At 69.8% G+C, this 57,671-nt stretch carries 45 protein-coding genes and 6 pseudogenes (1 of these 51 running past the window's edge); 17 read left to right on the top strand and 34 right to left on the bottom strand.

Features of this window, described 5'->3' with window-relative positions:
* From ACF08N_RS33615 to ACF08N_RS33560, 12 genes and pseudogenes are all read right to left on the bottom strand, one after another.
* Nucleotides 1–952, bottom strand: the 5' end (the start) of a protein-coding gene (locus ACF08N_RS33615) for a glycoside hydrolase family 127 protein (protein ID WP_392328512.1). The gene continues 992 nt to the left of window position 1, outside the view; the window shows 952 of its 1,944 coding nt (coding positions 1–952); its start codon is at nt 950–952; the stop codon falls past the left edge of the window.
* A complete protein-coding gene (locus ACF08N_RS33610; protein ID WP_392328511.1) occupies nt 949–2,967 on the bottom strand; it encodes a TIM-barrel domain-containing protein in 2,019 nt (672 codons plus the stop codon). The genes ACF08N_RS33615 and ACF08N_RS33610 overlap by 4 nt, the downstream gene beginning before the upstream one ends.
* A gap of 5 nt (nt 2,968–2,972) precedes the next feature.
* Entirely contained in the window at nt 2,973–3,815 is an 843-nt protein-coding gene (locus ACF08N_RS33605; RefSeq protein ID WP_392328510.1) for a carbohydrate ABC transporter permease, read from the bottom strand.
* Entirely contained in the window at nt 3,812–4,801 is a 990-nt protein-coding gene (locus ACF08N_RS33600; RefSeq protein WP_392328509.1) for a carbohydrate ABC transporter permease, read from the bottom strand. Before ACF08N_RS33600 ends, ACF08N_RS33605 begins: the two co-directional genes overlap by 4 nt.
* Nucleotides 4,802–4,822: 21 nt before the next feature.
* A complete protein-coding gene (locus tag ACF08N_RS33595) occupies nt 4,823–6,073 on the bottom strand; it encodes an extracellular solute-binding protein (RefSeq protein ID WP_392328508.1) in 1,251 nt (416 codons plus the stop codon).
* A complete protein-coding gene (locus ACF08N_RS33590) occupies nt 6,070–7,125 on the bottom strand; it encodes a LacI family DNA-binding transcriptional regulator (RefSeq protein ID WP_392328507.1) in 1,056 nt (351 codons plus the stop codon). Before ACF08N_RS33590 ends, ACF08N_RS33595 begins: the two co-directional genes overlap by 4 nt.
* Before the next feature lie 97 nt (nt 7,126–7,222).
* Nucleotides 7,223–10,819 carry a LamG-like jellyroll fold domain-containing protein gene (locus tag ACF08N_RS33585; RefSeq protein WP_392328519.1) on the bottom strand — a complete coding sequence of 1,199 codons (3,597 nt, stop codon included), beginning with the start codon at nt 10,817–10,819 and terminating at the stop codon, nt 7,223–7,225.
* A 390-nt stretch (nt 10,820–11,209) separates the two neighbouring features.
* Nucleotides 11,210–11,677, bottom strand: coding sequence for a transposase (locus ACF08N_RS33580; protein WP_392328506.1), 468 nt, complete (start codon nt 11,675–11,677; stop codon nt 11,210–11,212).
* Nucleotides 11,678–11,719: 42 nt separating this feature from the next.
* Nucleotides 11,720–12,268, bottom strand: a complete 549-nt coding sequence (locus tag ACF08N_RS33575; protein WP_392328505.1) for a GNAT family N-acetyltransferase — start codon at nt 12,266–12,268, stop codon at nt 11,720–11,722.
* A gap of 367 nt (nt 12,269–12,635) precedes the next feature.
* Entirely contained in the window at nt 12,636–13,298 is a 663-nt protein-coding gene (locus ACF08N_RS33570; protein WP_392328504.1) for a hypothetical protein, read from the bottom strand.
* 302 nt (nt 13,299–13,600) lie between these two features.
* Nucleotides 13,601–14,149 (bottom strand): DUF1062 domain-containing protein, encoded by a 549-nt coding sequence (locus ACF08N_RS33565; RefSeq protein ID WP_392328503.1) that lies wholly within the window; start codon nt 14,147–14,149, stop codon nt 13,601–13,603.
* Nucleotides 14,150–14,367: 218 nt separating this feature from the next.
* Nucleotides 14,368–14,490 (bottom strand): annotated as a pseudogene (locus ACF08N_RS33560) (IS5/IS1182 family transposase); the annotation flags it as partial.
* Nucleotides 14,491–14,767: 277 nt separating this feature from the next.
* Between ACF08N_RS33560 and ACF08N_RS33555 the strand changes: the two are divergent.
* The 6 genes from ACF08N_RS33555 (at nt 14,768) to ACF08N_RS33530 (ending at nt 21,184) form a co-directional block, all read left to right on the top strand.
* On the top strand, nt 14,768–16,210 hold the full coding sequence (locus ACF08N_RS33555) for an alkaline phosphatase PhoX (protein WP_392328502.1): 1,443 nt from the start codon (nt 14,768–14,770) through the stop codon (nt 16,208–16,210).
* A gap of 126 nt (nt 16,211–16,336) precedes the next feature.
* Nucleotides 16,337–16,915, top strand: a complete 579-nt coding sequence (locus ACF08N_RS33550) for a carbonic anhydrase (RefSeq protein ID WP_392328501.1) — start codon at nt 16,337–16,339, stop codon at nt 16,913–16,915.
* An 8-nt stretch (nt 16,916–16,923) separates the two neighbouring features.
* Entirely contained in the window at nt 16,924–18,378 is a 1,455-nt protein-coding gene (locus ACF08N_RS33545; protein ID WP_392328500.1) for a SulP family inorganic anion transporter, read from the top strand.
* Nucleotides 18,379–18,559: 181 nt separating this feature from the next.
* Complete coding sequence (locus ACF08N_RS33540; protein ID WP_392328499.1) at nt 18,560–19,030, top strand: hypothetical protein; 471 nt, start codon at nt 18,560–18,562, stop codon at nt 19,028–19,030.
* Nucleotides 19,023–20,498: a sensor histidine kinase gene (locus tag ACF08N_RS33535; RefSeq protein WP_392328498.1), complete on the top strand. Its 1,476-nt coding sequence runs from the start codon at nt 19,023–19,025 to the stop codon at nt 20,496–20,498. The genes ACF08N_RS33540 and ACF08N_RS33535 overlap by 8 nt, the downstream gene beginning before the upstream one ends.
* Nucleotides 20,495–21,184: a response regulator transcription factor gene (locus ACF08N_RS33530; protein ID WP_392328497.1), complete on the top strand. Its 690-nt coding sequence runs from the start codon at nt 20,495–20,497 to the stop codon at nt 21,182–21,184. The genes ACF08N_RS33535 and ACF08N_RS33530 overlap by 4 nt, the downstream gene beginning before the upstream one ends.
* Before the next feature lie 130 nt (nt 21,185–21,314).
* Here the strand turns inward: ACF08N_RS33530 and ACF08N_RS33525 are convergent, their stop codons facing one another.
* The 4 genes and pseudogenes from ACF08N_RS33525 to lysA all read right to left on the bottom strand — a co-directional run bounded on the left by ACF08N_RS33525 (nt 21,315) and on the right by lysA (nt 24,952).
* Nucleotides 21,315–21,668 (bottom strand): DUF6191 domain-containing protein, encoded by a 354-nt coding sequence (locus ACF08N_RS33525; protein WP_392328496.1) that lies wholly within the window; start codon nt 21,666–21,668, stop codon nt 21,315–21,317.
* 295 nt (nt 21,669–21,963) lie between these two features.
* Nucleotides 21,964–22,135: pseudogene (locus ACF08N_RS33520) on the bottom strand (IS5/IS1182 family transposase); the annotation flags it as partial.
* Nucleotides 22,136–22,154: 19 nt separating this feature from the next.
* Complete coding sequence (locus ACF08N_RS33515) at nt 22,155–23,612, bottom strand: APC family permease (protein WP_392328495.1); 1,458 nt, start codon at nt 23,610–23,612, stop codon at nt 22,155–22,157.
* Nucleotides 23,613–23,647: 35 nt separating this feature from the next.
* On the bottom strand, nt 23,648–24,952 hold the full coding sequence (gene lysA, locus ACF08N_RS33510) for a diaminopimelate decarboxylase (RefSeq protein ID WP_392328494.1): 1,305 nt from the start codon (nt 24,950–24,952) through the stop codon (nt 23,648–23,650).
* A gap of 126 nt (nt 24,953–25,078) precedes the next feature.
* On the opposite strand from lysA, the gene ACF08N_RS33505 reads away from it, so the two are divergent.
* Nucleotides 25,079–26,350 carry a PucR family transcriptional regulator gene (locus ACF08N_RS33505; protein WP_392328493.1) on the top strand — a complete coding sequence of 424 codons (1,272 nt, stop codon included), beginning with the start codon at nt 25,079–25,081 and terminating at the stop codon, nt 26,348–26,350.
* Nucleotides 26,351–26,630: 280 nt separating this feature from the next.
* Here the strand turns inward: ACF08N_RS33505 and ACF08N_RS33500 are convergent, their stop codons facing one another.
* A complete protein-coding gene (locus tag ACF08N_RS33500) occupies nt 26,631–29,420 on the bottom strand; it encodes a SpoIIE family protein phosphatase (RefSeq protein ID WP_392328492.1) in 2,790 nt (929 codons plus the stop codon).
* Between the two features lie 752 nt (nt 29,421–30,172).
* On the opposite strand from ACF08N_RS33500, the gene ACF08N_RS33495 reads away from it, so the two are divergent.
* Nucleotides 30,173–31,417, top strand: a complete 1,245-nt coding sequence (locus ACF08N_RS33495; protein ID WP_392328491.1) for a serine hydrolase domain-containing protein — start codon at nt 30,173–30,175, stop codon at nt 31,415–31,417.
* Nucleotides 31,418–31,721: 304 nt separating this feature from the next.
* Here the strand turns inward: ACF08N_RS33495 and ACF08N_RS33490 are convergent, their stop codons facing one another.
* From ACF08N_RS33490 to ACF08N_RS33465, 6 genes are all read right to left on the bottom strand, one after another.
* Complete coding sequence (locus ACF08N_RS33490; protein ID WP_392328490.1) at nt 31,722–32,876, bottom strand: aminotransferase class V-fold PLP-dependent enzyme; 1,155 nt, start codon at nt 32,874–32,876, stop codon at nt 31,722–31,724.
* Between the two features lie 490 nt (nt 32,877–33,366).
* Nucleotides 33,367–34,863, bottom strand: a complete 1,497-nt coding sequence (locus ACF08N_RS33485; protein WP_392328489.1) for a UDP-N-acetylmuramoyl-L-alanyl-D-glutamate--2,6-diaminopimelate ligase — start codon at nt 34,861–34,863, stop codon at nt 33,367–33,369.
* A gap of 222 nt (nt 34,864–35,085) precedes the next feature.
* Nucleotides 35,086–35,241 carry a hypothetical protein gene (locus ACF08N_RS33480; protein ID WP_215186698.1) on the bottom strand — a complete coding sequence of 52 codons (156 nt, stop codon included), beginning with the start codon at nt 35,239–35,241 and terminating at the stop codon, nt 35,086–35,088.
* A gap of 307 nt (nt 35,242–35,548) precedes the next feature.
* Nucleotides 35,549–36,358, bottom strand: coding sequence for a xanthine dehydrogenase accessory protein XdhC (xdhC, locus tag ACF08N_RS33475; RefSeq protein ID WP_392328488.1), 810 nt, complete (start codon nt 36,356–36,358; stop codon nt 35,549–35,551).
* A 1-nt stretch (nt 36,359) separates the two neighbouring features.
* Nucleotides 36,360–38,738 carry a xanthine dehydrogenase molybdopterin binding subunit gene (gene xdhB / locus ACF08N_RS33470; protein ID WP_392328487.1) on the bottom strand — a complete coding sequence of 793 codons (2,379 nt, stop codon included), beginning with the start codon at nt 38,736–38,738 and terminating at the stop codon, nt 36,360–36,362.
* Nucleotides 38,735–40,204, bottom strand: coding sequence for a xanthine dehydrogenase small subunit (locus ACF08N_RS33465; protein WP_392328486.1), 1,470 nt, complete (start codon nt 40,202–40,204; stop codon nt 38,735–38,737). Before ACF08N_RS33465 ends, xdhB begins: the two co-directional genes overlap by 4 nt.
* Before the next feature lie 623 nt (nt 40,205–40,827).
* On the opposite strand from ACF08N_RS33465, the pseudogene ACF08N_RS33460 reads away from it, so the two are divergent.
* Nucleotides 40,828–40,950: pseudogene (locus ACF08N_RS33460) on the top strand (lamin tail domain-containing protein); the annotation flags it as partial.
* A gap of 274 nt (nt 40,951–41,224) precedes the next feature.
* Here ACF08N_RS33460 and ACF08N_RS33455 read toward each other — a convergent pair.
* The 3 genes from ACF08N_RS33455 to ACF08N_RS33445 form a co-directional block, all read right to left on the bottom strand.
* Nucleotides 41,225–42,043 carry an alpha/beta fold hydrolase gene (locus tag ACF08N_RS33455; protein WP_392328485.1) on the bottom strand — a complete coding sequence of 273 codons (819 nt, stop codon included), beginning with the start codon at nt 42,041–42,043 and terminating at the stop codon, nt 41,225–41,227.
* A 777-nt stretch (nt 42,044–42,820) separates the two neighbouring features.
* Nucleotides 42,821–43,318 carry a hypothetical protein gene (locus ACF08N_RS33450; protein ID WP_392328484.1) on the bottom strand — a complete coding sequence of 166 codons (498 nt, stop codon included), beginning with the start codon at nt 43,316–43,318 and terminating at the stop codon, nt 42,821–42,823.
* Nucleotides 43,319–43,351: 33 nt separating this feature from the next.
* Complete coding sequence (locus ACF08N_RS33445; RefSeq protein ID WP_392328483.1) at nt 43,352–43,975, bottom strand: RICIN domain-containing protein; 624 nt, start codon at nt 43,973–43,975, stop codon at nt 43,352–43,354.
* Nucleotides 43,976–44,085: 110 nt separating this feature from the next.
* Between ACF08N_RS33445 and ACF08N_RS33440 the strand changes: the two genes are divergently transcribed.
* Nucleotides 44,086–46,833: an ATP-binding protein gene (locus ACF08N_RS33440; RefSeq protein ID WP_392328482.1), complete on the top strand. Its 2,748-nt coding sequence runs from the start codon at nt 44,086–44,088 to the stop codon at nt 46,831–46,833.
* Between the two features lie 1,036 nt (nt 46,834–47,869).
* Here ACF08N_RS33440 and ACF08N_RS33435 read toward each other — a convergent pair.
* The 3 genes and pseudogenes from ACF08N_RS33435 to ACF08N_RS33425 form a co-directional block, all read right to left on the bottom strand.
* Nucleotides 47,870–48,000: pseudogene (locus tag ACF08N_RS33435) on the bottom strand (transposase); the annotation flags it as partial.
* A 169-nt stretch (nt 48,001–48,169) separates the two neighbouring features.
* The gene (locus tag ACF08N_RS33430; protein ID WP_392328481.1) at nt 48,170–48,868 is read right to left on the bottom strand and encodes a permease prefix domain 1-containing protein; all 699 of its coding nucleotides are present in this window, start codon (nt 48,866–48,868) and stop codon (nt 48,170–48,172) included.
* Complete coding sequence (locus ACF08N_RS33425) at nt 48,865–49,206, bottom strand: PadR family transcriptional regulator (protein ID WP_392328480.1); 342 nt, start codon at nt 49,204–49,206, stop codon at nt 48,865–48,867. Before ACF08N_RS33425 ends, ACF08N_RS33430 begins: the two co-directional genes overlap by 4 nt.
* 87 nt (nt 49,207–49,293) lie before the next feature.
* Here ACF08N_RS33425 and ACF08N_RS33420 point away from each other — a divergent pair, with 87 nt between their 5' ends.
* From ACF08N_RS33420 to ACF08N_RS33410, 3 genes are read left to right on the top strand one after another with little or no spacing between them, the layout of a single operon-like run.
* Nucleotides 49,294–49,773: a DUF2269 family protein gene (locus ACF08N_RS33420; protein WP_392328479.1), complete on the top strand. Its 480-nt coding sequence runs from the start codon at nt 49,294–49,296 to the stop codon at nt 49,771–49,773.
* Nucleotides 49,770–50,066 (top strand): hypothetical protein, encoded by a 297-nt coding sequence (locus ACF08N_RS33415; RefSeq protein WP_392328478.1) that lies wholly within the window; start codon nt 49,770–49,772, stop codon nt 50,064–50,066. Before ACF08N_RS33420 ends, ACF08N_RS33415 begins: the two co-directional genes overlap by 4 nt.
* A 4-nt stretch (nt 50,067–50,070) precedes the next feature.
* Nucleotides 50,071–50,745, top strand: a complete 675-nt coding sequence (locus ACF08N_RS33410; protein ID WP_392328518.1) for an HD domain-containing protein — start codon at nt 50,071–50,073, stop codon at nt 50,743–50,745.
* 242 nt (nt 50,746–50,987) lie between these two features.
* Here the strand turns inward: ACF08N_RS33410 and ACF08N_RS33405 are convergent, their stop codons facing one another.
* Nucleotides 50,988–51,365, bottom strand: a complete 378-nt coding sequence (locus tag ACF08N_RS33405) for a hypothetical protein (protein ID WP_392328477.1) — start codon at nt 51,363–51,365, stop codon at nt 50,988–50,990.
* A 248-nt stretch (nt 51,366–51,613) separates the two neighbouring features.
* Nucleotides 51,614–52,585 carry a helix-turn-helix transcriptional regulator gene (locus ACF08N_RS33400; RefSeq protein WP_392328476.1) on the bottom strand — a complete coding sequence of 324 codons (972 nt, stop codon included), beginning with the start codon at nt 52,583–52,585 and terminating at the stop codon, nt 51,614–51,616.
* Nucleotides 52,586–52,728: 143 nt separating this feature from the next.
* On the opposite strand from ACF08N_RS33400, the gene ACF08N_RS33395 reads away from it, so the two are divergent.
* A complete protein-coding gene (locus ACF08N_RS33395; RefSeq protein ID WP_392328475.1) occupies nt 52,729–53,124 on the top strand; it encodes a RidA family protein in 396 nt (131 codons plus the stop codon).
* A gap of 97 nt (nt 53,125–53,221) precedes the next feature.
* Here the strand turns inward: ACF08N_RS33395 and ACF08N_RS33390 are convergent, their stop codons facing one another.
* Entirely contained in the window at nt 53,222–53,449 is a 228-nt protein-coding gene (locus ACF08N_RS33390; RefSeq protein WP_392328474.1) for a hypothetical protein, read from the bottom strand.
* 83 nt (nt 53,450–53,532) lie between these two features.
* Between ACF08N_RS33390 and ACF08N_RS33385 the strand changes: the two are divergent.
* A pseudogene (locus tag ACF08N_RS33385) lies at nt 53,533–53,734 on the top strand (IS5/IS1182 family transposase); the annotation flags it as partial.
* 11 nt (nt 53,735–53,745) lie between these two features.
* Here ACF08N_RS33385 and ACF08N_RS33380 read toward each other — a convergent pair.
* A complete protein-coding gene (locus ACF08N_RS33380) occupies nt 53,746–54,174 on the bottom strand; it encodes a VOC family protein (protein ID WP_392328473.1) in 429 nt (142 codons plus the stop codon).
* Nucleotides 54,175–54,592: 418 nt separating this feature from the next.
* Here ACF08N_RS33380 and ACF08N_RS33375 point away from each other — a divergent pair, with 418 nt between their 5' ends.
* On the top strand, nt 54,593–56,197 hold the full coding sequence (locus ACF08N_RS33375) for a carboxylesterase/lipase family protein (protein ID WP_392328472.1): 1,605 nt from the start codon (nt 54,593–54,595) through the stop codon (nt 56,195–56,197).
* Between the two features lie 361 nt (nt 56,198–56,558).
* Here ACF08N_RS33375 and ACF08N_RS33370 read toward each other — a convergent pair.
* A pseudogene (locus tag ACF08N_RS33370) lies at nt 56,559–56,663 on the bottom strand (IS5/IS1182 family transposase); the annotation flags it as partial.
* A 49-nt stretch (nt 56,664–56,712) separates the two neighbouring features.
* On the opposite strand from ACF08N_RS33370, the gene ACF08N_RS33365 reads away from it, so the two are divergent.
* A complete protein-coding gene (locus ACF08N_RS33365) occupies nt 56,713–57,486 on the top strand; it encodes a methyltransferase domain-containing protein (RefSeq protein ID WP_392328471.1) in 774 nt (257 codons plus the stop codon).
* The last annotated feature ends 185 nt before the right edge of the window (nt 57,487–57,671 follow it).

The raw sequence follows: 57,671 nt of genomic DNA, 5'->3' as shown, positions 1-57,671 counted from the left end.
AGTCCTCGCCGAAGCCCTCGTCCTGGTGGCGGGAGCCCATGCCGCCGGTCAGGTAGGTGCGTCGGGAGACCCCGTTGGTCCACTGGCGTTCGATCGCGGCGAGCAGGTCCCGGTCGTCGCGTTCCACCGCGACGTCGACCGCGGCCGCGGACAGGTACAGGGCGCGGACCGCGTGGCCGCGCCAGGTGCCGGCCTTGCGGATGGGTACGTCGTCCTGGAAGTAGGCGCGGCCCAGCGGGATGTCCTTCAGGGTGCGGTGGCCGCGGCGCTCGAGGAACAGTTGGGCCTGGTCCACGTAGCGGCTCTCCCCGAGGGCGCGGCCGAACTCGGCCAGGCCGAGTTCGATCTCGGGGTGGCCGCAGATGCCCGGCGTCCCGTCGGGGCCGAAGGTCGCGCAGACGTGGTCGGCCGCACGGCGCGCGAGGTCCACCAGTTCGTCGGCGCCCACGGTACGGAGCCGGGCCACCGCGGCCTGGAGCAGGTGCCCGGTGCAGTACAGCTCGTGGCCGGATTCCAGGTCGCTGTAGCGGGGCTGCTGACCGGTGTGGCCGTAGCAGGTGTTGAGGTAGCCGTCGGCGTCCTGGGCGCGGGCGATGCGCGCTGTGAGGCGTCGTACCGCCCGATCGTGCGAGGGGTCGCCGGAGCGGCCGTACTCCCAGGCCAGAGCCTCGATGAGCTTGTAGACCTCGGAGTCGGAGAAGCACCAGCCGGGCCGGTCGGGTGCGGTGGTGGCGTCGGCTACCCGGTCGAAGTTGGCGAGCCAGCCCAGGCGCTCCATCCACTCTTCGCAGTGGTCGAGGGTGGCCGATGCGTTGGTCTGCTGAAGCGCCGCCCAGAATCCGCCGGTGAGCCTCACCTCCCCGAGTCCGAGCGGGCGCCGGGCGCCTCGGGTGGGGACGACGGGCCGGCCGCCCTTGGGATCGATGCTGCTCGGGGTGTCCTGCACCGTCACGCGTGTGCTTCCTCTCCTGCGGCCAGCGGTACGTCGGCACCCTCGCGGGTGAAGACGGGAATTCGGTCGATGGGGGCGGCGGCCTCCACAGTGGTGCCGCCGTCGTGGACCTCGCCCGTCGCGGCGTCGGTCCAACGAGTGCCGGCCGGGAGGTAGACCTGCCGTGAGCGCTGACCGGGCAGGGCGACGGGGGCGACGAGGATGTCCGGTCCGAACAGGAACTCGTCGTCGGTCTGCCAGGCGCGCGGATCGTCCGGATGGTCCAGGAACAGGGGCCGCATCGGCGGCAGACCCGTCCGGGCGGCGGTGCGCATCTGCCGGTGGATGTAGGGGCGCAGCCGCTCCCGCAGGTGCAGCAGGCCGGAGATGATCCCGTATGCCTCGTCCCCGTACGACCAGACCTCGTTGGGGCCGCCGGACTGCGCGTACGAGGTGGGGGTGCGGGGTTCGCGGTCGCCGTGCAGCCGGAACAGCGGGCAGAACACCCCGAACTGGAACCAGCGGATCATCAGTTCGCGGTAGGCGGGGTCGCGGGCGTCGCCGCCGTGGAAGCCGCCGATGTCGGTGGTCCACCACGGGATGCCGGAGACGGCGACGCCGAGGCCCGCGCGGATCTGCTGTTGCAGGGACTGCCAGGTGGCGGGGATGTCCCCCGACCACACCGCGGCGCCGTACTTCTGCGCCCCGGCCCACGCCGAGCGGCACAGCAGCACCGTCGGCTCGCCCTCGGCGGCCATGGCCTCCGCGAACAGGCGGGCGTTGTCGCGCGGGTAGATGCCGGCGACCTCCGCGCCGGGGCCCGCGTACAGCGCCAGGTTCGCCGGGTGGGCCGGATTCAGCTCGGGTTCGCAGGCATCCAGCCAGAAGACCTTGATGCCCAGGTCGCGGTAGCCCTGGCGGACCAGGTCCCAGACGTAGGCGCGGGTCTCCGGGTTGGTCGGGTCGTAGAAGGCCACCGGCATCGGGGCGGCCATGTGCTTGTCCTGGATGGTCTGGTGGAACTCGACGCCCTGGTCGGTACCGACGAGCAGGCCGCGGTCGCGGTAGGTGGCGAAGTGCTCGGCCAGCGGGGAGACGGTGGGCCAGATGGAGACCATGAGTTCCACGCCCATCGCGGCCAGTTCGTCGACCATGGCCTTGGGGTCGGGCCATTCGCTCTCGTCGAAGCGGTGGTCGCCCATCGCCGGCCAGTGGAAGTAGTCGGCGGCGATCACGGACAGGGGCAGGCCGCGGCGGCGGTGCTCGCGGGCGACGGCGAGGAGTTCGTCCTGGTCCCGGTAGCGCAGCTTGGACTGCCAGAAGCCGCTTGCCCAGTGCGGCAGTTCGGGGGCGTGGCCGGTGGCGTCGGCGTACCGGGCGAGGATCTCCGCGGGCGTGGGGGCGGCGGTGAGCCAGTAGTCGATCTCCCGTGTCTGGCCGGCCTGCCAGCGGGTGGCGTTCTCTGCGAACTCGACGCGTCCGAGGGCGGGGTTGTTCCATAGCATCCCGTAGCCCCGGTCGGACAGCACGAAGGGGATGGACACCTCGCCGTTGCGCTGTACGAGGTCCAGGGCCAGGCCCTTGAGGTCGAGCCGGCCGTGGGTGCGCTGGCCCATGCCGTACAGGCGCTCGCCGGGGTGGGCGGCGAACTGCTGGTGCACCTCGTAGGCGCCGGAGCGGTTGCCGTGGAAGACCCGTGCGCCGGGCATCCAGAAGTGCTCACGGCTCTCGGCGAGCAGCTCGGTCCCGGTGCTGGTGCGGGTGAAGGTCAGCAGGGGCTCGGGGTAGGCGGCGGCGCGGTCGAAGTGCACCGCCACGGTCAGGTCGCCGTGCACGAACGTCGCGTGGTCCTCGGCGACGTCGATCGCCGGCGGGGTGGACGGCGGGGGTGTGCCGAGCGCGCCGTGGCTTTCGGCCGGGATGCGGTACTGCGCCGCGCGGACCCGGACGCTGTCGGCGCCCCACGCCTGGACGGTGAGGATCTCGTGCCGATGGCGGACTGCGAGACAGGTGGCGGTCGGACGGAAGGTCACCATGGGTGTCAGTCCTTCACGGCACCGGCGGTGACACCGCCGGCGACGAAGCGCTGGGCGACGACGAGGAGCACGGCCGCGGGGACGGACGCGACAACGGCGGTCGCCATGATTGAGTTCCATTCGGTGGTGTTGTTGCCGATATAGGCGTAGATGCCGAGGGTGATCGGGACCGCGTCCCCGTTCCGGTTGAGAGTGGAGGCGAAGACGAAGTCCGACCACGCCCACAGGAACGAGAACAGCGACACCGTCAAAAGGGCGTTGCGGCCGAGCGGCAGCACCACGGAGACGAAGGTCCGCCAGGTGCTCGCGCCGTCGATCCGGGCGGCCTGCATGAGCTCGCCCGGGATGCCGGACATGAAGGCGGCCAGGACCATCACGCCGAACGGGACGGCGATGGTCGAGTCGGCGACGATCAGCCCCCATACGGAGTTGATCCAGCCGAGCCGCACATAGACGGCGTAGAAGCCGATCGCCATGACCACACTGGGGATCATCTGGGCGACGAGCAGGAAGAAGCTGACCGTGCCCCTCCCGCGGCGGAGCAGCTTGGCGAGCGCGAACCCGGCAGGTGCGGAGATCAGCAGGGTGAGCAGCACACAGCCGAGACCGATGCCCAGGCTCGTGCCCAGGGCCGGCAGCTGGTCGCGCAGCACGTCCCCGTACCCCTCGAACGTCGGATTCCAGGGGAACCAGTGGGGCGGGTCGGCCCGCATGTCCTCGGTCCTGGTCAAGGAGACGTTGAACATCCAGTACACGGGGAAGAGCATCAGCGCGGTGAGGAAGACGCCCAGGGCGGTCTTCCACGGGGTGCGGTGCCTTGGTGCGGGCCGTGCCGTGCGGGTCGTCATGACTGCGCCTCCCGGTCCTGTCGACGCTGCAGCTGGAGGTAGAGGAAGCCGAAGGCCAGGGCCATGACGATGAGCAGGTTGCCGACCGTGGCCGCGGGAGAGAAGTCGGGCTGCCCGGTGCCGAAGGCTTCGCGATAGGACCAGACCGCCAAGGTGGTGGAGACGTTGCCGGGACCGCCGGTGGTCATGATCCAGATCACGTCGACGACCTTGAGTGTGTAGACCAGGCCGAGCAGCAGCGTGATCGCCGAGACGGGACGCAGGAGCGGGAAGGTCACGCGCCGGAACTGCTGCCAGGCGTTCGCCCCGTCCAGGGCGGCCGCCTCGTACAGGTCGTCGGGGATGTTCTGCAGCCCGGCGTGCAGGATGACAAGGTTGAACGGGATGCCGAGCCAGATGTTGGCGATGATCACGGAGGTCAGCGCCCAGTCCGGATCGGTCAGCCAGTTGATCTGGCCGATGCCGAACGCCTCCAGGGCCGCGTTGACGATGCCGCTGTCGCCGGCCAGCATCCAGGCCCAGGTGGAGCCGGAGACGATCAGCGGCAGCAGCCACGGCACCAGGAACATCGCCCGCAGCACCCCGGAGAGCCGGAAGTTCGCGCGGAAGAACACCGCGAGGGCGAGGCCGATCGCGTACTGCGCGGCGATCGAGACGAAGGTGAACAGGAGCGTGTTGCGCAGGGCGAGGCCGAAGGTGTCGGAGGCGAGGACGTCGCGGTAGTTGACGAGGCCGGTGAACTCGGCGTCACCGAGGACAACCGCCCTGACCGTGTAGTCGTGCACGCTGAGTTCGAGATTCCGGTACAGCGGATAGGCGTAGAAGATCAGCAGGTAGGCGAGGAGGGGGGCGAGGAACGCGAGGCCCGCCCACTGGGTGGAGCGGATGCGCCGGTGCAGGGGCGGACGCGGCCGCGGGGCGGCGGGCGGCGGCTCGCCGCCCGTGGCGCGCTCCGCGGGCGCGTCCGTTTCGGTGGTCACTCTCATGTCGGTTGTTCCGGCCGGCACTCAGCCGACCTCGCCCTTCGCGGTCGACTGCGCCTCGGCCAGCGCCTCCTTGGGCTTCTTGGCCCCGCTGAGGGACTTCTGCACGGCGTTCCACAACGGCTCGGAGACCTTCGGGTAGTCGGTGCCGAGGTTGTCGCTGGTGCGGCCCTTCGCGCTGCGCACCGCGTCGACCCACGGCTTCAGATCCGGCTCGTCCCCCAGCAGTTGGTCCTGGCCCGCCTTGGTGGGCGGGATGTAGTACGCGAAGGTCTTGGCCGTCTCCACCATCCCGTCGGGGGTGGTCATGCACTGCACGATCTTCTTGGTGACGTCGTAGCGGCCGGCGTCCGTCTGGACCGGTGCGGTGATGAACTCGCCGCCGGTCGGGGTCGGGGCCACGCCGCCGTCCCTGCCGGGGATCTGTACGACCCCGGTGGTGAACTTCGCCTCGGCGGCGCTGTTGACCTGCCAGGTGCCGTTCACGGCGAAGCCGAAGTCGCCGGTCAGGAACTCCTCCCAGGTGGTGTTCTGCGAGTTGTTGATCACCGATTCGGGGGCGTACCCCTTGTTGCGCCAGCCGGTCCACAGCTCCAGCGCCTCGGTTGCCTGCGGCGAGTCGAGCCTGCGCAGGTCGGCGCCTGCACCCCAGAACCAGGGCAGGAACTGGAAGGAGCCCTCCTCGGTGCCGATCCCGGCGAAGGTGATGCCCTTCTTGCCGGCCCCGGTGACCTTCTTCAGGGCCGCGGTGAGCGAGTCCCAGTCCTTGACCGAGGCGGGGTCGACGCCGGCGGCGTCGAGGATGTCCTTGTTGTAGTAGAGCGCGAGCGTGTTGGCGCCGACGGGGATGCCGTACTCCTCGCCGTCCACGACACCGGCCGACAGCAGGTTCTTGTCGATGCCGGAGGTGTCGAGGCCGAACTCCTTCATCGTGGTCAGCATCTCGGTGTCGGCGAGGGTGGAGACGGCGGGGTTGTCGAGCAGCATGAGGTCCGGCGCCGTGCCCTCCTGGGCCGCGAGCAGCGCCTGGTTGGTGAGCGCGGTGGTGTCGTAGGCGGTGCGCTTGATCGTGACGCCGGCCTCGTCGCCGCACTTGGCGACGCGCTTCGCCCAGCCGGAGGACGCCTTGTGCTGGGGGTAGGGGTCCCACCAGGTGTAGGTGTCGCTCGACTGCTCGCCGGCACCGCCGCCTCCGCCTGAGGAGCAGGCGGTCATGGCGAGGACGGCAGCGCCGAACACGGCCATCGCGCGGGCGGACTTGGTGGCGCTTCTCATGATGTTCCTCCTTGAACAGATGAAGTGCTGGGTGCCGCCGGGGGCGGTCCGGTGCTGCCGCGGTCGACGAGCTCGGGCGGGAGCAGCCGCAGGACGTGCGGCTCCTTGCTGCCCTCCGGCGTGGTGATGCGGCGCACGAGCTGGGTCACGGCCAGCTCGCCGAGCCGGTCCGGCGCGCTCTCGATGGAGGAGAACGGCAGCGAGAAGGTGCGCGCGAACTCGTCCGAGTACCGGCCGACGACCGACAGGTCCCGTGGCGCGGCGAGTCCGCGCGCGTGCAGCACCGACGGCAGGGCCGCGGCGGCGGCCTCGTTGCCCAGCAGCAGACCGGTGGCGGTCGGGTGGGCGTCGAGCAGTGCGTGCAGGGACCGTCCCACCTCCGGCTGCCTCGACTCGCCGAAGGCCGCGTGGAGTCGGATGCCCCGGGCCCGTGCCTGCTGCACCACCGCGTCCTGGAGCCGCCACACGTAGGCGCCGCCCCGCTCGACGACGTGCTCGGGCTGCGAGACGAGGATCAGTTCCCGGTGCCGCAGCCGGTGCATGTGGTCGACCATCAGCCGGCCGGCCGCCTCGAAGTCGAGGTCGAAGACGTCCACCCCGGCGCAGTCGCCGGGCAGCCCGACCAGCGCACCGGGTTGCGGGGCCTTGCGCAGCAGCGGCAGTCGGGCGTCGTCCTCCGCGACGTTGAGCAGGACGACGCCGTCGACCATCCGCGAGGAGGTGATCCGGCGCAGCGCGCGGGCGCCGTCGGCCTCCGTGACGAGCAGGGTGTCGTAGCCGTGTGCCCGCGCGGTGTCGCTGACACCGCGGATGTACTGGAGCATGGCCGGGGCGAACTCGTCCTCGAGGAACCGGGCGAGCAGACCGATGACCCTCGTCTCCGCGGTGGCCAGCGCCCGGGCGCCGGCGTTGGGCGTGTAGCCCAGCTCCCGGGCCGCCTCCCGGACGCGTTCTTGTACTTCCTCGGAGATCGAGCGCTTGCCGGACAGCGCGTACGACGCGGTACTGCGTGACACTCCGGCGGCGCGGGCGATATCGCCGATCGTGACCATGCTGCTTTCCTTTCTGGGCCGTTGGCGTCCACCGCGGGGGTGGCCCGGGGCGGTCGGGGGTGGCCGGCGGCCCTCGTCCGAGGGCCGCCGACGGCTCTTACGGCCGGTCCGCGAATCTCGCGATGGTGATCTTGTCGAGCACGGGTGCGTACCGCGAGCGCAGCAGGATCCCGGGGAACGTGTCGGACGCGTAGGACGTGCCGTCGAAGTTGGGCAGTTCCTCGGCCGAGAACCGGATCGTGTTGCTGCCCTTCTTCAGCCGCACGGTGACCGTCTGCTCCCAGAAGTTGTTCTCGTGGAACGTGTGCGGGAACAAGGTGCGGCGCGGCTCGGCGCCGTTGACGGAGATGTCCGCGGGCCGGGCCAGCGGGTCCGGGTTGTAGTGGGTGGCCTCGGACTGTTCGGGGTTGGAATAGCGCACGCGCATGGCGTACAGGCCGTCCTTCCCGGCCGTGACGCGGAAGGTCGCGGTGTTGCCGTTGCCCGGCTCACCGCCGATGCCGCGCACCGCGGAGCCGTCACTGGCGAGTGACAGCCGAGCCGGTGCGGCCGAGCCGGCGAGCTCGGCGTCCTCGGCCTGGTAGACGGCCGGCGCGAGGGTCGTCGACGTCTGCTCGACGCCGAGGTGGTCGACGAGCAGCGTGCCCGACTTCCCGGTCACGGTGACCTTGTTGACACCGCCGGACAGGGAGACCGCCACCTTCTTGGCCGCCGGTGTGACGCGCAGGGTGTCCTGGCCGTTCACGGTGAGCTGCGCCCGCCCGGAGCCGCGCGTGGCGAGGGTGAGGGTGGACTCGGTGTCGGCCGGCGAGTAGACCCAGAAGGTCGCGCTGTCGCCCTGCTGGAGCTGCGCGGCCCCCGCGCCCGACACGCCGTCCGTCCCGTAGACGGGGTGCCCGCCGTCCAGTGCCGCGAGCTCTCCCTCGTACACCGCCTTCCCGGCCTCGGGGTTGGGCAGGGTGAGCGTGAGGCGGTCGACGATCGCGTCGCCCTTGGTGGCCCGCTTGCCGTCCACGCTCTTCGCGGCGAGCGAGAGGGTGTGCGTGCCCTTGGTCAGCTCGACGGTGGTGTCGGTGTGGTCCCAGACCACCCACTTGTAGCCCAGCGGCAGGAACAGGTCCTGTTCGGCGCCGCCGTCCACGGTGAGGAACACATTGGTCGGGCCCTGCTCCTCGACCTTGTCGAAAGTGTTGAGCGAGTTGGCGAAGACACTCAGGTCGTAGGTGCCGTCCTTCGGGACGTCGACGGTGAAGTCGAGCTTCACGTCGGAGCCCGTCCTCAGGCCCCCGACGTTGTATCCGCCGGAGGTGTAGAACTTCGCCACGTTCGAAGGCGAGCCCTCGGGGCCGTTCCTGCTGTAGCCGGAACCGGTGTGCGCCGCGTCCTCGGCCTCGTAGTCGGCCTCCCACAGAGCCGTGGGGGCCGAGGCCTTCGTGCCGCTGCGGCCCGGTGCGATGACGATCTCGTACGCCGACGACTCCTCGAGCGCCGGCAGGCGGGCGTCGCCACCGAAGTCGAAGGCCACCGAACCGTCGTCGCGCACCTGGACGTCCTGCTCGGCGATCAACCGCGGCGGGGCGGAGTCGCCGATCTGCCCCGTCCACGGGATCTCGCGGATCCAGGCGTGCACCGTGTCCCCGAAGACGTCGCCGGGCACGTGGTCGAACCGGATGTGCCCGCCACCGTCGGAGCCGCCGAAGATCGCCCGCGCCTGGCGCTTCTTCTCGTCCAGGGCCGCCACGCCCTGCATCGTGTAGTTCTCGCCGGGGAACGGCGGGCTCACCTGGACGGTACGGCCGGTCATGCTGCCGTACGCCTGGTAGAGCCACCACTGACCGTTGCCGCGGTTGGCCTGGACGGCCGAGTCCGACAGATTGCCGTCGATGTTCCAGTAGGCGATGTCGGCGTCGACCTTCGACTCCTCGATCGCGGAGATCCACTGAACCATCTGGCCGGGCACCGAGGTGTGGTAGTTGTACGCGTACTCGTTGATGTTGATGGGCAGTTGGGTACCCTCGTGCGCGCTGCCGGCGAAGATCTCCTTCTCCCAGCCGCGATACCTCTTGACACTGGTGCGGATCTGCTCCGGGTGGCTCAGCTCGTGCCAGGTCATGACCTGGGGGACGGTGCCGGCCTGTACCGCGTGCCTCAGGAACCCCTGGACCTGGGTGAACAGCACGCTGGTGTTGGGCCCGGCGATCCGGGCGTCCGGCATCCTGCCCTTGATCAGCCGGTACACGTCGTCCCAGGCGGCGAAGTAGTCGTCCGGCCTGTCCAGCCAACTGGTTCCGTTGTAGCTCCACTGCCCGGTGCCGAACATGTTGCCCTCGGGCTCGTTGAAGGGCACGAAGACGATGTTGTCCTGGTACTGCGCCGGCAGCTTCAGGACCTGGTCGACCTGCGCCGCGATCTTCTCCTTGTAGATCCGCATCTTCTCCGCGGGGGTGTCGCCCTCCCACTGGTAGGGGAAGCCGCGGTGGATGTCGGTCATGTAGATGTAGACATCGCCGTCCGTGCTGTCCGCGAGCGGCTTGACGACCTCGAGTGCGTCGGCCCCCGGATGCTGCGGACCGTCCTGGGCCTTGGTCGCGACGGTGCGCAGATTCATGCCCTCGATGAGGTTGTTCGTCGGCACGTCCTGCCCGTAGAGCCCGTACAGGGTGCCGGACGCGCCGCCGTGAAACGCTCCGGCCTGCTTGCCGAGATCGACGACGAGCTCCCCTTCGCGGACCACGGTGACCTTCGCGGTCACCGTCCGCCCGGCGGCCTTGCCCGACACGGTGAAGGAACCGGGCGCGGCGTACGCGTCCGGGTCCACCGGATCCCAGTCGGCGGCGACCTGCCGGTCATAGCCGTCGGAGTAGGTGGCGCGCACCGTGGCCGGCAGGTCGGGCGCTGTGCCCGTGGTGGTACGGAGCTCGAACTCCTCCTGCGCCAGACCGGTCGGCGTCGGTGTCTCGCCTACGGTCTGGGCGACCTGCTCGGCACTCAGTGCCTGGTGATACACGGCGAACTCGTCGACCGCGCCCGCGAACAGCGGGTCCAGGTAGAAGGACTTGCCGAGGTAACCGGCGAAGGTGGCGGAGGTGTCGATCAGTTCACCGGCGTCGACCTCGGTCCTGGTGGAAGCGACGGCGACACCGTCGAGGTAGGTGGTGAGGCGGTCGGCGCTCGTGTCGAGCGTGACGGTGAGGGTCTTCCACTCCTTGTCCGGCAATGCCGCCGACCCGGTGACCTGGGCCTCGCCTCCGCCACCGGAGGTGGTGACGGCCGTGCGCAGCCGCCCGTCGTTGTTGTACGGCGTGCTGAACAGGTACCGGCCGGTGTCCTTGCCGAGTGCGTAGATCCACTGCCACGGCGTCGTGCCGCCGTCCCAGCGCACCCGGGCCGAGACGGTCAGATCGCGGGCCCCGGCCAACGCCCCTTTCGGCAGCCGGACATGGGCGCCTGCGGAGCCGACGGCCCCGCCGGGAAGGTCCAGGGCCTTCCCACCCGCCGCACCGTCGACCAGGGCCGCGCTCTCCCCGTTCACCAGGGTGCCGTCGAGCCCGTGGCCCGAGCTGTCGGCGATCCTCCCGGCGGCCAGGTCGTCGGCGTCGAACGTGTACTCCAGGGCGGGCACCGGCAGTTCGGCGGCGGACGCCGGCGCCGGCGGGCCCGCACCCACCAGGCCGATTCCCAGCGCAACGGCCAGCGCCTTTGCCAGGCCGGCCGCACCTGTCCCGCTCTCGGGCGTTCCCGTACCTGGCGTGCTCTCGGTAGGACCATCGTTGCGGCTCCTGTGAGGGTGTCGGAGGACTTGTCGAACCGGTTCGACAACGCCCCGGATATGTGGCGCCTTTCGGTGTGCAGCGGTGACGTGAACCCGTGACGCGCACATGCGGGCGCGCCGTGAGAACGGCGGCATCCGAACTCGCCGTGTTCGAAATATCAGACGCCATTCCGCTTGTCGAACCGAAGATAGGGTGAGGCGAGTTGGACGTCAACGCTCTGCGCAACGCCTGCGAATTTCGGGGGGCGAGGAGCCGGTCGACGAGGGGCATCGCGGCATCGTCCGCCAGGCAGCCCTGGGTGGTGTGGCCGATCAGTGCCTGGCGCAGCTGTTCCAGGAGCGCCGGCGGGATGCGGAGGAGGTGACTGATGGGCTACGAGCCCCCGTCCCGAACCGTGAGTCCGCTCTTGGGCACCTGCTGCGCATCGTGGCCGCGGCGCAAGCTGCTGGATGCCGTATGCCGGGGAGGCGTTGATCGAGGTCGTACCGGGCACCGAAGTCTGGTTCGGCGCCCGGGCGGCGTCGCAGAGCGGTGGCAAGTACCGGGCGCGTCCGCGGCCCTCTGCCGGAAATCCGCCCCTGGTTGCAGACTGGGACCGTTTTCGTCGCACAGCCCGGCCGAACTGCGCGACTGGTGGACCGACAGGGAGATCCGGTCCGGTACTTCCAGGCGATCGCGTCGATCACCTTCCGGTGATCCCGCCATCGCCCGCCTCGTCGAGGTGCCCGGTCCGGCAACAGCGGCTCGATCCAAGCCCATTGGGCGTCAGCCGACGGCACACCCAGAACAACGATCGCACGATCTGAATGGTTCGGCCGAATTCAACCGGACGGCGTGACCGAGGACCGCACGCCGAACCACTGCTCGGCGCCGAACTCCTCGAACCGCTCCACCTCGGTGAACCCCAGCTTCGCCGCGAGGCGCATCGCGCGGTCGTTGGCGGTCTGGGTGCAGAGCACCACGGGCTCGCTGGGAAGCGCGTCGGCGAACCAGTCGAGTGCCGCTGCGCACGCCTCGGCGGCGTACCCGCATCCCCACGCCTCCGGCAGGAACATGTAGCCGAGTTCGGCCTCCCCGGCATCCGGTCGGACGTGCCCCGGACGCTCCGCGTCGCGCCGATCGAGCGTGATCATGCCGATCATCGCCCCGTCGAGATCGATCACGAAAAGGCCAGGGCGCCGCCCGGGCACCTCGGGCACCGCGCGTTCGAGCTCATCACGCGGCCGAGGGCCACCGATGTAGGTGCCCACCTCAGGCGATGCGAACAGCTCGACGAACGCCGCACGGTCCCGGGCCTCGGACTCGCGGAGCAGGAGCCGTTCGGTCTTTATCGGGGTAGGCGGCCAGGTGACGGGTCCGAGTTCAGCCATGGCGGGCAAACTATCGCACGGCCGTGAGAGTGATCCGAAAGATCCGAAAGAGAAGGCCCAACCGGCCCACGGCCGGCTGCACTCACCGCACGCAGGGGTACCAGCGCGTGCCGGTCCGCTCCATCATCGAGCGTTCGGCGGATTCCAGGCCGCGTCCGGCACAGCCTGCCGTCCTTGGGAGTCGTCCTCGTCGAAGTCCATTCATCCCCAGGTCGTTGCACCACGCCGCCGGCCTGCGTCCGCTTCGACGGCGGGTGCGGTGTCGGACGCTGCTCAGGCCCTCGCGTACGTGAAGCCTCTGCAGGCGACCCGTCGCCGGAGTTCTCGGTCCAGCCGTACGGGCGCAGGTCGAACCGATCAATGCCCGTCAGAGGGACAGCGCACGCTCGAGCGCAGTGCGGTCTGTCGGTGCTCCGTGTGCGGGGAGCACGACCTCGACCGGCAGCGCGAGCAGCGGCCGCAGTCTTTCTACGACCTCCTCGCGCGTAACGCCGCCCCGCAGCCAGTCGTTGATCTGCAGGCCGTGTCCGAAGTCGACCAGCGTGTCGCCCGAGATCACGGCTCCCACGCGGTCGATCCAGAGCACGAGATCGTTGTGTTCCCTTCCGGCGGACGCCTCGATTCCGCTCATGGGGCGGTCGCCCGCGGCATACAGGTGCGCCTCGCCGCTGCCTCCGGCGAGCAGCCAGGCGAGGTCGGGGCTGCCGCCGGCAGCCTGCTCGGGAGTGATGCCGTACTTCCCTACGAGGTCGTCGGCGGTGTCGGGCGGCGGCACGAACACCGGCACGCCGAGCTGCTCGACCAGGCTCTGCGTGTCGCGTTCGTGCCAGGGCGCGGTGAGCACCACCGCCGGCTCGCGGTCGGCCGCGAGCCCGAGGATCTCGTCCGGCACGGACAGCGGGTCGAAGAGGAGCAGCCGGGCGCCGTCGTCCATCGCACACGACGACACCTTTTGTGGCCATCGCTCTCCCGGCGTCCAGTCCGGGTGCGGCGCCTGCCAGTGCCAGACGCCGGCCGCCACTTCGCGCATGCGAGGGACTCTACTGGTGCCGGTGCGCGGACGCCGTATGGGCAACAGGTGTTGCGGCGTCTCCGGTTCAGGTGATGCCTTGATGGCAGCCGCGCGGTGCCGGCGACGATGCGGACATGGCTGGACCGGCGCCCCGGTTCCTCTGCCCACCTGCACTGGCGCTTCAGGGCGCCTCGACATCGCGGTCCGGTCGGAACGGTCCGTGCACCTGCGCCTCGATGCAGTCGTCGAGGGCGTCTTGGGGATCGGACAGGGCCTGTCCGGCGGATCGTGCCGGACATGCCCCTGGCCCCGAGGAGGGCTCAGCGCTTGAGCGTGAAGGTGAAGTCTCCGGAGAGCTTGCCGCTCAGCCGGACTGCCGAAACGAGTTTGCCCTCCGTGATCAGTCTCTCGACCTCGGCCCGCGAAAGACCGCAACCCTCAGCGATCAGTCGCACCGGCCGGACAGGGATCCGCGCCGCAAAGCGGACCGAGATGTCGATCACCTCGCGGTCCAGGTGATCCGATCCGCCGGTGTCGAGGCGCCAGGCGTTGTCCCAGTCGAGGGCGATGCGATTACGGCGCCGCACGACCGGATCCTGGAGCAACTCGGCTGCCAGGGCAGGGTCGTTGTCGTGCAGCCGGTCCAGCAGCTCAGGTCGTACGGAGCGCACATTCATCCGCTCCAGGACCGTGAGCTTTGCCGTGTCCCCGCACGCGGTACAGAGCACGAGGAGCCAGGCGTCGAGGAGCTTGTGGTTCGCGTTGACGCGAAATTTGCCGTTCGCCCGGAAGCGCTCGGACGCGCACGCGTGGCAACGACGGAGAACGGTCGGCAGGCAGGTGGGCATGACCACCCAGCTATTGAGCACAGAAGTACACCGGTTTCAGTGAGAAGTCCGCAGCAAAAAGGAGCGCGGCGCACATGCGCGACGCGCGACACATCAGCCCTCGGGAGGTCTCACAGGGTGTACAACGGCACGTCCTTACCCAGACGACTTGGCTCGGCAGCACGGTAGGGCAGCACAGCGGCGCTGAACCACTGGTTTTCGAGCGCCTCACCGCCAGGTTCCATCCGGCGGGACCATGGACGAAGCCAGAGCCGGATCGCGGCGACGGTGACGGCGCCGTGGAAGACGTAGGCCCGCTTGTCCTACCTCGTGGCCATGGCCCGGAAGTTCCTGAGCCTGTTGGTCGTCCGCTCGATCTCGCTGATCGGGGCGGGTGCGAGGGTGAAGGCCGGCTGGTAGGACTTGACCGTGTTGTCGTATCGGATCGCCATCCGCACCGGTGGCGCCGTCGCCGCCGACGTCCGTCTCCGTGCCCCGGTCAGCACGGAGGCGACGCACGTCTCTCGGATGAGAAACATGAGAACCCCACATTCATTACTTCTCTTTGACTTCCGCTGAGGTTCGTCCCGGCTCGTCAGCATGGCGGAGCGCCGTCCTCTACCGGTCGGCCGAATTTCACCACGCCGCTCGGGAGACGAGATGCCGCTGAACCGCAGGGAATTGCTGAGCCGATCGGTGCTGGCGGGCGCCGGGGTCATGCTCATCGGCAGTGTGGAGGCGCTGCTCACGGCACCCGGAGCTGTCGCCGACACCGCCGCGACGGGCGGCGCCGTCGGCTACGGCCCGCTGGTTCCGGACCCCAAGGGCATCCTCGCCCTGCCCGAGGGCTTCTCGTACCGGATCCTGACCCGCACCGGCGAAACCACCCTGGAGTCCGGCCAGACCACCCCCGGCAATCACGACGGCACCGGCGCCTTCGCGGCCGGCGACGACGATGACGACGACGCGGTCACCCTGCTGGTGAACAACCACGAGATCGACGACCCGCTGGCCGACGCCGAGCACCCCGTGCCGCACCTGGACGGTCTGGTGTACGACCCGGCGGCGGCCGGCGGTTGCACCGTCGTCGAGGTGGCGGACGACTCCGTACGCGAATGGGTCGGCATCGCCGGCACCTCCACCAACTGCGCCGGCGGCGTTACCCCCTGGGGAACCTGGCTGACGTGCGAGGAGACCGAGGACAAGGCCGGCGTCAACGGCATGACCAAGGACCACGGCTACGTCTTCGAGGTCGACCCCGCGCACGGCAGCGCGGCCAACCTCGACCCCAAGCCCGTCACGGCCCTCGGCCGCTACGCCCACGAGGCCGTCGTCGTCGACGAGTACCGCGGCCACCTCTACCTCACCGAGGACGCCTCCAAGCCCAACGGACTGCTCTACCGCTGGACCCCGCCGGTCGGCTTCACCCACGGACCCGGCAGGCTGCGGGACCTTGCCGACAACGCGGGCGTGCTGGAGGCGTTCAAGTGCTTCGACGCGTCCGGCCAGTACGTCGACGACCTCTCCCGCGCCACGAAGGTCGGCACCGCGTACCGCGTGGACTGGGTGAAGGTCCCCGACCGGGACGCCGTCACCACGTCCGTGCGCAAGCAGTTCCTGGCCGGTGAGATCACCCGCTCCCGCAAGCTCGAGGGCATGTGGTGGGGCGACGGCGGAGCGTACTTCGTCTCCAGCTACGCCCGTACCGAGAGCCCGGGCACCCCGCACGACGGCCAGGTGTGGTTCTACCACCCGCGCAGCAGCACCATCACCCTCAAGGTGCTGCTTGCGGTCAACCCGGACGTGTCCAAGGACGGCGCCTACGACGGCCCCGACAACATCACCGTCTCCCCGTTCGGCGGCCTGGTCATCGCCGAGGACGGAGAGGGCGTCTCCCACCTCTTCGGCGCCGCCGCCGATGGCCGGACCTACCCCATCGCCCGCAACGAGCTGAACGTCGGCACCCCGGAGGCCCCGGAGTACAGCGAGTTCGCCGGCGTCACCTTCTCCGCCGACGGCAAGACGCTGTTCGCCAACATCCAGGACCCCGGCATCCTCCTCGCCATCACCGGCCCGTGGTCGGGCGACGACGGCGACGACTAGTTCCGCCGGCTCCCCCCTCCCTCCGACTCCACCACCTCCACGGCTCCACAGGTTCGACGGCAGTGGCTCAACGGCGAGCCACCGCCGACCCCTGCCAGTGACACCTCTCCTCACGAGGAAGCTGACATGCAAACCCTCATCGCACACGCACGCACCTTCGCCCGCTCTCAGGGCGCCGAACTGGGCAAGCTGGCCGCAGGCCAGTCGCCGCACGCCCTCTTCATCACCTGCTCCGACTCACGCGTCGTTCCCTCGCTCATCACCGGGGCCCGCCCCGGTGAGCTCTTCGAACTGCGTACGGCGGGGAACATCGTCCCGCCCTACGACGCGGGTCCCACCTCCGAGGCCGCGACGATCGAGTACGCCGTCACGGTGCTCGGTGTCTCCGACATCGTCGTCTGCGGCCACTCCCACTGCGGCGCGGTCGGCGCGCTGGTACGCGGTGACGACCTGTCGGCCGTACCGGCCGTACGCGACTGGCTCGGTCACGCCGGCGGGCTGCCGGCCGGCGCGCAGGACGACCCGCTCGTCGCCGAGGCGGTCCAGCAGCACGTGCTGGCCCAGGTGCTCCGGCTGAAGTCGTACCCGTGTGTGGAGACCCGCCTCCACGACGGGCGGCTGCGGGTCCACGCCTGGTTCTACGAGGTCCACACCGGCGGCGTGCTGGCGTACCGGACCGAATCCGACTCCTTCGAGACGCTGTGAGGCATCCGATGAACACCGCTTACTTCAAGCAGGACTTCGCCGCCTCCGTCGTCGTGTTCCTGGTCGCCCTGCCGCTGTGCGTCGGCGTGGCGGTCGCCTCCGGAGTACCGGCCGAACTCGGCATCGTCACCGGCATCGTCGGCGGACTCGTCACGGGCATGCTGCCGGGCAGCAGCCTCCAGGTGTCCGGCCCGGCCGCCGGGCTGACCGTGCTGGTCTTCGAGGCCGTGCACCAGCACGGGCTCGCGACGCTCGGCCTGATCGTGCTGGCAACGGGCCTGCTGCAACTCGGCATGGGGGCGCTGCGCTGGGGGCGCTGGTTCCGGGCCATCTCCGTCGCCGTGGTCGAGGGCATGCTCGCCGGAATCGGCCTGGTGCTCATCGCCGGTCAGCTGTACGCGATGACCCACAGCAAGGCGCCGTCCTCCGGCATCGACAAGATCGCCGGGCTGCCGGAGATGCTCGTCGGCTCGCTGGACTCCGCCCCGGCCGTGGCGTCGCTGCTGCTCGGCGCGGGCACCGTCGCCGTACTGGTGCTGTGGCCGAAGCTGCCGAAGCGAGTACGCCTCGTGCCCGGCCCGCTCGTGGCCGTCGCGCTCGCCACCGCCGCCTCCCTGGCCTTCGGTCTGCCCGTCACCAAGGTGACGGTGGAAGGCCTGGTCTCGGTGATCCAGGCGCCCGAGCTCTCCGCCTTCGGGGAACTGGCGGACATCGGCGTGGTGAGCACGATCCTGGCGTTCACGCTGATCGCCTCGGCGGAGAGCCTGTTCAGTGCGGCGGCCGTGGACCGGCTGCACGACGGTCCGCGCACGGACTACAACAAGGAGCTGATGGCCCAGGGCGTGGGCAACACGGTCTGCGGCCTGCTCGGCGCGCTCCCCATGACCGCGGTGATCGTGCGCAGCGCGGCCAACGTCCAGGCGGGGGCCCGGACCAAGGCATCCCGGATCATGCACGGCGCCTGGCTGCTGCTGTTCGCGGCGCTGTTGCCGGCCGCGCTGGGGGTCATCCCGATTCCGGCGCTCGCGGCCGTCCTGGTCCACTCCGGCTTCAAACTGATCCCCGTGAAGGGCCTCGCCGCCCTCTGGCGCGGACACCGAGGTGAGGCCGTGATCCTCGTCGTCACCGCGGTGTCGATCGTCGCGATCAGCATGTTCGAGGGCGTACTGATCGGTCTCGCGCTCGCCGTGGTCAAGACGGCGTGGCAGGCGTCGCACGTCAGGCTGGAGATCGTCGACAAGGGCGCGGGCCCCGTGCAGGCACACCTGACGGGCAACGCGACCTTCCTCCGGCTGCCGAAGATCCTCGACGCCCTGGAAGCCATCCCGCAGGACCGCCCCGTCGAGCTGAACCTGTCGAAGGTGCACCACCTCGACCACGCCTGCCGTACGGCCCTGGAGAACTGGGCGGAGCGGCACGGAGCGGCCGACACCGCGTCGGCCAAGGTCATCATGGCCGTCTGAGCGGAACGCGGGGGCGGTGCCGTACGGGGCGCCGCCCCCGCACACCCGGTCGGCGCTCACACACAAAGTTCAAGGGCAGGTCATGCGGTCAGCAGGCCGCCGCCGGACTCCGGTGGTACCTCTTCAGGCAGGTCCGATGCCGCAAGGCACTTGCCCCAGGACACCGAGGAGTCGTACCCGCGTGACACGAAGCCAGCTTCTCGCCGCCCTCGCGGCCGGCGCGATTCTGCTCGTCGGAATCCCCGTCTCCGGTGCCCATCAGGCGCCACCTCCGGATCTCGGTGAGCCGGTCGTCGTCGGCCGCACCGGTCCCGGCCCCACGAGCAGCTCCGTACCGTCCCCGGCCAACCGCGCGACGGAGCAGACCCCGACCCGGTCACCGTCCCCCGGCGCGACGACCCGGCCCCCGGACACGTACGGCGGCGAGGGTACTGTCGCCCCCACCGGTGCGGAGCAGCCGGACGACACGGACCCCGACCGGACGCACACGGCGCAGCCCGTGTCACCGAAGTCCCCCGTCCCCGCCGGAGAGTCGTCCGACGACGATCCGACGCCCACCTACAGCCCCGCCGCATCGGCCACCTCCAGGACGTCGAGCACACCAGCAGGCGACGACGACGGAGGCGACGATGACACCGGTGAGGATGACTGAGCCCGCACCGCCCAAGCAGGCCACCCGCATGCCCGGGCGCCACCCGCTCCGGTCGATCCACGTGCGCCTGCTCGGGCGGATGCTGGTGCTCGTCGGGCTGACCCTGGCGAGCCTCACGGGTGCGGAGTCGTTCATCCTCACGGCTCGCCTGAACGAACGCATCGACCGCGAACTGGCCCACGACATCGAGGGGTTCCGCTCCTTCGCCACCGAGACCGCGGCCGGTTCGGGTCCGGTCCCCGGCGGAGTCCGCGCACTCTTCGTCTCCTACCTGCGCGGATACATACCGGAGCACGGCCAGACCCTGATCACCCTGGTCGACTCGGAGCCGTACCGCCGTTCCGCCGAGGAACCGTCGGCCCGCCTGGACACCGATCACGCACTGATGCGCCGGGCCGCCGAGGTCCGCTCACCCTCCTACGGGGACGCGAAGAGCGCGGCGGGCTCCGTGCGGTACGTGGCCGTGCCCGTCGCGGTGTCCGGCGACTCCGCGCGGGGCGTGCTCGTCATCGCCACGTTCACCCAGCAGGAACGCGACCACATCAACGAGTCGATCCGCACCCAGATCTATCTCGGCCTCGGCGCCATGCTGCTGTCCGCCTGCGTCGGCTGGATCTTCGCCAGCCGTATCGTCGCGCCGCTGCAGGTCCTGCGGGACACCGCCCGCTCGATCCACGAGTCGGACATCACCCGCCGCATCCCGGTTCAGGACCGGGACGAGATCAGCCAACTGGCAAGCACCTTCAACGACATGCTCGATCGCCTGGACGATGCCTTCTCCACCAAGCGGGAGTTCATGAACGACGTGGGCCACGAACTGCGCACCCCTATCACCATCGTGCTCAGCCAGCTGGAGACACTGCCCGACGAACCGGCGGCTCGCGCTCAGACGGTGGCGGTCATCACCGATGAACTCTGGCGCATGCACCGCATGTCGGAGGAACTCCTCATGCTGGCCAAGGCCCGCCGCCCGGACGCCCTGCGCCCCGAGGACCTCAGCTTCTCCGAACTCATCGAGGAGGTGTACGTGAAGGCCGCCGCGCTGGCCGAACGCCGCTGGCTCCTCGACTTCGAGGACAACCCCCACCGCGACACCCTCCACGCCGACCGCCAGCTCCTCACCCAGGCCATGATCCAACTCGCCCAGAACGCCGCTCAGCACACCGAGGAACACGGCCGGATCTGGATCGGCGGCCGGGCCGGAGCCGACAGGGTCGAACTGTGGGTCAAGGACACCGGCCCCGGCATTCGACTCGCGGATCAGCAACGCATCTTCGAGCGATTCACGCGTGCCGAGGAGAGCCGCGGCAGGACCGGAGCGGGCCTCGGACTCGCCATCGTCAAGGCCATAGCCGAGGCGCACCACGGCGAGATCCAGCTGGACAGCAGTCCGGGCCGAGGCGCGACCTTCACCCTGCGCATCCCCTACGTCACCCACGGGCTGAACGGCGACCCCCGGAAACCATGAGCCAGAGCAGACAGCCCCGCCACCACCTCCTCATCGCCGAGGACGAGACCCACATAGCCTCCTACCTCTCGGAACGCTTCACCGCCCACGGCTTCCGCACCACCGTCGTCACCGACGGGGAGACAGCCCGGCGCGCGGCCATGTCCGGCAGGTACGACCTGATGGTCCTGGACATCGGACTGCCCGGCGAGAACGGCTTCACCGTGGTCACCCGCCTCCGCGCGGCGTCCAGTGCCCTCCCGGTCATCATCCTCACGGCCCGGGACACCGTCGCCGACACGGTGCACGGCCTGGAGGGCGGCGCCGACGACTACATGACCAAACCCTTCAGCTTCGAGGAACTCCTCGCACGAGTCCGCCTGCGCCTGCGTCTGCGCGAGACCGACAGCTCCGTCCTGCGCCGCGCCGGAATCGCCCTGGAGACCCGCACCCGCCAAGCCTATGTCGACGGCCGGATCCTCCAGCTCAGCGCCCGAGAGGCCGCCCTGCTGGAACACCTCATGCGCAACACCGGAAGCGTGCTCAGCCGGGAGGAACTGCTCTCCGACGTATGGGGCTACGAGGCGTCCGAGGGCTCCAACATCGTCGATGTCTATGTCCGTTACCTCCGCCGCAAGCTGGGCGCGTCCAGGATCACCACGGTGCGGGGGCAGGGCTACCGGCTGGAGGGCGACGAACTCGCGTGACGGGGGGGCAAGGCGGCACGGATCTGCCGATCACCGGGCGAGCCACCGACTGGCGTCACGCCGGCCCCCCAGCACCCGGAGGCACCCCCACAGGCGGACGGTGCTGCACCTGTTCCCTCCGGGTGGCGTCTCACCGCCCGCCCTCACGGGCGCGCCCGTCAGCGCACGAGCCATCCGCTTCCTGTGGCAACACGATGAACGCCGTGCCCTTGGTGAGGTCAATGCTGGAGCGGGGCGGCGCACCGTCGCTCTCGTCGTCCCGCCGCAGCAGTTCCACCCTCCGCTGCTCCAGCTCCACCGTCTTGTTTCCGTTCACGACCGCCGTGAATTCGTCGAAGGCGATGTTCGACAACGACCGCCCCGTGCGCCTGCGTAGCCACGGCATCAAACCCAGCCCCGTGAACCATCGCCACGCGCTCTCCACCAGGGCGAACAAGACCAGCAGAGACGCGAACGCCGGGAACGACATGAGCAAAATCGTCACGGATGGTTCCTCATCGTCCTCGACACAGCTGACTGCCGGGAAGCGGCGGAAGGGTCACGGGGACGGCTCCCGATCTCGCGGCCATGCGGTCCCCTCGACCGCCGTTGTGGCGCTCATTTCGCTGATTGCCATGGCCTCACTGTTCTGGATCCGCAGCGCGCAGAGATCAGGCCGGCGCATGATCCGCTTCCCCCATGCGGCGGAGGCGCAGCCCATGGGGGTCCACCGCATGGAGGAGTACGGGTGGGAGCCTTCGGTCAACCCGCCGGACAGCACCCCTGAGTGGTGCGCCGGATCACTGACGGATCCACCGCCGGATCGCGGCGACGGTGACCGTGCCGTGAATGACGAACGCTCTCTTGTCGTACCGGATCGCCACAGCTCGGAAGTGTTGAGCGCGTTGATGGTCCGCTCCACTTCGTTCCTGCGGGTACAGAGCGTCCGGTAAAACCAGCAGGGCGACCGCCTCGGCAATGCGGCTGGGCGTCACACCGGTGACGAACTGGCTGATGCCCTGTTACCTGGGGCGGGGTCCGGCAGGGGCTGCAGGCGGGAGTTGCTGCGGCTGTAGAGCAGGTAGACGGCCAGGGAGAGGGCGAGCCAGCCGCCGAAGAGGAGGTAGGTGTCGAGGGGGAGTTCGTAGATCAGGTAGCCGCAGGCGAGGAGGGAGAGGATCGGGACGACCGGGTAGCCGGGGACGCGGAAGCCCCGGTCGAGGTGGGGGGCCGTGCGGCGCAGGATCAGTACGCCGAGGGAGACCACGGCGAAGGCCGCGAGTGTGCCCATGCTGGTGAGGTCCGCGAGCAGGTCGAGCGGGAAGACCGCCGCCAGGACCGCCACGAAGCCGCCGGTCAGCAGCGTGGTGAACACCGGGGTGCCGCGGCGCGGGCTCACCCGGTGGAAGGCGGCGGGCAGCATGCCGTCGCGGCCCATGGTGTAGAGGATGCGGCTTTGTCCGTACAGCACGACGAGGGTGACACTGACGATGGACAGCACCGCACCCGCGGACAGTAGCGCGGCGGGCCACTGGGCTCCGGTGATGTCGCCGAGGATGGCGGAGAGGCCCGCCTCCTGTCCCTCGAAGGCCGTCCAGGGCTGGGCCCCCACGCCGACCACGGCGACCAGGATGTAGAGGGTGGTGACCACGGCCAGGGCCCCCACGATGGCGAGCGGCAGAGTGCGCCGGGGGTCGCGGACCTCGTCGCCGGCGGTGGAGACCGCGTCCAGACCGATGAACGCGAAGAAGACGGTGGCCGCGGCCGTGCCGATGCCTGCGACGCCCATGGGCGCGAACGGCTGCAGGTTGCCGGAGTCGAAGCCGGAGAGGCCCACCACCACGAACAGCGCGAGCACCCCGAGCTTGACCAGCACCATGACCGTGTTGACCACGGCGGACTCCTTGGCGCCCCGTATCAGCAGCAGGCAGCACAGGGCCACGAGGACGACCCCCGGCAGATTGATCATTCCGCCCGATCCGGGCGGGGCGGAGATGGCCTCGGGCATCCGGAAGCCGAAGAGCCGCTGCGTGAAGTCGTTGAGGTACTGTCCCCAGCTCACCGCGATCGCCGCGCCCGAGACGGCGTACTCCAGCAGCAGGCACCAGCCAACGGCCCAGGCAGTGAACTCGCCCAGAGTGGCGTACGCGTACGAGTACGAGGAGCCGGACACCGGCACGGCCGAGGCGAGTTCGGCGTAACAGAGCGCGGTGAGGGCCGCGGCCGCTGCCGCGACGGCGAAGGACACGATCACCGCCGGGCCTGCCTCGGGCACCGCGGTGCCGAGCAGGAAGAAGATGCCGGTGCCGATGGTGGCGCCGATCCCGATCATGGTGAGCTGGAACGGGCCGATGGTACGGCGCAGGACTCCGTCGCCCGGCTCCGTCGTGAAGGTGTGCAGGGGCTTGCGTCTGAGCAGCTGCTGACGCAGCGTCGGCTGAACGGTCATCTGTCGTCTCCTGGGGTGAGTGCCGGGGCAAGGGCTCAGGGGAGGTCGCGTCGCTGCAGGTCGTCGTAGGTTTCCCGGCGCACCACGGCCCGTGCCTCGCCGTTCCGGCAGAAGACGACGGGCGGCCGCAGCGCGCCGTTGTAGTTGTTGCTGAGGGAGAAGCAGTACGCGCCGGTGACCGGCACTGCGATCAGATCGCCGGGCCGGGGGTCGGGCAGAGGCACGCCTTTGCTGACGGCGTCGCCGGACTCGCAGTGCCGGCCGACAAGGTGGCAGGGTTCGCCGCCGCCTACGCGGGTGGCGACGGCGGCCTCGAAGCGCTGTCCGTACAGGGCGACTTCGAGGTTGTCGCCCATTCCGCCGTCGACGGCGACGAACACCGGCTCGCCGTGCTTGACGGTGACGACCCGGTAGAGCGTCACGCCGGCCTCGGCCACCATGGAACGGCCGGGCTCGATGATGATCTCCGCGTCGGAGGGCAGGACCCTGTGGGCGGCCCCGACCAGCGTGTCCAGGTACTCCTCGACGCTCGGCGGGTGGTCGTCGTAGGTGTAGCGGGCACCGAGGCCGCCGCCCAGGTCGTAGACGGCGAAGGCGCCGAGGTCTGCCACCGCCTCGACGGACCGGGCGAACGGTTCGGTGTCGAGGATCTGCGAGCCGATGTGGACGTGGACGCCGTCCAGCCGCAGGCGGCTGCTTCCTCGCAGCCGGGCGATCGCCTCCCGCGCCTGGGGCAGGGTCAGGCCGAACTTCGAGCCCTCCTGCCCGGTGGCGACGGCGGCATGGGTGTCGGGGCGGATTCCGGGCGTGACCCGGACGAGGACGGCCTGCTCGCCGGAGCGCGGAACGAGCCGCTCAAGGCGGTCGATGTCATCGGCATTGTCGATGACGATCAGTCCGGCACCGGCCTCCACGGCCATGTGCAGTTCGCCGTCGGTCTTGGCGTTGCCGTGGACCACGAGCGAGGCCGGGTCGACACCTGCGGCCAGGGCGAGGGACAGCTCACCGCCGCTCGCGACGTCGATGCTCAGCCCCTCCTCGGCCAACAGCCGGTACACGGCTGTGCAGGGGAACGCCTTGGAGGCGAACGCCACCCGGGACTTCGGCCAGCGGGCGGCGAGCCCGTCCGCGTACCGGCGGGCGCGGGCGCGCAGTGCCGCCTCGTCGACGACGAGCGCCGGGGTGCCGAAACGCCCCGCCAGGTCGGTGACCGAACAGCCGCCGATCACGAGTGCGCCGTCCGGACCGAGCGCCGTGCCCGTTGGGAACAGGCCGAGCAGCGCCTCCCGCGACGCCGAGGCGATCGCTTGCGGGGCTGTCGTTGTGACCGGTACGGCCATGGTCTTCCTCCGTGCGACGTGGGAGCGATGTGCGATCCGGCCGTACGTGCCCTGGCAGCGGCCGGTCCCCATATATTCGGGGCCACCCGCCCCCGCTGCCTTGTCGGTATCGCCTACGCTTCGACCATGAATTCGTCGACATCGTCAAGTGGGGACACCGGAGACGGCACGGTGGAGGAGCTCTTCGCACTCGCGGATGCGATCGCCGCGGTCATCGGCGGCTCCGTGGCCATCGAGGACCTGGACGCCCGGGTGCTCGCCTACTCCACGCTGTCCGGCCAGCGCATCGACGAGCTGCGCCGTCAGGGCATCCTCGGCCGACGTGTGCCGGAGCAGCCCGATCCACAGACCGCGCAGCAGCAGCGCCAGTACCGGGCGGTGCTCGCCGCGCCCGGCGTCGTGTCCCTGCCGGGGCTGGCCGAGGGCGAGCTACCGCGTGCCGCCGTGGCCATCCGAGCCGGGGACCTGCCTCTGGGGACGATTTGGGCGATCGTCGACCACGCACCGCTCGAAGAGGCGGGCGAACGGGCGCTGCTGGACGGTGCACGGACCGCGGCCCTGCACATGCTGCGCCGCCGCAGCGCCGCCGCCCTGGAGCTGCACGCGCGCGACCAGGCGCTGCGCGCCGGCCTTGACGGCACGGTGCCTGGTCCGGAGACGGCGTACCGGCTCGGCCTGCCGACGGGCGGGCGGCTGGTCCTGCTCGGCTTCGCCCCCGTCGCGAGCTCCGCGGAGGTAGGCACGCAGTTGACTCGCATGGGCTCCGACCTCGGCCGGCACTGGGCGGCGGTCCACCCGTCCGCCGCCGTCGCGACCGGGCCGCGCGCCGTCTACACCTTGCTGCCCGGCGCGGACCCGGAGTCCGCGCGGCGGCTCGCGGCGCAGGCCGTCGCCGCGGTCACTCGTCCGCGTACGATCCCGCTGCGCGCCGCCGTCAGCCTGCCCACGACCGACCCGGGCGAGCTGCCGCGGCTGCGCGCGGAGGTGGACGACGTGCTGCGCGTGACGACGGCCGAGACCTCGGCACCGGCCGTCGCGGCACTGACCGACGTCCACGCCCAGGTGCTCCTCGACCACGTGGCCGACGAACTCCACCGGCGGCCACAGCTGCGCCACCCCGGGGTCGAGGCGATGCTCGCCCATGACCGTGACCAGAACACGCAGTACGCCGCCTCGGTGGCGGCTTGGCTGGACGCCGTCGGCAACGTCGGTGAGGCGGCGCGGCGCCTCGCCGTGCACCAGAACACGCTCAAGTACCGTCTGCGGCGCACGCGCGAGCTGTTCGGCCTCGACCTGAACCACCCGGATGACCGACTGTCCTGCTGGATGCAGTTGCGGATCGGCGCCCGCCACGTGGTGGATGACCCGGGCGCGAGCGCCGGCAAGGGTGCCCTGTGAACGAGGCGTGGTCCGGCTGGGGACGCGTCCCGGTCGGGAGAACGCCGCTCGCGCGAACGACGCGAGGCAGGTGCCGGCGGGCGCTACGGGTGCTGCGGGGCAGTGCACAACGGTGACCTCGTCGACATGTCTGTTGGACGCACGCCCTCTGTTCCATGAGGACTTGAGCGTCCCCGCGTCCCCGCGTCCCCGCGTCCCCCCGTCCCCGCGTGCCCAAGGCTCCACCATCTCGCCCTGTGGGAGCCACGCCGGAGCGGACCGGCGTGCCCCTCCGCCACGGTCAGAGGTCGTCCTCGGTCCATTGGTCCAGCAGGATGTCGCCCAGGTATCCGCTGGATTCGGCCGCCCCGCCGTGGCGGGATTGCTCGGTCCAGATGACCTTGCCGCCGGACGTGTAGCGGGTGCCCCATCGTTCGGCGTACTGGGCGACGAGAAACAGGCCGCGGCCGCCCTCGTCGGTGGTCTTGGCCCGGCGCAGATGCGGGGAGGTGCTGGAGCCGTCGGCGACCTCGCAGATCAGGGTGCGGTCGCGCAGCAGACGGACGGTGATGGGCTCGGCGCCGTAGCGGATGGCGTTGGTGATCAGCTCGCTGAGAATGAGCTCGGTGGCGAACCCGATGTCCTGCAGACCCCAGTCCTCAAGGCGGCGGGCGCATGCGGTGCGGACCGCGGACACCGCTGCGGGATCGCGCGGCACGTCCCACTCGGCGACCTCCGCGGAATCGAGTTGGCGTGTGCGGGCCACCAGCAGTGCGATGTCATCCGTGGGACGGGCGGGCAGCATCGCTTCGATCACCGCGGCGCAGGTGGCCTCTGGGGAGCGGCCGGGCCCGGCCAGGGCCCGGCGCAGGGCCTCCAGTCCGGCGTCGAGGTCCCGGGTGCGGGCTTCGACCAGCCCGTCGGTGTAGAGCACCAGCCGGGAGCCCTCGGGCACGGTCACTTCGGCGCTCTCGAACGGCAGGCCGGCGCCCAGGCCCAGAGGCGGAGAGACCGGTAGCTGGGGGAATTCCACGGACCCGTCGGGATGGACCACCGCCGGTCCCAAGTGGCCGGCGGTGGCGGCGACCAAGCGCCCACCGACCGGATCGTAGATGGCGTACAGGCAGGTGGCTCCGGTGATGCCCAGTCCGTTCTCACCTGCGGCGGACTCGACGGCGTCGATGTGAGCCACCAGTTCGTCCAGATGGCTCAGGAGGTCATCGGGAGGCATGTCCAGGGTGGAGAAGTTGTGCACGGCGGTGCGCAGGCGGCCCATGGTGGCTGCGGCGTGCAATCCGTGGCCGACGACATCTCCGACCACCAGCGCCACACGGGCGCCGGACAGTGGGATGACATCGAACCAGTCGCCGCCCACCCCGGCCTGGGCCGGCAGGTAACGGTAGGCGGCCTCCAGGGCGTTCTGCTCGGGCAGTCCGCGTGGCAGGAGGCTGCGCTGCAGGGTGACGGCCATGGTGTGCTCGCGGGTGTAGCGGCGCGCGTTGTCGATGCACACGGCCGCCCGGGCCGCCAGTTCCTCGGCGACGGACATGTCCTCCTCGTCGAACGGAGGTGAGGCATCCGCGCGCCAGAAGTTCGCCACTCCCAGGAGCACGCCCCGCGCCCGCAGCGGGACCACGACGAGGGAGTGGATGCCGTGGTCCAGGACCCGCTGGGCACGCTCGGGGTCCTGTGCCCGCCAGCCTTCCGATGCGCTCAGGTCGGGCTCCAGGACCGCCCGGCCGATAATCACCCTGTCGGCGGCGGAGTTGGTGGGAACGAACCGGATCAGCTCACCGACGGGATAAAGCGCATGCGTCCCTTCCGGGCCGAAGGCGGCGGTCCGGCGCATTTCGGTGCTCGCCCCGGGCGGTTCCTCGCCGCGCAGCACCGGATCCAGCAGCTCCACGGTGACGACGTCGGCGAATCGGGGGACGGCCACCTCCGCCAGCTCCTCGCAGGTGCGCGTCACATCCAGAGTGGTCCCGATCCGCACCCCAGCCTCGTACAGCAGCTTCAGCCGCTCCCGCGCCACCTCCGCCCGCCCGGTCACTGCCGCCAGCTCCGTCGTGTCCCGCAGGGTCACCACCCAGCCGGCCTGCCCGCCGTACGGGGCGGTGGGCCGCTTGTTCACCGCCAGCAGTCGGTCCCCGGCCGGGTGCACCGTGTCCGTGACCGGCTCGTCCGACGACAGCAGCCGCGCCGTCTCCTCGTCCACCCCCAGGTCACCTACCTGCCGCTGCTCCGCATCCGCCGACAGGTCCAGCAGCCGCCGCGCCTCGTCGTTCGCCAGAAGCAGCCGTCCATCGGCACGGATGATCAGCACCCCCTCGCGCACCGCGTGGAGAACCGCGTCGTGGTGCTCGTACATCCGCGTCATCTCGGCCGGAGCCAGACCGTGCATCTGCCGGCTCAGCCGCCTGGCCACCAGCGCCGTCCCCAGTGTGGAAGCCACGAGTGCGGCCACTCCGGCGCCGAGGATGATCGGCAGCTGCTGATCGACCAGGCTCGAGACGTTCTGGACGGTGATACCGGAGGACACCAGGCCGACTACCGAACCGTCTGCGTCCTTCACCGGGGCCACGGCCTGGATGGCTGTTCCGGTGCCCCCGGGCACGGGTGGTCCGCCTGCCCGCTCGACAATGGTGCGGCCTTCGAGCGACGGTTCGATCGTGCCGACGAACGGTTTCCCGATCTGGCGGGGATCGGGATACGTAAGACGGATCCCCTTCGTGTCCAGGACAACAACGAAGTCCACGCCCGTCCGCTTCCTGGCTGCCTCGGCGCGCGGCTGCAGCACCGCCGTCGGGTCCGCGCTCTTCAGAGCCTCGGCCGTGCCAGGGGCGTTCGCGAACATCTCGGCCGCGGTCACCGACTGGCGCTCCGCCTCTCGCGTACCGTCGCGCACCACCTGAACTGCCAAGGCGGTCACTCCGGCCACGACCAACAGCAGCACGATCACGACCTGCAGTGCGAAGACCTGTCCGGCGGCGCTGCGCACGTTGAGCAGGAGGCGCAACGCCGAACCGAAGCCGGCCTCCGACTCCGTCGCCGAACTCGCGGGGTGACGCCGATCGGACGGACGCCGGCCCATGAGCTGACGCTGCAGCGAATTCCGATATCGCCGGAACGGTTCCTTCATGCGCTATTCCTAACACTGCACTGTGGCCGGGACGTCGTCGCCATGTGGGCGTCCCCGAACGTCACCGGGCACCTGGCGGAGGGCGACCCGTTGTTACGTGACCTGACCCGTCGTCATCGTCCTCATCGGTCGTCCCGATGGTGGAGTGCGCATTCACCGTCAGGACAGCAGGTGACGCCGTTCCGTTTCTGAGGCTCAGGCAGCCCGGCTACCAGGACGGTTCCCGTAGGAGACGACACGCCGTATGTCACCGATGGCCTTTCAGCGGCCCGCCGCGGGCGGTGCGCTCAGCGGCGGGTGACTGTCGGCGCGGGCGCGGACCGCCCGCAGGGCGGCTTCGGCGCGTGCGCGGTGGTGGAGCCGGTGCGCCGGTAGGCGTGGACGTCGCCGCGGCCGGCTCGGCTGCCCAGGCGGGGGGTGAAGGTCCGGTAGGGGAGAGCGAGGGCTGTCCGGGTGTGGTGGCTCGGTGCGCAGGCAGTGGTCTCGGATCGCAGCGGTACGTGCACCCCGACCACGAGCGCTACCGTCCGAGCTGACGAAGACGCCTCCGATGCCTGGCAACACCCGCCGTGTGCACGGTTTCGCGAGACCCGCAAGCCGGGTGCCACCATGCGGGGCCGACCCGGCGGGCCTAGCGTGGAAAGAGTGATGTCCTCATCAGGACGTTCACATTCGGACGTCCACGTCTGGCAGGAGGCCTGCCCGTGAGGTACTCGCAGATGCGCTGGCGCAGGGCATGCGTGGGAGTGGCCGCTGCCTCGATGCTGGCGGTGCCTGTGTCCACTGGGACCGCGTACGGCGTCACACCGCCCCCGGGGCCGTCCCTCTTCACGTCGACCGCCGGCAACAACGACTTCCCCGAGCTCAGCCCGGCCGTCGCCGCGCGTCTGGACAAAGCCGTCCGGCAGGTCATGCGCGAGGCGAACGTGCCCGGCGTGATGGTCAGTCTTTCGGCGCCCGGAAAGGGGAGCTACGTCCGGACCTTCGGCGTCGCCGACAAGGCCAGCGCCGCCCCCATCGAGCCGAACATGTACATGCGCATCGGCAGCGAGACCAAGACCTTCACCGTGACCGCGCTGCTCGAACTGGTCGACGAGGGCAAGGTGGGGCTGGACGATCCGATCGACAAGTACATCAAGGGAGTCCCCAACGGAGACAAGATCACCCTGCGCAACCTGGCCGGGATGCGCAGCGGCCTGTTCAGCTACTCCATGGACGAGGGCTTCGTCAAAGCACTGCTCTCCAATCCGAAGAGGTCCTTCACACCCCAGCAGTTGCTGGACTACGCCTTCGCACACCCGGTGCAGTTCCAGCCCGGTGAGAGGTTCGACTACTGCAACACCAACCTGATCCTGCTCGGCCTGGTGGTGGAGAAGGCCGGTGGTATGCCGCTGGAGGAGTTCATCGACCAGCGGGTCCTGAAGCCGGCCGGGCTGCGCCACACCGTCTTCCCGGACGGCGCCGAGTTTCCCAGCCCGCACGCCCAGGGCTACACCAACCAGACGGCCACGGGAAAGGTCGAGGACACCGTGGACTGGAATTCCTCCTGGGCCTGGGCAGCCGGAGCGATGATCTCCGACCTGCGGGACCTGCGCAGTTGGGCGCGTACTCTCGCCACGGGCACCCTGTTGTCACCCGAGACGCAGGCCCAGCGCCTCAAGACGGAGCCGACGGGTATTCCGGGCGCGGGCTACGGCCTCGGCATCTTCGACATCCAGGGCTGGATCGGCCACAACGGCTCGATCCCCGGCTACGAGGCCCTCTCCATCTACCTCCCGGAGTCGAAGGCCACGCTGGTCGTGCTCCTCAACACGGACATCCTGCACGGCCAGACGGAGCCCAGCACCCTCTTCGGCCAGGCGATCACACGCATCGTGACCCCCGAGCACGTGTTCAACATCCCGGTCGTGATGCCGCGGCCGTCACCGTCACCGTCGCCGACGTCCTAGGGACGGCGACGACGATCACGGCGACTTACAGAACGACGGAGTGGGCGCCCCGGACTGCACACCCCTCCCCAGGGACCCCAACAAGCCCAACGATCCCGAAATGTGCGATTCGCACCACAATCCCGTGACGGGAACAGGACCCGCCCAGCGTGCTGCAAAAGAAGGCTGTCGCTGCGAGTCGCGTGAGAACACATACACGGGCTACGGCACGGGCTCCGGGTGACCGTCAGGCCGTGATCTCCCGCCCGTCGCCGGGCCCGTGCCGAACGCCCCAGCCACGCCCCGGGGAAGCGCAGAACGGCTTTCAGCGGGTGAGATCAGCCAGGCTGTTGAGTGCGGTGTCGATCTCTGCTGGAGTGTTGATGACGGCGGTGCCGATGCGGGTGTAGGTCGAGGTGGACAGCCGCACGCGGTGGGCGGCGGCGTGGTCGACGACCTGCTGATGGGTGCGGCCTGCCACGCTGAAACAGGTGATGCCCGCTGACAGTTCCGCGTCGGCAGGAGTGTGCACGGTGACCCCGCGGATGCGGCTCAGTCCTTGTTTCACCCGGGTCGACAGCTGTGTGATGCGGGTGGCAACGCGTGCTCGGCCCAGCTGCTCATGCAGTGCCACCGCCACCGGCAGCGCGAAGGCATGCTCGAACGCCAGAAACCCGCCGGGCGACAGGGACGCTGCTTCCCCGCCCCTGATGAAGCTCACGAACGTGGGCCGCAGCTGCTCGAGGACGTCCGGCGCCACCCAGACCAGCCCCGTTCCTCTTGGACCGAACAGCCATTTGTGCGTTCCGGCGATCACCACGTCCGCGCCCAGGCCGGCGGCATCCTCGTCGACTGCCGCCAGCCCGTGCACGCCGTCGACGACCAGCAGGCACCGGTCGGCAGGACTGCGCCCTTCATTGGCCCGGCGCACCACCTCGGCCACCGCACGCACCGGCATCCGAAGCCCCGTGCTGGACTGCACCCAGGTGATCCCCACGACTCTCGTGTCCGGGCGAATCGCCTCGCCGACCGCCGCGGCGATGCCGTCTGCCGTCGCGGTGGCCGGATCGTCGAACCAGGAGACCAGCCGCACCGTGTTGCCATGCTTTTCGGCGGCCAACCGGGCGGCGGTGCGATGGGAGATGTGGTCGTGCTCCGTCAACAGGAACTCTTGTCCCGGACGGGTCATGACGCCGTTGTAGACGACACCCAGCCCGATACTCGTGCTCGCCGTCATCGCGATGTCCTCGGCCCGGCCTCCCGTACAGGCCGCGAGCGCCTGGCGTACCCGGGGCCATCCGGTCGGACCGTCGGGCAGCGCCATCCCCGTGGGCACCGACAGAGGATTGGCGTCGACCTGTGCCCTCAGATGATCCACCGCATCCCGCACCACCTTCGGATGCGAGGCCAGGTAGAACAACGCGAGGTTCACCCATCCCGGCTCCAGACGAAACTGCGCCCGCAAGGCGTCCCAGTCCACGCGCCCGTCGACTGTCGTGACCGGCCGCGCCCGCGGTGTGTTCACCCCTGCCACGCCGGAGCTGGGCACGAGGGCGACCGCCACCGCTCCGGCAGATCTCGCCAGCAGACCGCGCCGACTCGTCATCGACATCCAGCACCCCTTTGCACCGCGACCGGTGGAGCGGTGGCGGAATAGCTGTCGGTGCCCTTCTGGTGACGAGGTTACGCGAGGTGGCCGGGGGTGCCGACAGCATCATCACCCAAACGGCCTCCGTCCGTGAAGCGATGTCAAGTCGGACACCTTTCTTCCGGCGGATCGCTCTCGCTGTCCAGGGCATGGCGAGTCTTGCCGAGCATCTGGTGCCGGACGAGTTGTGGGAGCTGTTCCGGCGGGTGGTGCCACTGACGGTGGTCATCCCGCAGGGGCGAGGCCGGCCTCACCACCGGAGCCGCGACGCGTACTTGTAGGGCGAAGCCGCGGTTGCGAAGCCCGGGTTGGAGGTGCGCGTTCAGGGGAGCAGGCGGGAGGCCAGGTCGCGGACGGTTGCCATGTCGCTGAAGGGGAGCAGATCCTCGCCCACGATCTGGTGCGGTTCGCTGCCCTTTCCGGCGATCAGGACGATGTCTTCGGGCTGAGCGGCGGACAGTGCGAGGGCGATGGCCCGACGGCGGTCGGCGGAGCGTTCGTACGGCGTGCCGGTGGCCTCAATGCCGGGGGCGATCTGGTCCAGGATCGCCTCGGGGTTCTCGGTGCGGGGGTTGTCCGAGGTCAGGACGCACAGGTCGGAGTGGGTGCCGGCGATTCGGCCCATCTCGGCGCGCTTGGTGGTGTCGCGGTCCCCGCCGCAGCCGAACACGGTGATGACCCGGCCCCGGGCGAAGCCGCGGATGGCCGTGAGGACCTTGTCGAGGGAGTCGGGCGAGTGCGCGTAGTCCACGATCACCGACGTGCCGACGGGGGTCACGAAGCGCTCGAACCGGCCCGGTACGGGCGGCATCTGGGCGAGCGCGGCGACCAGCCCGTCCAGGTCGTGCCCCAGCACGTGGCAGGCCGCGACGGCCGCCAGCGCGTTGGACACGGAGAAGCGGCCCGGGACCGGGATCGCCGCCGGGTACGCCCGGCCGCCGTGGTACAGAGTGAACCGCGTGCCCGAGGCATCGGCGATCAGGTCAGTGGCCCGGAAGTCCGCCTCCTCGTCGAGGCCGTAGGTCGTCACCGCGTCCGGCATCATCGCGCGGATGCCGGCTCCCACGGCGTCGTCCACGTTGACCACCGCGTGCCGGCACAGCCCCTGGAACAAACGCAGTTTGGCGTCCGTGTAGTGGGCCATCGTGCCGTGGTCGTCCAGGTGGTCCTGGGTCAGGTTGGTGAAGACACCGACGTCGACGAAGGTCCTGTCCATCCGGTACGTCTGCAGGGCCATCGAGGTGGCCTCCAGCACCACGCTGCCGGTGCCCTGGTCCCGCATGCGGCCCAGGAGGTACTGCAGGTCGGGCGATTCCGGTGTGGTCAGCACCGACGGCGGCATCGGGATCATCTCGTCGCCGATCCGGCTGCCCGCCGTACCGATCACGCCCACCGAGGCGCCCTCGGAGATCCTCAGCAGCGACTCGACCATGTAGGAGATGGAGGTCTTCCCGTTGGTCCCTGTGACAGCCACCAGGTCCATGTGCCGGCCCGGCTCGCCGAAGTAGCGGGAGGAGACGACCGCGGCTGCCTTGCGGGTGTCGAGCACCCCTACGACGCACACCGCGGGCAGCAGTTCCCGTCCGGGGGGCGCGGCGGCGGCTCCCGCCGCGTCGACGAGCACCGCCACCGCCCCGCGCGCGAGCGCCGCACCGATGGAGGCGGGGCCGCCGCCGCGGTGGCCGGGTACGGCGATGAAGAGCGAGCCAGGCACCACCCGGTCGACGTCGAAGGTGGTGCCCCCGGTGATCCCCGTCGATTCAGTGTCGCCCTGGATGACGTGGTGCTCGTGGCCGGTCAACAACCCGCTCAACTTCACGGAGGTCCTTTCGGAGAAGGCTACGGCCCGGCGTGCGGCCCTCGCCTGGCGGCAGCGCCGACGGAGCGTCGGGACTGCGGTGGTGGGGTGGGAAGGGCGATGCGTCGCCCTCGAGGCGGCGGGGCCGGTCGGGGCGCGGTGATCAGACCGGGCTGCCGGGGCGGGGCCCGTCGCGGAACGTGGCGCGGCAGGAGGAGTGGGCCCGGGCGCGGTGGGAAAGCGCTAGCCGTGGCCGTGCAGGACGCCGCGGCCGACCGTGGGGGCCCGGCCGTCGGCGGCGGTCCGGGGGCTGACGCCCGTCCGGCCCGCGGAGGCCGCACGCGCGGCAGGGTCGGCCTGCGGCAGGCACTCTCCCGTGACGCGTCGTGTGCGGTTCATAGGCCGAGTGTACGTGCGCTCGCGTGCCCCGTACGCCGCGGCGGCTCATCGCTCGCGGAGGTCCGCCGCTGGTCGCGGCGTCCGGTCACAGCAGTGGGCGCTTCCTCTGGATCACTTCAGCAGCGGCTGGGTGTCGTCTCGGCGTGGGAGAGTCCTCCACGCCGCAGCGTCGGCGCAGGGGCACGCGCGAACCCATGAGGGGGACCTATGACGAAGGAGGCTCCGACCGGGGGACCGGCTGGAGCCTCCTTCGTGGTCGGGAAGGCCACTGGATCGTGCGTGGACCGGCAACCGCCTTCGGCACCGTTCAGTGGCGGTCCTGTTCGAACGTCCGGAGCAGGTCTGCCGCGACGCTCACCGCGATCGTGGCGGGTTCCTTACCGGTGATCTCGGTGAGTCCGATCGGCGTTTTGATCCGGTCGATGGTGGCCGCGTCGTGCCCGCCCTCGGTGGCCAGGCGCTGCCGGAAGCGCGCCCACTTGGCCGCCGAGCCGATCAATCCGATGGAGCCGAGACCGGTGGTGCGCAAGGCGGCGTCGCACAGTGCGGCGTCCTCGGCGTGATCATGAGTCATGATCAGGATGTGCGTGCCGGGCGCCAGCTTCTCGAGCACCTCCTCGGGAAGCAGCGGAGTGTGGTGCACGTGGATCTGCGCCACCGCGTCCGCCAGCACATCGAGCCGTTCCTCGGTGAGCATGTCGGGACGGGTGTCGACCAGATGCAGATCCAGTTCGTGGCGGGACAGGATGCGCGCCAGCTCCAGCCCGACGTGCCCGACGCCGAAGACGGCCACCGCCGGGACCACCGGCAGCGGTTCGAGCAGTACGGTGACGGCTCCGCCGCAGCACTGCACGCCGTGGCGGCCGGTGACCTTGTCGTTCAGGGCGAACTCCATCAGCTCCGGCTCCGCGTCGGGCGTGCCGATCAGCTCGCGGGCCCGATCGATCGCGACGGCCTCGATGTTGCCTCCGCCGATCGAGCCCCAGGTCTCGCTCCGCCCCACGACGAGCTTGGCGCCGGCTCGTCGGGGGGCGTGGCCGCGCACGGTCGCGACGGTCACCAGCACGCCGGGAACCCGGCGTGCTCGCAACCGCGCGACCGCGGTGACCCAGGTCATGTCAGGCATTGCTCAGAGCGGTCGCGTCGACGGGGATCTCGCTGCCCTTGGCATCGCGGGCCTCTTCGATCGCCCAGAACACCGCCTCCGGCGTCGCCGGGGAGGCGAGGTCCACGCTGACCCCGGCGGGCCCGAACGCCGCGGCAGCCTGCCGCAGCGCTTCGCGCACCGAGAACGCCAGCATCAGCGGAGGCTCGCCCACCGCCTTGGACCCGTAGACCGCGCCCTCTTCGGTGGCGTTCTCCAGCAGCGTGACGTTGAACTCCTCGGGCATCTCCGAGAAGCTCGGCAGCTTGTAGGTGCTCGCCGCCTGGGTCAGGAACCGGCCGCGGTTCGGGCCGTCGCTGGTGTCCCAGCGCAGGTCCTCGAGCGTCAGCCAGCCCGCGCCCTGCACGAAGCCGCCCTCGACCTGACCGATGTCGATCATCGGGGAGAGGCTCTCGCCGACATCGTGGACGATGTCCACCCGCCGGATGCGGTACGCGCCGGTGAAGCCGTCCACCTCCACCTCGGTCGCCGCGGCACCGTAGGCGAAGTACTTGAAGGGCGAGCCCCGGAACGTCTTCGCGTCCCAGTGCAGACCCTCGGTGCGGTAGTAACCGGCCGCCGAGAGCTGGACGCGCTGGAAGTACGCGGTGCGCACCAGGTCGTCCCAGGCCAGCTCCTTGTCGTTGCCGAGGACGCGCGCGACGCCCTCGACGATGCGCACGTCCGAGGCGTTGGCGCCCAACTGGGAGGCGGCCACCTGCAGCAGTCGCTCGCGCAGCTGCTCACAGGCGTTCTTGATCGCCCCGCCGTTGAGGTCCGCGCCGGAACTGGCGGCGGTGGCGGAGGTGTTGGGCACCTTGTCGGTACGCGTCGGGGCGAGGCGCACCTTGTGCAGCGGGATGCCCAGCGTGGTCGCGGCCACCTGCATCATCTTGGTGTGCAGGCCCTGGCCCATCTCGGTGCCGCCGTGGTTGATCAGGACGGAGCCGTCCTTGTAGATCAGCACCAGCGCGCCGCCCTGGTTGAAGGCGGTGAGGTTGAACGAGATGCCGAACTTGATGCCGGTGATCGCGAGGGCCCGCTTGGTGTGCGGGTGCGCGGCGTTGAAGGCCGCGATCTCGCGCTTGCGGTCGGCGATGCCGCCGTTCTCCTGTACCTGCTGCCAGACGGTGGAGATCCGCTCGGGCTGAGTGACCGGCTGTCCGTACGGCGTCGTCTGACCCTGGCCCGGCTGGTAGAAGTTGCGCTCGCGCAGCTCCATGGGGTCCAGGCCGAGCTGCGGCGCGCAGCGGCCCAGGATGTCCTCGATCACCAGCATGCCCTGCGGTCCGCCGAAGCCGCGGAACGCGGTGTTGGAGACCGTGTTGGTCTTCGCGATGCGACCGGCGACGCGCGCGTTGGGAATCCAGTACGTGTTGTCGATGTGGCACAGCGCGCGGGCAAGGACCGGCTCGGACAGGTCCAGGCTCCAGCCGCCGTCCGCGACCAGAGTGGCGTCGAGGGCCTGGATACGGCCTTCGGCGTCGAATCCGATCTTCCACTTGCTGTGGAACCCGTGGCGCTTGCCGGACATGGTCATGTCCTGGGTCCGGGTGAGCCGGAACCGGACCGGCCGGCCGGTCAGCTTCGCGCCGAGCGCGGCCACGGCCGCGAACCCGTGCGGCTGCATTTCCTTGCCGCCGAAGCCGCCGCCCATCCGCAGGCATTGCACCGTCACCTCGTGGGCGGGCACACCGAGCACGTGCGAGACGATTTCCTGGGTCTCGGACGGGTGCTGGGTGCTGCTCTGGATGAACACCTGCCCGTTCTCGTCGACCTGGGCGAGCGCCGCGTGAGTCTCGAGATAGAAGTGCTCCTGACCGGCGAACTGGAACTCGCCGGTGAACACGTGTGCCGAGTCGGCGAAACCGGCGTCGATGTCGCCGTGCACCATCAGGGGCTGGGCGCCGTGATAGCTGCCCGCCTCGATCGCGTCCTGCAGGCTGATCAGGGAGGGAAGTTCCTCGAGTTCCACCTCGACGGCCGCCGCACCGAGCCGGGCCGCCTCCAGGGTCTCGCCGAGCACCCAGGCCACCGCGTGGCCGTGGAACATGACCTCGTCGGGGAACAGCGGCTCGTCGTGCTTCATGCCGGCGTCGTTGACGCCGGGCACGTCGGCACCGGTCAGCACGCGGACCACACCGGGCACGGCGAGCGCGGGCTCGGTGCGCAGCGCGGTGATCCGGCCGTGGGCCTTCATGACCTGGACCGGGTACGCGTGCAGCACGTCCTTGGTGCGCTGGACCAGGTCGTCGGTGTAGAGAGCCGTGCCGGTGACGTGCTGGAAGGCACTCTCGTGCGGCATCGAGACGCCGACTACGGGCTTTTCGGGGCGCTCGGACAGATGACTCATGACGACACCGCCTCGGTGGTCTGTGCGTGCAGCTTCAGCAGGCTCTGGCCGAGCATCGCGGAACGGTAGAGGGAGCTGGCGCGATGGTCGTCCATCGGCGTGCCCTCGCCCCGCAGCACCCGGGCCGCGGCCTCGACGATCTCCGCCGACCACGGCTTGCCCTCAAGGGCCGCCTCGGTGGCGAGCGCGCGGACCGGGGTGGCGGCCACGCCGCCCAGGCCGATGCGTGCCTTGCGGACGACGCCGTCCTCGATGTCGAGCGCGAAGGCGACGGCCACGCTGGAGATGTCGTCGAAGCGCCGCTTGGCGATCTTGTGGAAGGCCACGGTCTTCGACAGCGGCAGCGGGATGCGCACCGCGCGGATCAGCTCGCCGGGACGGCGCACGCTCTGCCGGTAGCCGGTGAAGTACTCCGCCAGCGGAACCTCGCGCTCACCGTCGGCGTCGGCGAGAACCAGCGACGCCTCGAGCGCCAGCAGCACCGGCGGGCTGTCACCGATGGGGGAGCCGGTACCCAGGTTTCCGCCGAGGGTCGCGCCGTTGCGGATGAGCCGGGACGCGAACTGCGGGAACAACTCGGCCAGCAGCGGGACGTCGCCGTCGAGACGGCGCTCGATCTCGGTGAGCGTCAGCGCCGCCCCGATCTCGATGTGGTCGGATTCGACGCGCAGCTCCCGCAGTTCGGGCAGGCGGTCGATGGCGACCACGCAGTCCTCGCGGCGGGACCGGATGTTCACCTCGACGCCGAAGTCGGTGGAGCCGGCGACCACCACGGCCTCGGGCCGCTCGCGCAGCAGCTCCAGCGTCTCGGCCAGGGTGTTCTTCCGCAGGAACGCGCTGTCGTCCTGGGCGTACTCGGTGGCGACCGGCGCGGGCGGGGACTGCTCGCGACGCTGCGCCAGGGGGTCCTCCTCGGTGGGCGCACCGACGGCGAACGCGGCATCGCGAATGGGGCGATAACCGGTGCAGCGGCAGAGGTTTCCGCTCAGCGCATGCAGATCGAAACCGTTCGGACCGTGCTCGGGGTCGGTGCCGTCGGCCGCGTCCGCATCCGCGTGCGCACAGCGGTCGGGTCGGTAGTACTCGGCCGCCATGCTGCAGACGAATCCCGGTGTGCAGTAACCGCACTGGGAGCCGCCGCGGACCGCCATTTCCTCTTGCACCGGGTGCAGGGTGGGCGGCGTGCCGTCTTCGCCGGCGGTGGCGAGACCCTCGGAGGTGATGATCTCCTGGCCGTCGAGCGCCGCGACCGGGACCAGGCAGGCGTTGACCGCCACCCAGTCGGTGGGCTTGTTCACCCCAGGCCGGGCCACCAGGACCGAACAGGCGCCGCACTCACCCTCGGCGCAGCCCTCCTTGGTGCCGGTGAGGCCGCGCTCGCGCAGAAAATCCAGCACCGTGGTGTGGGGCGCAGCCGGAGAAATCGGTGCTTCTTTCCCGTTGACCGTGATTCGTGCCGCTACCATGACATATCACCGTTTCGGTGCGCGGTCGATCGAATTGTCCTAGTCGCCATTTCAGGGCTTTCTCTTTCGGTGGCGCAGCTCAAGAACCCGCGCAGAACAGCACGTAACGACGTGCCGCAGGCGGTGAGAGAATGATCAAGAAGATGCCGGGGCCGCAATCAGGCACGCCGGAAGAGGGGCTGCTCAGCAGCCGTGTGCTACACGACCCGGAACCCAGGCGGCCTGGTGGGCGAGGCGATGCAGGTCGGAGAAGGTCGACATCCGACTTCGCCTCCTTCCAGCAGCTCACGAGTCGGTGCGCTCGAAAATACGATGCCGCAGGCCATCGGTCAAGCCGTTGTGTGGAGACCCTGAGCCGGTTCTTCCTCTGTGTGGTGGCAGTGCCGTCCGGCGGGCGAGGGCAAGAAGGTCGCCGTCATCGGTCTGGGCGGACTCGGTCACCTGGTCGTGAAGTTCGCCAGGCCATGGGGTCCGAAGCCGCCGTGCTTTCCCGGTCGTTGAACAGGGGGGAGGACGGACTGCGCCTCGGCGCCCACCACTGGCTGCGCCGGCAGCGACCCTGCCACCCTCACGGAGCTAGCCGGCCGGCACTCCACCACGATCTCCTCCTGCCCATCGGCAGGCTCTACCAGGACCGCCGCCACTACGTCCGGGACAACCGCTCAGACACCGCCACCCTTCGCAACCACCACGACCGCTTCGTCGACGACTACTCCTGTGACCACCACCGCGCAGGCCACCGGTAACACCAGGACGGGAAGAGGTGCCTGGGCGCCCGCGCCCGACCTTCCGCACCCAAACGGCGCGTCGTCCCCAGAGGGACGGCGCGCCGTCGGTGCTGATCCTGATACCCCTGGACCGCTTGTGGTCGTACGGCTCGCTTGCTGAGGCGTGGAACACAGGTGTGTGGACGGCGCAGCGCCATCCGATGGTCATTGTGAACGGCGGGAGCCCCGGAACCGGCGGCCGACTTCAAGGCTTCCGTCCCGGCGCGGATCTTGCCAGGAGGAGAGTCGAGCGTCAGACGATGCAGGAGGGCCGGAAGGCCGGGTCGGCCGGGCCGGTGCGCTCCAGCGCGTGCAGGACCCATTGGCGGACCACTGGATCGTTGGGCGCCTGGTCGTGCTCGATGGTATTCAGCGGGCAGGCGTCCTGGAGGGTGACATTGGTGACCTCGCGAGGCGGGCCTTGCAGGAACGCGCTGGTGTAGGGCGTGACGACCTCGTCGTACTTGGTCGTGACGACGGTGTAGTCGGGGCCGGTCGGCGTCTCGTCCTTTGCGTTCAGGTCGGTCAGGAACTGCGACCCCGCCTGTTGCTCGTCACAGGCCGGGCAGGGGCTGTCCTGGAACTCGACGGGCCGGGGTATGGCGTTCTCCGTGCCGTGATTGGACGGAACGATCCCGACGAGGTCGTCGACCTCAGTGGCGCCGCCGAGGTTCTTGATGTAGTAGCGGGGCATCATTCCACCCTGGCTGTGCCCGACGAGGTCGACCTTGCGGGCATCGCTGGCCCCCAGCACCGCGTCGACGAACGCGTCGAGCTCCTTCGCCGACTCGGCGATGGGTCCCATGGCATTGCCACCGTAATTGAGGGCAAACACGCAGTAGCCCTCTTGCTTCAGCTCGGGGCTCAGCGTCGGCCAGTTCTTGGCCATGGTCTCGAACGTGCCGTGTACGAGTACGACTGGCTCGGGATGCTCGGCGGTGGGCTTGCAGGACCAATCATTGGCGCCGGGCGGAGAAACGTCGGTGGTGTCGGCGACGGCGGACGGAAGTGGGCAGGCGACGGTGGTGACTGCGAGAGCCAGGGCGGTCAGGGTCGAGCGCAGGCCAAGCACGAGTTTGCCCTTTCGGGGAACGGGAGTGCACACCACAGACCGTGGCTGCAGATGACTGAGAGGCGTGCCCGGTTTGTCTCCGGGGCTTCGGCGCTGTTCGCGGCCGTCTGTGGAGAAAGGGCTAGGGCTTAACCTTGTGCCAAGTTCCGAACCTCGTTCGGCAATGTCGTCCGGTTCCGCGATTTTGCGCGCATGTTACTCACGTGTCAACCCTGCGAGCGTCCGAAGGTCGACCCCTGCGTTGACCTGGGCCGGTGGCCACGAGGCCACCCGACGGCCCAAGGTCGCGGAGAAGGACCTCAGCCCGGCGGGGGAACCGGGTTCCGCCTTCGCCTCAGCCAAGGCGGCGCTCACTGCGCTCGGCAGTCCCCGGCCGGGGAATTCGGTCCCCGCGGCGTACGTGTGAACACCGTCCCCCGGACGGTCCGCACCTCCGTCTACGAGGGCCCCGACGGCCGGTCGGCAAGATGGCTGCCGCAGCCGGCAAGAGCCTTGCCGAATCCGTCCAGCAACTCGCGAAAGCCCAAAACGTCACGAGCGGCCGCATGACCGAAGCCGAAGAAGTGGCTGCCCTGATCGTGTTCCTCCTGTCCGACGTGGCCGGAAACATCACCGGCGTCGACTGCGTCATCGTCCTCCGGCAGTGCGTACGCCCGGCTGTACGCGGCCCGGTTCGCTCACGCGGTGGCCGACGTCGACTGACGGCGGCTACCGAGCAGAGGCGGGCGCGGGAGCCCGGCCGTGCCGCCGGGCTCCCGCCCCCGCTGCCTGCGGGGCTCAGCCCCAGAGCCCCGGGGTTATTCGGACCTCGGTGCCGGCCTGCCGGTTGGATTCCTGGCCGTGAGCGACGTACGTGTAGGTGCCCGAGGGGGTGCTGGAGATCAGGTTGGTGCTGAACTCGCCGTTTTCGTCGGCGATGAAGACGTTGCCCCCCACGCTTTGGACGCCCCGGGTGAGACGGACCTTCTCACCCGGCTTGAAGTTGTACCCGTGGAACGAGCACTGGTAGCCCGATGCGTGGGTGCCGCACCCGGTGAGCGTGGCCGGCCCCTTGGGGACCCACGGCTCAGGCGACGGGGGTGGCGGATCGGGGATAGGGCTGTTGGGCTCCGGCGTTTTCGGCGGGGGAGCATTCGGGGCGGGATTCCTCGAACCCTCGGAGCGATGGGCCGAGGGCGCCGACTCCTTGGGGGCGGGATCGTCCGCGAACGGGTCGTCGCAGCCGACCACGGCCAGGACGGCGGCCGTGACAACGGCGGCCAGGCGTGCTCGCATCGTGTCCTCTCCTTCGGCGCTCGGCAACGGGCGCTACCGCGGCACCTGGAAGTGCCAGAGCTGGTTGGGGCCGTTCCAGCAGGTGCCCTGGAGGACGTTCGCGCCATGGGCGATGCTGAGGTCCGCGACGTCGAGGCACTTGTTGCTGTGCCGCGGACGGATCTGGACCAACTGGCCGACCTGGGGCTTGCCTCCGGGCACGACCTGCGCGTATCCGTTCGTCTCCACCATGAAGCGCCACTGCTGATTGGTGGTGCCCCGGCAGTCGGCCTGGATCACGTCCGCGCCGTGGGAGTAGCTGGCGTAGGCGACGTCGAGGCACTTGCCGCTGTGCCGGGCCCTGATCACGAAGTAGTCGCCGGCCACCCGCTCGATCCGCCACTGCTGGTTCCAGCCGTTCCAGCAGGTGGCCTGGATCACGTCCGCGCCGAGGGCCGTGCTCTGGTTCGCGACGTCGAGGCACATGGTGCCCCGGGCGTGGTCGGGCTTGATCAGGTAGTGGACGCCGTCCAGCACTTCGGCTGCCTGGGCCGGGCCGGTGAAGCCCCAGAGGGCACTGGCGAGTGCGGTGCCGAGGATCGCCGCGGCACGAGCCGTTCGCCGCACGGTGTTCTTCGCCATGAAGGTCTCCTTCGGGTTCTGTTCCCTGAGGCGCATGCCGACAACGGTGGCCCCCGCAGGTCGCCGGGGCATCAGTACTGCCACTGAACCGTGGTACGTATCCGCAGCCGACCCACGTGGTACGCGGGTGCGGGCATACTGCCGGGGTGGGAAGCGAATTCGTCGGTCGGGCGGCCGAGTTGGCGATCCTTGCCCAGCGGATCGAGGCCGCGGCGCGGGGCTCCGGATCGGTGGTGCTGCTCGCGGGACCGGCGGGCATCGGCAAGAGCACCCTTGCCGCCGAGGCGCTGCGGCGCCATGCCGACCCCTCAGGTTTCACCGTCGTACGGGGTCACTGCCCCAGGGGCGGAGTGGCGCCACCGCTGTGGCCCTGGCAGCGCGCGCTGCGCCTCGCGGAAGCCGCCCCCGAGGGTGCGGAACACCAGGGTGCCGTGCCGCCGGGGAGCGCGACGGTGCCGGCCGACGCGGCGGCGGTGCGGTTCCTGGAACTGGCCCGGATGGGCGAGGCGCTGGCCGCGGCGGCCGCCGAACGCCCGCTGGTCGTCGTGTTGGAGGACCTGCACTGGGCCGATACTGCCAGCCTCGACCTGCTGCGGCAGCTGACGGCCGAGGTCGCCGAGTCCGGGCTGTTGGTACTCGGTACCTTCCGGGAACCGGTGCCCGAGGAAGCCGCCGGGCCACTCGCGGACCTGGGCCGCTACGGGACGGCCACGCTGCGCCTGGCGCCCTTCACGCGGGAGGAAGTCGCACGGTGCGTCGGCGAGGCGGACGCGGCCGAGTCATACCGGCGGACGGGTGGGCTGCCTCTGCTCGTCACCGCGCTGCGCGCCAACGCCGGCAACCTCGGCACCGTCGTCAGCGGCCTGCTGGCCGGGCTCACCGTCGAGCAGCGTGACGTCGTACGGGCCGCGGCCGTGCTCGGCGAGCAACTGGACGCCGCTCAGCTCGCCGCGGTCCTGCCGGAACGGGGCGAGACCGCCGTCGCGCAGGCGCTGGAAGCTGCCTGGCACGCCGGGGTTCTGACCGCGGCACGAGCCACGGATGCCGGGCGCACCTACCGCTTCACCCACGATCTGGTACGCGACGAGGTGCTCGGCCGGACCACCCCTGCGACCGCCCGTGCGCTGCACAGGGCCGCCGCGCGGGCGCTGGAGCAGGCCGGGGACACCGCCGAGGCGGCCCGTATCGCGGCACACTGGCGTCGGTCCGGCCCGGAACCGGGACACCGTGCCGCCGCCGCGCACTGGTCCCGCACCGCCGCTGATCTGGCGCGCGAGCGGCATGCCTACGCGGATGCCGCCCGGCATCTGGCGGATGCGGCCGCCGTATTCGATGCGGCGGACCCGCAGCGCGCCCCGGCGCTCATCGAACTGGCCCGCGCCGAATACCTTGCCGGGCGCTACGACTCCAGCCTGCGCCACTGCGACGAAGCGTCCGACGCGGCGAGGGCGAACGGCCAGCCGGCCCTGCTCGCCGAGGTCGCCCTGGTCCTGCAGGGCGTCACCTTCCCCCATGCCTCGGAGGCCATCACTCGGCTGTGCAGGGCGGCACTGGCCGTCGAGGACCTGCAGGACGCGATGCGTGCGCGGCTGCTCGCCCAACTCGCCACTGCCTCGGTCGAACTGGAAGCGCCCGAGGCGGCGGCCGAGCACGCCCGCGCCGCCCTCGAACTGGCTGAGGCCACCGGTGACCTCCGGGCCGAACTCGACGCCGCCCGGGCGGTGCAGATGACCTTGGCGCACCCCGACGACACCGCCGAACGCCTGCGCCTGGGCGAGCTGACCGTGTCCCGCGCCGAACAGCTCGGCGATCCGCTCGCCGCCGTGCTGGGCCACCAATGGCGCGTCCAGGCCGGATACCTGCTGGGCCGGCTGGACCTGGTGGATGACGCGATCAGCGGCATCGAGGCGGTCGTGGCCCGGTTTCCGCTGCCGCTGACCCGATGGCACCTGCTGCGTGTGAGCGCGGCCCGGGCCGTGCAGGAAGGACGGTTCGCCGACGCACGGAGCTTCGACGAGGAGGCCACCGAGCTCGCCAGGGCCAGCGGAGACCAGTCCGCCACCGCCTTGAGCCACGTACTGCACCAGCAGCTGGCCGTCGTGCGTGGAGATGCCGCAGAACTGTCCGAGGACATGTGGCGTGACCTCGACCGGGGGCGCAGACATCCGCTGCTGCTGTCCTTGCGAGGCCGGGCGTTGTTCCTGGCAGGGCGGCTGGACGAGGCACGGGACGCCTACGACCGGCTGCGCCCGCTGCTTCCGGTCCCGATGACGAACCCGCCGTGGCCCGCGGTGCTGCTGCACCTGGTCGACCTGATCAGCATGGCCGGCGATGCGGAGGCCGCGGGGCTGGTGTACGAGCAGCTCGCGCTGTTCCGGCCGTACCCGGGAGCGATCGGCACACCCACGGCGTACTTCTCCGGCACGGTCAGCCGCGAACTCGGCCGTCTCGCACTGACCGCCGGCCGTCCGGCGCAGGCCGAGGAACTGCTGCGCGAGGCGCTGGTCCGCAACCGGGCCCTCGGCGCGCGGCCGTATGTGGCGCTGACCTGCCTGGACCTCGCCACCATCGAACGCGACAAGGGAGCCCTCCCAGATGCGTCCGCCCTCGCCCGGGAGGCACTGGTGATCGCCGACCAGCTCGACCTGCCCGGTCCGGCCACCGCCGCTGTACGCCTCATCGACGAGATCGCCGCCCAGCGAGACGAGACCGACCCGCTCACCCCGCGCGAACGCCAGATCGCCGAGCTTGTCACCTTGGCCCGTACGAACCGTCAGATCGCCGACGACCTGGTGATTTCAGAACGCACAGTGGAAAGCCACGTCCGCAGCATCCTCGCCAAGCTCGGCTACGCCAACCGAACCGAAATGGCTGCACGATGGGCCAACCACTGAGCCCTTTCGACGACATTCCATTCGGGGCATCGGGCCCTGCGGAAGATCCGCCACGTTTTCAGCGGTGCGACGCCGTGCGACACCGTGCTCGACCGGCGACCGTGCCGCGGACGGCGCGTGGTTGACGGTTCGCCGGGTTGGCGTGAGGTCACGGCCCGGCAGACGCCCCGTCGGTCCTCCATACGCGGCCGCCCGTGCCGGCCCGAGGTATCAGCGGAGCGAGTAACTCCCGCTTCTGAATGGCAAGTTCATGGCGACGTATCAATCCGCCGTGATCCACCATCTGACGATCTTTGAGGGCTGGTCCCGGCAGCGGTCCCCGGCCGCGGAATCGTGATGTCGTCAACCTGTTGACGTCCGTATCCTTCGGCGGGTGAGGATCGGGTCTGGATCAACAACCACCTGGTCGTGACGGCGACCTTCGGCTCGGGTGGCCATGTGCCCGGCAGGTTGATGGTCACGCCGGACGCTTCAACGCTGTTGCTAGGGTCCGGGCGTGACCCTGACTGACTTGAGCAACGGTTTTCGTGACGCCGAGCAGCGGCGACGCGTCCAGGCGGTCATTCATGATCGCCTTGCAGACGACCGTGTCCCGCAGGAGTGTCGTTACCTCATGCGGTTCTGGTGGCAGCTGAGCATGCCGTACCAGGAGGTGTCGATGGAGGAGCTCAGCTTGAACGTCCGCAAGCAGAAGCTTAATGCGATCGAAGAGCTGATCAGCGCTATCACGTCGTCCCCTGCCGCGATCGATGCATGGGGTTGCTGCCGCGCAGCAAGCATTCCCGATGATCCAAGATCGTGGGTTCCGGGCTGCTCTGGACTGCGACCGCTAACGCGGCGGGAGCTTCTGCATTCGTCGCCGGCAGATGAGTGCGCATCCCGCGATCCCGGACCAGCCGGCGGTGCTTGTCGCGGTCGTAGCCGGGGCCGCCCAGCACCACGTCTCGGCCGTACTTGCCCCGCACGGGCGGTACCGCTTGGAGCAGTGGCATCAGCTGGGTGACGTGGTTACGGTTGCCGCCCGTCAGGGTGGCGACAGCCGGGGCCACACACCGGCTTCGGTCCACTCGGCCGGGCGGCGCCAGCAGGTGCCCGAGCCGAAGCCGAGTTCCTGCGGGACATGTTCCCGGGCTGTCCGGTGTGCAGGACGAACAGGATGCCTTGGAACACCAGCCGGTTCGAGATGCCGCTTGCGCCCGGGGTGCCGGACCCTCGGGCACCAGTGGACGCAGGCGGCCGGCAGGCAGCCACACGGGGGCAGCTGCCGGAGCTCCGCGTCGCCGGCGCTCAGGTGATCTTGATCCAGTGAATGCCCGATGACGTGTCCCAGGGCACGTCAGTCGCGCAGCCGGGAGACGGTGGGATGCGTGGTCGGTATGCGCGCGCATCGGCGGCAGGCGCGGGCCGAGGCTGCCACCATGGCGTGTGACGCGGCTGCAAGCACGCAGGCGAACGCGAGCAGCGGCCAGTTCGTGGCCAGGACGGAGGCGGTGGCGAGCGCAAGCGTCGCGACCGCCATGGCCACGCTGGCGGTGGTACCGGTCCAGGCGACCGCGAGGGGCAGCCGGTGCGGTGTGGGCAGCCAGCGGGCGAGAGTGCCGGTGGTGGCCAGCGTCGCCGCGGCGAGCAGTGCGGCGACGGTCGCGACACCGGCCAGATGAACGGCCAGCAGCTGCGCCGTGTGTGGCAGTTGCCAGGTCTGATCGTGGTCGGCGGTCTGGGCCAGGTACCAGCAGGCGATCAGGAAGGGGGCGGTGAGAGCGACGGCTCGGGCGGTGTGCCGGGCCTGGGTGATGGTCAGTTCCCGTTGGCAGCTCGGCACGAGCTCGTCGGGGGTCCCGAACTCTCGCACTGCTCGGTGGGCGGCGCGCCGGTAGGGCATTCCGTCGCGGGTGTGCGCCGCTACCGTGTCGGCGAGGCCGTCGCGTATCTCCTCCATCATCCGGGCCTTGGGCCGGGCCGGGCCGTGCAGGGCCGCTGTCAGGGCCGCGATGTAGTCCTCGATGGGGTCGGCTTGCCGACTGATGGCGTTCATGTGGCAAGCCCGGGCGGTGCGGCGGGGTTCAGGACCGAGCCGATCGCTGTAGTGAACTCGCTCCACGCGGTCCGCTCGCCGGCCAGGGTGTGCCGTCCCGCGTCGGTGAGCTCGTAGCATCGCCGGCGCCGTTCGCCGGAAGACTGCCAGCTGCTGCTCAGCAGCCCAAGTCGCTCCAGCCGGTTCAAGGCCGGGTAGATCGTGCCTGTGCGCAGCTCGAGCGCACCCCCGCTGCGGTATTGGACCGCAGCGATGATCGCGTAGCCGTGCAGCGGGCCCGGCTCCAGCACCGCTAGCAACAGTCCGTCCAGGTGCCCGCGCACCGCGTCTGCCCTCATGAGTAGGCAGCCTACCCAACATTGCTGTAGGTAGTGTATGTATTGGCAGCCAACGTATTCGTCTCTGCTGACTTGGAGGCGCCTTCCGTGACCAAGGTGCTGCTGTCCTTACATGTCCTCGCGGCGATCCTGGCGGTCGGGTCGATCACCGTGGCCGCCTCGATGTTCCCCCGCTACGCGCTGCAGGCGTCGGCGTCCGGCGGCCAGGACCCGGACGCTCGAGCCGCCTCGATCGCCGCACTCCTGCACAAGATCTGCCGCGGCTACGCTGTCGCCGGTCTCGCCGTGCCGGTCTTCGGGCTCGCCACCGCTGCCGCGCTCGGCGTCCTCACCGACGCATGGCTGATCGCGTCGCTCGCGTTGACCGTGATTGCCGCGGCCATCCTCGCCATGGCCATCCTGCCCGGCCAGCAGCGCCTGCTCGCGTTGATCCAGGGCTCGCCCACCCAGGATGGGCCCCGTGCCGCGGCGACGCGGCTGACCATGCTCACCGGCATCTTCAACGTCATCTGGACGATCGTCGTCATCCTGATGATCGTCCGCCCCGGCTCCACCACGGGAGCGTGATCCCCCTGCGTACGATGCGGATCGCGGCCGGCGCCGAGGCCGCCTCCTTCGCAGTCCTGCTGGGCAACCTGCTCACCACACACGCCCAAGCGATCACGACGCTCGTCGGCCCACTGCACGGCACGGCCTACCTCGTCGCCATCGCGGCCACTTCGATGGCCCCGCCTGCCGCCTCGCCGGGCGCTCGATGGCGCGCCGCCATCCCGGGAGTCGGCGGACTGCTCGCCCTGCGCTGGATCCGAAACCGCTCCCGAGAAAGCCAACCTCTCACCCGCCATGCCCAGGAAGGCTGACGTGATGGACGACGCAAACGGCGAACTGCCCTTTCCCCGAACCGACATCGCGCTGAGAGCGATGCGCTTCGTGCAGGACATCGAGGCCCCGGCGATCTTCAACCACAGCATGCGCACCTATCTCTACGGGCGCTTCCTGGGAGAGCAGCAAGACCTGCAACCCGACCGCGACTATGACGACGAACTGCTCTTCCTGGGTTGCCTTCTACACGATGCCGGACTCAGTACCGAGGGCAACGGCGATCAGCCCTTCGATATCGACGGCGCCGACTTGGCCGCCCGCTTCCTCACCGACCAGGGGCTGTCACCTGAGAGGGTCGAGGTCGTATGGGATGCGATCGCCCTGCACCTGCACTACGAGATCGCCATACGCAAACGTCCCGAGATCGCGCTGGTCACGGCCGGCGCCGGCTTCGACCTCGGCCCCGAGGGGGCCCACACCCTCCCGGCCGGCTACGCAGACCGCATCCATGCCATGCTGCCCCGCCTCCACGCCGCGCCCGTGCTCTACGACACGATCGTCGCTCAAGCACTCGAAAAACCCCACAAGGCCCCGCCGTTCAGCATGCCCGGCGAACTTGTTCGCCAGGAGACCCAGGCAATCTGGCCCACCTGGAGAGAGCTGATGACCCAATCCCCAGACTTGAACGACTACGTCGGTTACCAGCCGAACGCGTGAGCACTCCTCGGTCCAGCCGGGGCCGGCCTCGCGGCCTCCGGTGATCTCACCAGTGTGTGCGGGCGCTCCGTCCAGGGCCGTACCTGCGGCAACCCAACCGACTGGTACACCAGTCACAGCAGCATGGAGGCCGAGGAGCGGACAACGCTCCTCGGCCTCCATGCTGTTCTACGGCCTTGCGAGGGCAAGACAGGGATCATTCGTTGTCCGCGGCAAGTCGGCGTCCGCCTCGCCGCAACGGTTCAGCAGGGGGTGTACTCGGCCTGCTTCCAGCCCTGCTGCTCCTTGCCCAGGAGCGTCAACCATGTCTCGGCAGCGGTGGTGGTCTCGCAGTCGTACATCTCGACCGACGGACCGAAGCAGCCTGCCGTAGCGCCTGGGGCCAGGTTCGAGGCGGCGCACCACACGTCCCCGCCCCTGCCCGACTCGAAGAGGATCCGACCCTTTTCGATGTAGACGTGCTGCCGGGCCTTGTTCTGAATCACCAGCACGGCCTGCGCCTTGGCTCCCGACGTCGTGCCCTTGACGATGCAGGTTTTGAAGTTCACCCCGCCCCATACACCCGCGTACGCTCGGTGGTCGCTGGGAGTGCTGCAGTGCCAGTTGGCGTTGGTGCTCACCGGCTTCCAGTTGACTGTGGGACTGGCGGAAGCAGGCGCGGCACAAAGGGCTATCGCGCCGGCAGTGGATGCAATGACGGCAGCCACGCGTCGGAGCATGGGCCCCCGTAGAAGGATGGTCCGGTGGTCTTCCGGAGCCTGAAGATCATAGGCGCAATTCGCACACACGGATGACCAGTTGCAGGGGGCCTGACATCCTCTGCTTCGCCGCCGCGTCACCGGCACTTCCGATGCGCCCTGACCAACTCTCAGGACGAGTCTCCGTAGCGGGTGGCCATCGCGGCGGCGCGGTTGCGCAGGGAGGTGCGCAACGACCCCGGGGCCAAGGCTTCCGCGTCCGTGCCGAGCTGCCACAGCGCCCACTCGGCGTGTCGTAGATCTTGGAACGTCACCTCCAGCCGCAGCCAGCCGTCCGTGTCGGGTTCTGCGGCGCGGACGGCTACCGCGGTGTTCAGCAGGTCTTCCCGCCGCTCCGGGGTCACCCGTATCAGCACGGCGATATGGCCGCTGGACAGGAACTGCGCGCAGCGTTCCCGCCAGAGCCGGTCCAGATCAACCCGGTTCGGTCGCTGTGCCGGTTCGGGGAGTTCCTCGGCGGCCAACACCCGCGACAGCCGGTAGGTGCGGTCCGCGCCGCATCTCGTGGCCAGCAAGTAGCCCCGGTCGCGTACGGTGACGAGGCCGATCGGGTCCACCGTGCGCCACTGTGGTGTCTCGTCCGTGGCCGCGTAGTGGATGCGCAGTTTGTGTCCGGCGAGCACCGCGCGCCGGATCTCGTTCATTGTCGTGCCGGGCACCTCCTCGGTGACCGGCCGGCGTGAGAGCAGGTCGGTCTCCGGCTCGACGAGAAATCGCTGGGCCGCGTCGCTCGCGGTGGCCCGATGGCTTTCGGGCAGGGCGTCAACGACCTTGCGCGTGGCCGAAGCGAGCGCCGAGCCGAGGCCGAATGCCTGCTCGCCGCGCCTCGATCCGGCGGCCAGCAAGGCAAGGGCCTCGTCGTGGTTGAGTCCGGTGAGCTCGGTCCGGAACCCGGGCAACAACGCGAACCCGCCGTGTCGGCCGCGTTCGGCATAGACCGGGACGCCGGCTGCGGACAGCGCCTCGATGTCGCGCAGCACGGTACGGGTGGACACCTCCAGCTCGCGGGCGAGCGTGTCCGCCGTCAGCCGACCGCGCTGACGCAGCAGCAGCACCAGCGAGACCAGCCGATCGGCGCGCATGCGAGGACCTTATCGAATACATGACCAAGGGTGTCGTGATTCGTTGGAAGGCTCCTCGTGAGCATCGGCGTCAACGGTGGCGGCTATCTCGCCGATGGACGTACGTACTCCCCGTGAATGAATCGAATGGAGCTGATGTGGCAGTGGAACGAACGGCAGTCAACCCGGTGACGTGGTCGGTGGAGATGGGATTCAACCAGGGTGAGATCGTCTCCGGACACACCCGGACCCTGTACTGCTCCGGGCAGACCGCGATGAATGGCGACGGCAAGCCCCAGCATGACGGTGACATGGCCGCACAGTTGGCCCTGAGCCTCGACAACCTGGAGGCCGTTCTCGGCGAGGCCGGCATGTCCCTCGCGAACCTCGTCCGGCTCAACGTCTACACCACCGACGTCGATCTGCTGTTCCCGCACTACGGCGTGCTGGCGTCGCGGTTGGGCGCCGCCGGGGTGGCGCCGACCACTACGATGCTCGGGGTGACACGGCTGGCGATCCCCGGCCAGATGGTCGAGCTCGAGGGGACCGCCGTCGCGTGATGCGACCGCGCCGGCTCTGCTGCTCGTGCCGGTCGAAGCGGCACGAGCAGCAGGCCGATGGGTGGCTGCCGGTGCTCACAACGGTGACAATCGGCGTCTATGGCTCGACGGCGAGTTCTTCCTGCGGCGACTGCGGCGACTGCGGCCACTTCGGCACGCAGACGTCCGCCTTCCGCTCGACGTACGTCAGCGCCGCGGTGTCCGCGGACCCGAGTACGGCCGGGCGAACTCGCTCCGGCTGCAGGCGGCCCTGGCCCATGCCCGGGTCGCCTACGAGCACCTCCCCGAGCCCGCCCCAACCACCGAACTGAGCCGGCTCCAGCAAACCGAGAACGACCGCCGAGGGATCGGCAAGCGCTCGCGCCGCGAGCTCGCTGCCGAGTACACCCGTCGCTACACCGCCGATGATCTGTGTCGAGCCGTACCATTGGCCACCTCGGGTCGTCGCTTGCGGTCCAGCCCCCGCGAGCGGTTCCGCAAGGACGCCGTGCTGATCGTCGACGGCACCGTGGTTCCCCACGCGGGATCACAGGGTGCCGAGCAGTCGAAGAACTACCGGTACGTGACCAATCACCAGGTCGTCATCGACGCCGACACCCGACTCGCCGTCTCGGAGGACGCTCAGTCGAGACAGAACTCGTTGCCCTCGATGTCCTGCATGAAGATGCACGAATCGTTGTCGTCAGCCAGTAGCCGCACGCGTACCGCGCCGAGCGCGACCAGTCGTGCGCATTCGGCTTCAAGCGTGGCCAGGCGCTCTTCACCCACGAGCCCGGTGCCGACCCGCACGTCAAGATGCACCCGATTCTTGACGACCTTCCCCTCGGGAACGCGCTGAAAGAACAGTCGCGGGCCCACACCTGAGGGATCACTGCATGCGAACCACGAACCCTGATCCTCAAGCGGCCGCGAGCGATCGAAATCGTCCCAAGTAGCAAACCCCGCCGGCGGCGGCGATACGACGTACCCCAACACCTCGCACCAAAAACGAGCGACGCGCTCAGGTTCTGCGCAGTCGAAGGTGACTTGAAACTGCTTGATCGATGACATCGGCGCACCATAGCAGGGGGTCTGTTGCTCATCTACCGGTCAGAATCGGCATGTTGGAGGGGGACTTGCGAGCCGCTGCTGTCTCGTGCCGTCACAGGGGGTGACCCGATGTCGATGCCTCCAAGTGGTTGCCCGTCGTTCCGGAGCAGACCGCGGCCATGGCCCTCGCCGGGGCGTGCCGACCAGTGGGACACAGAACCCAATCCGGGCCAACCAGCCCCACGCAAAGATCAGTTACGGAACAGCCTCTAGAGCACCGTCGCCGCGGTCATGAGCGCCTGTTCCTGAACATCACGGCAGGAAGTCTTCTCCGCTCAGAGGGTGCGGTTAGCCCCCTCTGAGCGTGGGGTTAGCCCCACCCGAAGGCTGGTGGCTGACCGGCTGCTCTCGAGATCGCCAAGTTCATACGCTCGTCTACATGTTGAAGCGGACAGCACAAACAGTTGCCGGCGCTCTCGCCTTGGGCGCCGCGGCCACCGCAGGCATCACGGGAGCGGTGACCGCCGTCGAACCGGAGGCTGCGGCGGATCACAGTGATCCCTCGATAGTGCGCACCGACAGGGGTGCCGTACGTGGCACGTTGACTGACAGCGTGCGCATCTTCCAGGGCGTTCCCTACGCCGCCCCGCCCACCGGTCAGCGACGCTGGGCGCCTCCCACGGCCGCCAGGAGTTGGGACGGTGTCCGGGACGCCGCGGAACCGGGTGCCGCCTGCCCCCAAATGGGTCTGGTCCCGCCTGCCGGACCCGCGTCCGACGACGAGGACTGCCTTTTCGTCAACGTCACGACACCCCGCACCGCCTCGTCCAAGTCCCTGCCCGTGATGGTTTACCTGCACGGCGGTGACCACACCGACGGGGAGGGCGCCATGCACGGTGCCGAGCGGCTTGCTGCCCACGGTGACGTCGTTGTGGTGACAGTCAACTACCGGCTCGGCGCCTTGGGCTACCTCGCCCATCCGGACCTCGAAAGGCGGGGTGAGTCCGGCAATTACGGCTTCCTCGACCAGCAGGCGGCCTTGCGCTGGGTGCAGCGCAACGCCACCGCCTTCGGCGGCGACCCGGACAACGTCACGCTGTTCGGTGAGTCCGCCGGCGGCTACAGCACCTGCGCCCATCTGGTCGCCCCGTCATCGGCCGGCCTCTTCGACCGGGTCATTCTGCAGAGTGCCCCGTGCACGGCCGACATGGGACGACGGGACCGCGTGGACGCCCTGACGGAAGGCGTGGCGACCGCCGCGGGTATCGAGAAGGAGCAGGGTCTGGACGACTGGCGCATCGCGCTCCCCGGCCAACTGGTGAATCCGTTCGGCGCGGGCCCCGAATACACACCCGTCTACGGCGGCAGGCTGCTGCCTCGCCCCCCTCGGGAGGCGTTCGCCACCGGCCGGTTCAACAAGGTCCCGGTGCTGCAGGGCATCAACCGCTACGAGGAACGAGCCCGGGTCTACGGCCTGGAGCTGGCCAAGAAGGCCGCCACTGGCGACCCGGAGGCGCAGATCGATCAGGCCGATTACCACGCCCACTTGCAGGAGGAGTTCGGCAAGGAGAAGGCCGCCCTCGTTGCCGCGCGCTACCCCAGCAGCGCATATGACGACTCTCCTGCTCTCGCCCTCGCGGCGGCCCTGACCGACGGCAAGTGGGCCTGGCACTCCGTCGACACCGGCCGGGCACTGTCCGACCAGGTACCCACGTACACCTACGAATTCGCCGATGGCGAGGTCCCTTGGTACTCGAACCCGACTTACCACAAGCCCGACTTCGAGGTGGGAGCCGCGCACACCTTCGAGCTTCCGTACTTCTTCGAACTCGAGGCCTATGAGTCACTCACCACGGCCCAGCAGGGCCTGGCCAACCGGATGATACGCATCTGGACCGACTTCGCCCGTACAGGCGAGGTGGACTGGAAGCCCACCACCCCTGCGGCACCGAACGTGCAGTCCCTCGCCTCGGGTCCGGGCGGCATCCGCCCGGTCGATCTCGCCAAGGACCACCATTACGGCTTCTGGAAATCCCTCCGCTGACCGCGCCCGCCGAGCGGTGGTCGTAGTGACCAGGCCGCCTGGGTCAGGGAGGGGTCCCTGAGGGCGACGGGGCGAGCCGGCCGCGGGAAACGGGAGAACCCCGGGCCCTGCCCCGGGATCTGACTCCTCCCCGCACCAACACAACGGCAGCCCCGCCCCAGGCGGGCCGCCGTCGCTGTCGCCCTGCACGACCCCGACCGAAAATCACCGCACGCGCCGGGACCGCTGCACCGCCGTGTCTTCCTGCCGTAATCCGGTCCCCGGCGGTGCGGCGGGCGATCCGCTCGCGGTGCCGCTGCCGCTCCCGGATCTCCGCCCGCAGCCGCTCGTCGATGTCTGCAACCGCCGCGGCGACATGACAAGTCTCGCGGACGGTGGGGTGCTCGACGGCCACCTTCTCGACCATGGTCCAGCCGGCAATGAAGTCCTGAACGCCGGCCGCGGTGACCACGACCCCGAGGAGCAGGGCGAACTAGTGCCTGTCCGGCGGTTCATGCGACTTCTAGGCTGGGACAATGGAACGCGCAACCGACGTGCCCGACAGCTTCGCTCGGTCTGCAGATCGGGACCAGGTGAATGACTACGACAGTTTCGCCGAGGCGTACGCGGCGGAGAACGAGAACAGCCTCGTGAACGCGTACTACGAGCGGCCCGCGATGCTGGCCCTCGCCGGAGACGTGACCGGCCGTCGGATCCTGGACGCCGGCTGCGGCTCGGGCCCCCTGTCCGCTGCACTACGCGACAGCGGGGCGGTCGTCACCGGCATCGACGCCAGCGCCGGGATGCTGGCGTTGGCCAGGCGGCGGCTCGGTGACGACATGGCCCTGCACGTGGTCGACCTGAGCGACCCTCTGCCGTTCGACGACGGTGCGTTCGACGACGTGGTCGCGTCGCTGGTCCTGCACTACCTGGAGGACTGGGGGCCGACGCTGGCCGAGTTGCGGCGAGTGCTCAGGCCCGGCGGCCGGCTGATCGCGTCGGTGGACCACCCTTTCGTGGCCTACACGATCCAGGATCCTCGGCCCGACTACTTTGCGACCACCAGCTACACCTTCGAATGGACGTTCAACGGACAGCCCGTCCCGATGAGGTTCTGGCGCAAGCCGCTGCACGCGATGACCGATGCCTTCACCACGGCCGGCTTCCGTCTTTCCCTCATCAGCGAGCCGCAGCCCGACCCGGCCGCCCGTGAACTGTTCCCCGACGGCTTCCATGACCTTTCGACCAGAACCACCTTCCTGTTCTTCGTCGTCGAGGTACCGCCGTCGGCTAGCAGCTCGGACGACTAGCCAGTCGCCGATCACGAGCGGAGCCGGAGTCGGATCGAGGCGACGACGACGGTGCCGTGGACCTGGCGTCGTCGCAGGTAGCGACGGTTGCGGCGTGACGAGTACGCCTAATGGGACGCGAAGGCTGGTACGCGAGCCCCGATCATGGTCGCGGGTTGGCACCAGTTTTCGGGGCGCGGAGCAAG

The sequence above is a fragment of the Streptomyces sp. NPDC015127 genome (genome assembly GCF_043080095.1).
GTDB lineage: Bacteria > Actinomycetota > Actinomycetes > Streptomycetales > Streptomycetaceae > Streptomyces.
Note: the sequence above shows the minus strand (reverse complement) of the source record. Positions and strands in the feature narration are given on the sequence as shown.

Bases quoted from the DNA above. Each gene is read 5' to 3' on its own strand.
- ACF08N_RS33450 (WP_392328484.1), bottom strand. From the start codon at position 43,318: ATGCGAGCACGCCTGGCCGCCGTTGTCACGGCCGCCGTCCTGGCCGTG.
- ACF08N_RS33570 (WP_392328504.1), bottom strand. From the start codon at position 13,298: ATGCGCGAAGTGGCGGCCGGCGTCTGGCACTGGCAGGCGCCGCACCCG.
- ACF08N_RS33605 (WP_392328510.1), bottom strand. From the start codon at position 3,815: ATGACGACCCGCACGGCACGGCCCGCACCAAGGCACCGCACCCCGTGG.
- ACF08N_RS33465 (WP_392328486.1), bottom strand. From the start codon at position 40,204: ATGGTAGCGGCACGAATCACGGTCAACGGGAAAGAAGCACCGATTTCT.
- ACF08N_RS33595 (WP_392328508.1), bottom strand. From the start codon at position 6,073: ATGAGAAGCGCCACCAAGTCCGCCCGCGCGATGGCCGTGTTCGGCGCT.
- ACF08N_RS33590 (WP_392328507.1), bottom strand. From the start codon at position 7,125: ATGGTCACGATCGGCGATATCGCCCGCGCCGCCGGAGTGTCACGCAGT.
- ACF08N_RS33365 (WP_392328471.1), top strand. From the start codon at position 56,713: ATGGAACGCGCAACCGACGTGCCCGACAGCTTCGCTCGGTCTGCAGAT.
- ACF08N_RS33600 (WP_392328509.1), bottom strand. From the start codon at position 4,801: ATGAGAGTGACCACCGAAACGGACGCGCCCGCGGAGCGCGCCACGGGC.
- ACF08N_RS33410 (WP_392328518.1), top strand. From the start codon at position 50,071: ATGGACGACGCAAACGGCGAACTGCCCTTTCCCCGAACCGACATCGCG.
- ACF08N_RS33610 (WP_392328511.1), bottom strand. From the start codon at position 2,967: ATGGTGACCTTCCGTCCGACCGCCACCTGTCTCGCAGTCCGCCATCGG.
- ACF08N_RS33555 (WP_392328502.1), top strand. From the start codon at position 14,768: ATGCCGCTGAACCGCAGGGAATTGCTGAGCCGATCGGTGCTGGCGGGC.
- ACF08N_RS33400 (WP_392328476.1), bottom strand. From the start codon at position 52,585: ATGCGCGCCGATCGGCTGGTCTCGCTGGTGCTGCTGCTGCGTCAGCGC.
- ACF08N_RS33375 (WP_392328472.1), top strand. From the start codon at position 54,593: ATGTTGAAGCGGACAGCACAAACAGTTGCCGGCGCTCTCGCCTTGGGC.
- ACF08N_RS33575 (WP_392328505.1), bottom strand. From the start codon at position 12,268: ATGGCTGAACTCGGACCCGTCACCTGGCCGCCTACCCCGATAAAGACC.
- ACF08N_RS33545 (WP_392328500.1), top strand. From the start codon at position 16,924: ATGAACACCGCTTACTTCAAGCAGGACTTCGCCGCCTCCGTCGTCGTG.
- ACF08N_RS33425 (WP_392328480.1), bottom strand. From the start codon at position 49,206: ATGAGGGCAGACGCGGTGCGCGGGCACCTGGACGGACTGTTGCTAGCG.
- ACF08N_RS33500 (WP_392328492.1), bottom strand. From the start codon at position 29,420: ATGGGCCGGCGTCCGTCCGATCGGCGTCACCCCGCGAGTTCGGCGACG.
- ACF08N_RS33535 (WP_392328498.1), top strand. From the start codon at position 19,023: ATGACTGAGCCCGCACCGCCCAAGCAGGCCACCCGCATGCCCGGGCGC.
- ACF08N_RS33505 (WP_392328493.1), top strand. From the start codon at position 25,079: ATGAATTCGTCGACATCGTCAAGTGGGGACACCGGAGACGGCACGGTG.
- xdhC (WP_392328488.1), bottom strand. From the start codon at position 36,358: ATGACCTGGGTCACCGCGGTCGCGCGGTTGCGAGCACGCCGGGTTCCC.
- ACF08N_RS33550 (WP_392328501.1), top strand. From the start codon at position 16,337: ATGCAAACCCTCATCGCACACGCACGCACCTTCGCCCGCTCTCAGGGC.
- xdhB (WP_392328487.1), bottom strand. From the start codon at position 38,738: ATGAGTCATCTGTCCGAGCGCCCCGAAAAGCCCGTAGTCGGCGTCTCG.
- ACF08N_RS33445 (WP_392328483.1), bottom strand. From the start codon at position 43,975: ATGCGCCTCAGGGAACAGAACCCGAAGGAGACCTTCATGGCGAAGAAC.
- ACF08N_RS33530 (WP_392328497.1), top strand. From the start codon at position 20,495: ATGAGCCAGAGCAGACAGCCCCGCCACCACCTCCTCATCGCCGAGGAC.
- ACF08N_RS33380 (WP_392328473.1), bottom strand. From the start codon at position 54,174: ATGTCATCGATCAAGCAGTTTCAAGTCACCTTCGACTGCGCAGAACCT.
- ACF08N_RS33515 (WP_392328495.1), bottom strand. From the start codon at position 23,612: ATGACCGTTCAGCCGACGCTGCGTCAGCAGCTGCTCAGACGCAAGCCC.
- ACF08N_RS33480 (WP_215186698.1), bottom strand. From the start codon at position 35,241: ATGAACCGCACACGACGCGTCACGGGAGAGTGCCTGCCGCAGGCCGAC.
- lysA (WP_392328494.1), bottom strand. From the start codon at position 24,952: ATGGCCGTACCGGTCACAACGACAGCCCCGCAAGCGATCGCCTCGGCG.
- ACF08N_RS33430 (WP_392328481.1), bottom strand. From the start codon at position 48,868: ATGAACGCCATCAGTCGGCAAGCCGACCCCATCGAGGACTACATCGCG.